Source organism: Mesorhizobium sp. 2RAF45 (assembly GCF_052115225.1).
Lineage (GTDB): Bacteria > Pseudomonadota > Alphaproteobacteria > Rhizobiales > Rhizobiaceae > Mesorhizobium > Mesorhizobium jarvisii.
The window spans coordinates 165,782-221,782 of sequence record NZ_JBFRGG010000008.1 but is presented as its reverse complement, the minus strand read 5'-3'; the positions used below and the strand labels follow the sequence as shown (position 1 = coordinate 221,782).

Here is a 56,001-nt window from a genome sequence, read left to right as displayed (position 1 = left end):
GCCGAACTTGTCGAGCTGTGCGGCACCGAGGAAGCCGATCGAAATGCGGCCGCCCTGCAGCCAGTAGCGGAACATTTCCGGCACCGCGACGGTGGTGACGGCGGTCTCACACAATTCGCCGTCGCCGATCGACAGCGGCAGCACATCAGGCGCGGTGCCGATCGTGCCGCTCTCGTAGATCAAGGTGATGTCGGGCGCGTGCGTCAACCGCGCCACATTGCAGGCAGCGGACGGCGCACCGATGCCGACGAAACAGACATCGTCATTCCGCAGCGCACGGCTGGCGGCGATCGTCATCATCTCGTTGGGCGTAAAGCCGAGCTCGCTCATGCCGCTTTCCTCAGATGCTCGACACGTCCGGCAAAGTCACCGGCGCTCTTTTCAATGACGTTCGCTTGCATCCAGGCCTGGAATTTCTCGCGGTCGGCTGCGATCTCGTCCCATTCGAGATAGGCGGCGTTGTCGCGCGCATAATAGCCATGCGCATAGGATGGGTGCGAACCGCCGGGCACGACGGATATTGCCGCGATCGTCCAGCGCGGCAGCACGGTCAGGTTGGGGTGCAGATCGTCGAAATTGTCGACCACTTCCTCCACTGTCACCACGGCGCGCTTGGCCGCCAGGACGGCCTCCTTCTGGATGCCGATGATGCCCTCGACCAGCACATTGCCTTTTTTGTCGGCCTTCTGCGCATGGATGAAGGCGACGTCAGGCCGGATCGAGGGAACGGCCGCCAGCACCTCGCCGGTGAACGGACAAGTGACTGACTTGATGTTCGGGTTGACCGCAGCAAGGCCTGCGCCGCGATAGCCGCGGAACACCGCGCAGGGCAGGCCGGCCGCGCCCGCCTCATAGGCGTTGGCCATGCCGGCATGGCTGTGCTCCTCGACCTCGATCGCCCGGGGAAAACCGTTCTCGATGGCATCGCGGGCGCGCCGCAGCAGGCCGACGCCGGGATTGCCGACATAGGAGAAGATGATCTTCTTCGCCATGCCCATGCCGATCATCTGGTCGTAGATCAGGTCCGGCGTCATGCGGATCAGGGTCAAATCTCGAAATCCCTGACGGATCGCCTCATGCGCTGCGGCTGTCGGGATCAGATGGGTGAAGCCCTCGAAGGCGACGGAATCGCCATCGTTCAAATTCTCGGCCACGGCCTGTTTGAGCGGCAGGAACTTGACCATCGTCGACTCCCGGTTCAAAAAGTTCGTATTGCGAACTTTTGTTTTGTATGCGAAACTTTCTACGCCGAGTGAGGTCGTGGAGTCAATCCTGGCGGCGATGCCGTTTGGCGGAGGTGAGATGGACGAAGAGGCCGCTTCCCGTGATCATGTCGGCTCGCTTGAGCGCGGCCTTGCCGTCATGGAGATCCTCGCCCGCCACCCCTCTGGCATGACGCTGACCGAGATGGCCGAGGAAGCCGGCCTGACCCGTGCTGGCGCCCGCCGTTTCCTGCTGACGCTTGTCGCCACGGGCTATGCCACCCAGGACGGCCGTGTGTTCTCGCTGTCGCCGCGCCTGCTGGCCGTTGCCCGCACATGGCTGGGCGGCGGCTCGCTGTGGAGCTTCGCCGCGCCGATCATGCGCGCGGTCGCCGCGCAACTGAACGAGGCCTGCTCGGCCGCGATCCTGTCGGGCCAGGATGTCGTCTATGTCGCCCGCATTCCCGGCCGACGAATCCTCAGCGTGTCGCTCGATGTCGGCACCAGGCTGCCCGCCTATTGCACCTCGATGGGGCGCATTCTGCTCGCCGGCCTGGCGCCTGAGGAACTCGACGAGTTTCTGCACCAGGCGACCATCGAGAGACGGACGCCGAAGACGATCACCGACATCAGGCTGCTGGCCGAGGCCATCGGCAAGGCGAAAGCCGACGGCTTTGCCATCGTCGACGAGGAGCTGGAGCTCGGCCTGCGCTCCATCGCCGTGCCGATCCGCGACCGGGCTGGCGGCACGGTCGCGGCGATCAATGTCTCGACGCAGTCGGCGCGATTTTCGGTCGCCGAGATGGAGCGGGAAATCCTGCCGGCGCTGCTTGAGGCCAGGGAGCGGATCGAAGATTTCTTCGTCGTCTAATCAAATCGCCAAAGCTTTCAAAGCCAGCGCCGCCCCTCATTGCCCTGCCGGGCATTTCTCCCCGTATAGTGACGGGGAGAAAGTGGCTGGCCTCAACGCCATCGCCTTTTGTTGGAACGTTGGTGATTGGCGAAATCGCCGATGGTAGCGCCCCTCTCCCCGTCACTATACGGGGAGAGGATGCCGGCAGGCAGGTGAGGGGCAGCGCAAACTTCGATGCGTAACTGCGCCAACCTTCAATGCTTGATGCGATCCCGCATCGCGTACCACAGCATGCCCAGCACATAGAGCGGCCCGCGCAGCGTCGTGCCGCCGGGGAACGGCATTGGAGTCAGCGTCGAGAACAAATCGAGCCGCGAGGCGTCGCCTGTAATCGCCTCGGCCAAAAGTTTGCCCGACAGCGTCGACAGGATGACGCCCTTGCCGGAATAGCCATGCGCGAAATAGACCTCGCCATAGTGCCCGACATGCGGCAGCCTGGATGTCGTCACAGAGACCAGCCCGCCCCAGGCATGATCGATGCGGCAGCCCTTGAGCTGCGGGAAGGTGCCTTCCATGTGCGGCCGCACGAAGCCGGCAATGTCGGCCGGCGGCGATGGCGTGTAGCGCTCGCCGCCGCCGAACAGCAGCCGGCCGTCCGCCGACATGCGGTAGTAATTGACTACAAAGCGCGTGTCGGACACCGCGACATTGGCCGGGATGACGTTGCGCTTGCCCTCCAGCGGCTCGGTGGCGACGATGTAATTGCCGACCGGCATGATGCGGCTGTTGACGCGCGGCTCCAGCCCATTGAGCAGCGCGTCGCCCGCCAGCACGACATGTTTCGCGCGCACCGAACCCTTTGCTGTCGAGACCCGGATCGAAGGCTCGCGCTCCAGTTTCACCGCCACCGAATTCTCGTGGATGACGACGCCGGCGGCCACTGCCGCGCGGGCAAGGCCAAGCGTGTAGTTCAGCGGATGCATGTGGCCGCCAAGCGGCTCATACATCGCGCCGTGATAAGGCGTGTCGACCTTGGCGCGGGCGTCCGCCGCCGAGAGGATCTCGACATCGCGGAACTTCATCACGCTTTCGAGGCACTTGGCCTCTTCCTCCAAATCCTTGAGATCGGAGCCGTTGACCGCGCCGACCATATGGCCGGTGAGCCTCAGATCGCAGTCGATGGCGTGGCGCTCGATGATATCGAGCACCAGGCCGCGTGCTTCGAAGGCAAGGTCGAATAGCACCTTCGCCCGCTCCGGCCCGTAAAGCTTGACCAGGCCCTTGGCGCCCTTGCGCAGGCCGGGGATCATCTGGCCGCCATTGCGCCCCGATGCGCCCCAGCCGATCTTGCCGCCTTCGAGCAGCACCACCTTCAGGCCGCGCTCGGCGGCGTGAAGGGCAGCCGACAGGCCGGTGCAGCCGCCTCCGACAACGACCAGATCGGCTTCGACATCGCCGGCAAGCGCCGGATGGTCCTGCGCCGGATTGGCGGTGGCGACATAGTAGGATTTGCCGATATCGAGACCGGAATTGAAACCTGTTGAAGATGCCATGATCACACCTTCAGCAGCAGGTGATCGCGTTCCCAGCTCGTCACCACGCTCTGGAACAGGTCAAGCTCGATGCTCTTGACGCGCAGATAGGTCTGGAAGAAATCCTCGCCGAGGAGTCTGCGCACCGGCTCGCAGGCGGTGAAGCGGTCGAGCGCCTCCTCCATGGTCTTCGGCAGCGTGCTCTTGATCTTGTAGGCATTGCCCGTGGCTTCCGCCGAGCGCGCCAGCTTCTGCTCGACGCCGAGATAGCCGGCGAGCAGCGAGCCGGCGATGGCCAGATAGGGATTACAATCGGCGCCCGGCAAACGGTTCTCCACCCGCCGCGCCGAGCGGCCACCGGCCGGTACGCGCAGGCCGCAGGAGCGGTTGTCGTGCGACCATTCGATGTTGGCCGGAGCGCTGTGGTTCGGCCTTATGCGGCGGAACGAATTCACGTTCGGCGCGAACAGCGGCATGATTTCCGGCACATATTTCTGCAGGCCGCCGATGAAATGGCCGAACATCTCGGTGTCGGCATCATCGTCGCTGGCAAACAGTGCAGTGCCCGTCTTCTCGTCGATGACGGACATGTGCAGATGCATCGAGCTGCCCGCCTGGGCCGCGATCGGCTTGGCCATGAAGGTGGCGTGCATGCCGCATTGCTGCGCGGCCTGGCGCGTCAGCCGCTTGAACAAAAGCACCTGGTCGGCGAGCGGCAGCGCGTCGCCATGCAGGAGATTGATCTCCAGTTGCGCCGTGCCCGATTCATGGATCAGCGTATCGAGCGGCAGGCCGGCCGCCGCGGCATAATCATAGACGCGCCGGATCACCGGCTCGAATTCTTCCAGTGCCACCATGTCGTAGGGATGCTGCACAGTTTCCGCGCGGCCATTGCTGCCGACCGGCGCGGTCAGCGGCCTGTCCGGATCGGGGTTGGGCGCGGTCAGATAGAATTCGACCTCCGGCGCCACCACCGCGCGCCAGCCGCGCTGGCGGTAGAGATCGAGCACGGCGCGCAGCACATGGCGCGGCGAGGCCATCCATGGCCGGCCGTCCATGTGGAAGGCGTCGGCGAAGACATAGGCTTTGCCGGCCCCGGCACCCGGCGCCAGGCACAGCGTCGAAACGTCAGGCACCATGCGCATATCCGGATCCGAATAGGCAAAGCCCTCGTCGATCGAGCCGGAATAGCGGCCGTCGATGCTGACCAGGAAGGCGCTGCTCGGCAGATAGAGCGCGCGGTCTTCCAGCGCCTTGAGGAATTTCACCGTCGGCAGCGCCTTGCCGCGCAGCACGCCGTTCATGTCGGGCACCAGGCATTCGACCTCGGTGATGCCGTGCTGGGCCAGCCAGGCCTTGGGATCGTTGCCGCTGGAGAGAGAGGTCTTGGTGTTTTTATCAAGCATGTCGTTCAAGTCCGTATCAGAGAGAGTATGGCTTGCGCGGCCACGTCCGTTCCGGGTTTCAGCGCCATCTGGGCTGCATTGTCCCTCAGGCGGGCGCGCATGGCGTCGTCGGCCAGCAGGCCGAGAATGGCTCTCTCCAATACTCCTTCGGTCCAGCCGTCACGGCCGATATGGTCGCCGGTGCCGGTCTCTTCGGCGCGGCGTGCATTGTCGTGTCCGTCCCAGCAATAGGGCATGATCAGCGACGGCACGCCGAAGCGCAGCGCCTCGCAAAAGCTGTTGTTGCCGCCGTGATGGATGAACAGGTCCGACTTCGCCACCACCGAAGGCTGCGGAAACCAGGCGTCGAGATAGACATTGTCCGGCACCGCGCGATAGGCGTCGCGCAGGCCGCCGACATTGACGATGAAGCGCGCCGGCAGCCTGTCGAAGACTGCGAGCATGCGCTCGATCAGCCCGACATCCATGGCGCCGAGACTGCCGAAGCTGACATAGACCAGCGGCCCGCCATTGCGCGGAAACACCGGCACCTCGAACGGCCCTTCCGAGCGCACGCAGCCTTCGAGATAGACGAAGCGGGCCGGATCGAGCGGTTCGGCCCGCTCGCGCCGCACGATCGCTGGCGTCAGCAGCAGATTGAGATCGGGCGAGCTTTCCAGGAACAGGCCCTTCGGCAACGGTCCCAGGCCAGCATCGGCACGAAAGCGGTTGAAGCGGTCATGTGCCGGCGCCGAAGCCGAGAGATAGCGCGCCTCGAACGCTGCGCGTTGCGGGTCATCGGCAGCCATCCCGGAAAGGTAGGGTGGCACCTCGGCGTCCGGCAGCTCGGTCTCGGCGCAGGAGACGACGCGCACCCAGGGGCAGCCGGCGGCGGCGATCGCCGGAAACATGATGACATTGTCGAGCACCACCGCGTCCGGCTTCAGCCGCGCCAGCAATTGCCGCAGCGGCGCCTCGGCATTGACCGCAGTGTCGACGATCGCTTGCCAGGTCGGTGCGACATAGGTTTCGAGTTGGTCGATCGGGCTCAGCCGGAAATGCGGCAGGTGCCGGCGCACGAAGGCCTGCCAGTAGCTCTGGCGCTCGCTGTCGCTCAGCGGCTCGTCGGTGGGCAGTTGATATTCCTGGAAACCATAGTCGGCAAAGACACCGGAGAAACCAGCATGGCAGATGAAGACGGGCCGGGCGCCCCGCGCTCGCAAGGCCTGCGCGATGCCGACGCAATTCAACGCGGCGCCGAAGCTGGCTTCGGGAAACAGCGCGATGGTCGGGCTGGCTTTGCGCGTCAATTAATCCTCTTCATTCCGGCCGGCTGATCATGCCGAACAGGGCGGGCGCCCCGCGGCTGGCCGCTTGCGGTCGCTGGTTGCGGGAGAGCCTCAGGTGGATGCGAAGCAGATCGGCAGCCACCTCATACTGCCGGCTTTCGAGATGGTCGAGTATGTTCAGGTGTTCCAGCAAGGATTGCCGCAGCCGGAAGACGTTGACCCCGGCATAGATGCCCGGCAGCCGGCGCAGGCGGAGATGATCGGCCAGCGCGTCGGCGATGAAGCGGTTGGCGCAGCCCTCGGCGATCATGCCGTGGAAATCCATGTCCAGACGCTGGAACTCGCGCGTGTCGAACGCGGCATCCGGCAGCGCCGACAAGGCGTCCATGCCCTGGCGCAACGCCGCCGCGCGCGCGCCGTCCAGCCGGAAGCCCGGTGTCAGGATCGCCGCCGGCTCGAGCAGCAGCCGGAACTCGTAGCTTTCGCCTTGCGCCTCCGGATCGTCGGGCGTGCGCCGGAAAAGCCAGGACTGGCCGGGCGCGCGGTCCAGCAGATTCTCTTCCGTCAGTTTATTAAGCGCTTTTAGTACCGTCTTTCGATCAGCGCTGTAGCGTCGCATCAGCGCCGCGGCGGTCACCGTCTGGTCCAGCCGCCGCGCCGAGCGGTCGCGCAGGATCGCCTCGGCCAGCTCGTCTTCCTCCGCGCTGGGAAGCTCGGCTGATATGGCCGGCTGCGCGGCGAGGTCGACCGCCAGGTGATAACCGGTATCGGCTTCCCAGCGCACGACGCCCCGCTCAGCCAAAAGGCTGAGTGCCGCTCGCACCGGCGTGCGCGAGACATTACACAAAGAGGCGATCTGCTGTTCGGGCAGGCGCGCGCCGGGCTCGAAGCCGCGCTGGCGCGCCACATCGAGGATGCGCTGCGCCAGGTCGAGATGGTTGGTTCGAGGTCGTCGGGCTGCGGCTTGCATGGCTTGTCTCGGCGGACGGATGTGACCGCATTGGTTTGGCTGATCGCCGGAGCAAGTGCAATCGGCCAGATTCCTCGGTCGGTTGGCAAATTATGGATTGACGTACTTTTTTCTGCAATAGTACTGTCCTGGCAATCGGCGACAAAAAAGACCGAGGGAACAGGATCGAAGGCAGCGGCATGGGTCGCGTCCGGTCCAGCACAGAATTCGACGATCAACCGGAATGGGAGTCTGCCATGACCGCTACCAGCCCGGAGCGCCGTGCGCTCAAGGTCTCTTCAATCGCTCTCGGCCTTGCCCTGGCGCTGTCGGCGCCGGCAATGGCCGCCGACCTCGTCATCTCCAACTGGGACGGCTACATGGCGCCCGACGCCATGACCGCCTTCAAGACCGCCACCGGCGTCTCCGGCGAAGTGGTGGTGCACGCCACCAATGAAGAGATCATGGGCAAGCTGATCGCCGCCGGCGGCAAGGGCTATGACGTGGTCTTCGTCTCTTCGCCCTTTGCCGAAGTGCTGAACAAGCTCGGTCTGACCGAGCCGATGGACCACGCCAAGATCCCCAATCTCGCCAACCTCTATCCGGAAGCGACCAAGCTGCCGCACGATGTCGGCAACGCGTTCTCCGTGCCCTACACCTGGGGCACGACCGGCCTCTGCTACCGCTCGGACCTGGTCAAGACGGCGCCGACGAGCTGGAGCGATCTGCTCGCGCCTTCAGATGCGCTGAAGGGCAAGACCACCATGCTGGCGACCGACCGCTGGCTGCTGGCCGCGGGCCAGCTCGACAAGGGTTTTTCCGTCAACGAGACCGATCCGGCCAAGATGGCCGAGGTCAAGGACCTCTTGATCTCGGCCAAGAGGACCCTGCTCGCCTATGACGACACCACCTTCTATTCCAAACTGGTTTCCGGCGAGGCGCTGATGGTGCAGGCCTGGGACGGCTGGTGCAATTACGGCATCGCCGAAAAGCCGGAGATCAAATACGTCATTCCGAAGGAAGGCTCGGACCTCTGGGTCGACACGATGGTGGTGATGAAGGCCTCCGAGCACAAGGACGACGCCTTCAAGTTCATCAACTTCATGCTCGACGCCAAGAACCACGCCTGGGCGGCGCAGAACATCGACTACAAGGTGCCGAACAAGCCGGCGATGGAAAGCCTGCCCGCCGATTTCCTGGCGAAATTCCCCAACATGGCGATGCCGGTGGCCGATCTCGTCAAGTTCGAGCAGCTGCGGGATGTCGGCGAAGCCCAGCGCGACTATTCCAAGATCGTCAGCGAGATCAAGGCCGCGCAGTAAGCGGCACGGATATCACGGCCGGCAGTGCTTTGGCTGCCGGCCCTGAGCGGTACCTTAAATTGTCCCAGACCCGACTTCGCTCCTCCCTGCTGATGGCCCCGGCGCTGGTCTGGCTGACCGTGCTGATGGTGGTGCCGTGCGCGCTGGTGCTGGCGCTCGCCTTCTTCCGGCGCGGCATCTATGGCGGCATCGACTACACCTTCACGCTGGAGAATTTCGGGCTGGTCTTCGACCCGCTCTATGCCGGCATTTTCCTGAAGTCAGCGCGCATCGCCGGCACTGCCACGCTGATCGCGGTGGTGATCGGCTATGCCGCCGCCTACGCCATCTCCGCTGCCCCGCGCCGCTGGCAGCCTGTGTTCCTGTTCTTCGCCGTGCTGCCGTTCTGGTCCAACTATTTGATCCGCACCTATGCCTGGATCGTGCTGCTCAACCGCGAAGGCCTGATCACCCAGCTCCTGCGCTGGTTGGGCTATACCGGCGAACCGCCATCGATGCTCTATACCGAAGGCGCGGTCATCGCCGGCCTCGTCTACAATTATCTGCCCTTCGTCATCCTCGCCTGCTACGCACCGCTGTCGCGGCTCAACCCCGAACTCGCCGAAGCCTCGCGCGACCTCGGCGCTTCGGCCGCCACCACATTCCGCCGTGTCATCCTGCCGCTGACCGTGCCCGGCATCGCCGCCGGCGCGGTCTTCGTCTTCGTGCTGTCTATCGGCAATTTCGTCACCCCGGCCCTGCTCGGCGGCGGCCGTTTCCAGATGATCGGCAATCTCGTCTACGACCAGTTCCTCACCGCCAATGACTGGCCCTTCGGCGCTGCCCTCGCCATGGCGCTGATCGCCATCATGCTTTTGGTGCTGATGGTCCAGGCGCTCGCCGCCGACCGCGCCTCGGGGCGGGCAGCGCAGACCAAAGGTGACGCCGATGGCTGAGCGTTCCCCTGTGACGCGGCATACGCTGTGGCTTGTGCTGAGCCTCGTCTTCGCCTTCCTCTACATCCCGATCGCCGTACTGGTGGCGCTCTCCTTCAACGAAGGCGGGTTGCCGACCGCATGGTCCGGCTTCTCGCTGAAATGGTATGCCTCGCTAGCCAACAATTCCGCGATCCTGTCCGCCGCGCTCAACACGCTGATCGTGGCGCTGGTCTCCACAGCCATCGCCACCTTGCTCGGCACGCTGCTGGCGATCGGCGTCGAGATGCGCCGGGAATATGGCAAGGGGCTGGAAGCCCTGATCTTTGCGCCGATGATCATCCCCGACATCGTGCTGGCGATTGCACTGCTGTCGTTCTTTTCCATGCTCAATTTGACCATGGGCCTGCACACCATCATCCTCGCCCATGTCGTCTTCAACCTTGCCTTCGTCTGCTCGGTGGTGCGCGCCCGGCTGAAGAGCTTCGACTGGTCGATCGTCGAGGCCTCCGCCGACCTCGGCGCCTCCGCCATCACCACTTTCCGGCGCGTGACCTTGCCGGTCATCGCGCCGGCGGTGATCGCCGGTGCGCTGCTCGCCTTCACGCTGTCGGTCGACGAGTTCATCATCGCCTTCTTCACCGCCGGCGCCGGCCGCGCCTCGACCACGCTGCCGATGCAGATCTACGCCATGATCCGCTTCGGCATCACGCCTGAGATCAACGCGCTGGCGACCATCGTCATGGCCGTAAGCATCACCGCGCTGACCCTGTCGCAGCGGCTCAATCGAGGAATCATCGGCCAATGAGCGAACCGCGCACGCTGCTGGCCATCGACCATGTGTCGAAGAATTTCGGCCGGGTCACCGCCGTCGACGGCATCTCGCTCGAGATCCGCGAGAACGAGTTCTTCGCGCTGCTCGGCCCATCGGGCTGCGGCAAGACCACGCTCTTGCGCATGCTGGCCGGTTTCGAGATGCCGAGCGACGGCCGCATCCTGCTCGACGGCAAGGACATCGCCAGGACCCCGCCCAACAAGCGGCCGGTCAACCTGATGTTCCAGTCTTACGCGCTGTTCCCGCATATGAGCGTGCGCGCCAACGTCTCCTATGGGCTGGAGATGGAGCGCTTGCCGGCTAAAGAGATCCGGTCCCGCGTCGACGCCATCCTGGCGACCACCGAGCTCGTCCCCTTCGCCGACCGCAAGCCGGAGCAATTGTCGGGCGGCCAGAAGCAGCGCGTCGCGCTCGCCCGCGCCCTGGTCAAGCGGCCCCGGCTGCTGCTGCTCGACGAGCCGCTCGGCGCGCTCGACAAGAAGCTGCGCGGCGCCATGCAACTGGAATTGAAGCGCCTGCAGCACGAGGTCGGCATCACCTTCGTCATCGTCACCCATGACCAGGAAGAATCGCTTGTCATGGCCGATCGCATGGCGGTGCTGAAAGACGGCAGGCTGCTGCAATGCGACACGCCGCACGCGATCTACGAGCATCCCGCCGACCGCTTCGTCGCCGACTTCATCGGCGTGATGAATTTTATCCCGGGCAAGGCGTCAGTCGATGGCGTGGTCGCCGAAAGCGGTGCGCGCATCGGCGGCAAGGTCCCTGCAGCGCTCACGCCGGGCGCATCGGCGGTTGCCTCGGTGCGGCCCGAGCGCATCCGATTGTTCCCGTCAGCCGAGACCGCCAACCGTACGACCGGCACGGTCGAGGCGCTGGCCTATCACGGCCTCGACCTGCAGCTGCACGTTCGCACGCCGCTGTCGCCCAAACCGTTCCTGGTGCGCGTCACCGCGGATGCGGCCGACCGCCGGCCGGTGTCGTCGGGCGACCAGGTCGAACTCGGCTGGGATGCCGCCGATGTCAGAATTTTCGCAGAATAGGAGAAGCTTGATGGCGCAGAAGACGATCGCCTTTTTTCCGGAAGCCGCCTACGGCCCGGCGCTCAATTCCGTCGGCATCGCGCAAGCCGTCGAGGCGCGTGGCCACAAGGCCGTCTTCCTGTCCGACCCCGGCTTTGTCGAGGTTTACAGGGGCTACGGCTTCGAGGCGCATCCGGTGAACCTGTCCGAACCGATGCCGCCCGAGCAAATGGCGAAATTCTGGGAGGATTTCATCAACGGCCACATCCCGAATTTCCGCAAATCGCCCTACGACCAGGTCGACAATTATGTGAAGGATTGCTGGACGGCGATCGTCGACAGCGCCAAATGGGCGCAGAAGGACCTGCCGCGCGTGCTGGCCGCCATCAAGCCCGACGTCATCTGCGTCGACAACGTCATCCTGTTCCCGGCGATCAAGCAATATGGCAAGCCATGGGTGCGCGTCGTCTCCTGCTCGGAAAACGAGATCGAGGACGAGGACATCCCGCCGCATCTTTCCGGTTGCGGCGAGAACGACCATGCCGGCCACCAGCGCTACCGCGACCATTTCAACGCGGTGATCAAGCCGATCCATGACGACTTCAATGCCTTCCTCACCGCCAACAACGAGGCGGCCTACCCGGTCGGCCAATTCTTCGAGTCCTCGCCATATCTCAATTTGCTGCTCTATCCCGAAGCTGCGAAATTCAAGCGCCGTCATCCGCTCGACCCCCGACAATTCCAGTATCTCGAAGGCTGCGTGCGGCAGGAGAAACCTTACGCCGTGCCGACCTTCGCTGAGAATAATGACGGGCCGCTGCTCTATGTCTCCTTCGGCAGCCTTGGCGCCGGCGATGTCGAACTCTTGAAGCGCATCATCGCCACGCTGGGCAAGACGCGCTACCGCGCGCTGGTCAATGTCGGCGGCTACAAGGACCAGTATAAGGACGTGCCCGGCAACGTCATCGTCGAGAGCTGGTTTCCGCAGCCTTCGGTCATCCCGCAGGTCGATGCCGTCATCCACCATGGCGGCAACAACTCGTTCACCGAGTGCCTCTATTTCGGCAAGCCGGCCATCATCATGCCCTATGTCTGGGATGGCCACGACAATGCCACCCGCGTCGAGGAAACCGGCCACGGCTTCGGCATGCCGCGCTATGACTGGAACGAAGCCGAGTTGGTCGCGAAGATCGAGGCCTGCCTGACCGACCCCAGGATGAAGGCGAGGCTGGCGAAGACATCCGCGCAGATGCACGCACAGAATGGGCCTGAGAAGGCTGCCGGCTTGCTGGAGGCGCTGCTGTGAGCACGATGTTTGAGATGCATCTGATCTCCCCCCTCGCGGGGGAGATGGCCGGCAGGCCAGAGGGGGGTGCCTGGGCGCAACATGACGACATTAGGCATCCCGCCATCGGAGCACGTCCATGACCTCCTCCGCTCCGCACCTCTATCAAGCCTCCACCCGCACCGATCTCGTCGACTGGGGCGCCCAGCCCGACGCATTGGACGGCGCCTCGCACTCCACCGGCAGGCTGGTGCACAAGGGCCCCAACAACCAGCCGGAATCCGGCATCTGGGTGTGCACGCCGGGCCGCTGGCGGCTCTCGATCCCGCGCGACGAATTGTGCCATTTCGTCGCCGGCCGCGCGACCTACCGCTCGGATGTCGGCGAAGTGATAGAAGTCTCGGCCGGGACCGTGGTCATGTTCCCCGCCGGCTGGACGGGCGAGTGCACGGTGCACGAGACCATGCGCAACGTCTACATGCTGGCCTGAGAAGCATGATCCCGAAAAGTGGGAACCGGTTTTCGGACAAGATCATGCTTAGCAAGAATCGGAGCAAGACATGTCGACACCGCATTGGCCGCAGGCTTCGGCCGTGGAACTGGAAGATTGGGGCGCGGGCAGCAATACCCTTGCCGGCGCGCCGCGCGCCTCCGGAAAAATCCTGTCGCAGAACCCGGACGGCTCGAGCGAATGCGGCCTGTGGTCGTGCACGCCGGGCACCCGCAAGGTCACCTTCGCCGCCGACGAGTTCTGCCATTTCCTGTCGGGGCACGGCAGCTATGTCCACGAGAATGGCGAACAGATTCCGGTCACGGCCGGCACGCTGGTGTTCTTTCCTGCCGGCTGGACCGGCATTTCCATCATCACGCAAACGCTGGCCAAGGCCTTCATGTGCCGGTGAGCATCATTTCAAGGAATTCGATATGACCACGCCAATCATGCAATCGCCGCTCGCCGTCACCGACCTCATCGACTGGGGCGTCATCCCGACGATGATCGAGGGGCAGTCCCACACCTCGGGCAAGCTGCTCCACAAGGGACAGGAAGGCCGTTCCGAATGCGGCCTATGGGTCTGCACGCCGGGCAAATGGCACTGCCACGTCACCCGCGACGAGTTCTGCCACTTCCTCGAAGGCCGCTGCACCTATGTGCACGAATCGGGCGAAGTGATCGAAATCGAGCCGGACACGGCGGCTTTCTTTCCGCAGGACTGGAAAGGCGTCTGCACCGTCCACGAGACGATCAAGAAGGTCTACATGATCCGTTGAGCGGATTCGAGAGGATGTCCATGCCCTTCTCCCCCGACCGGCCGACCTACTTCGTCAATCCGGACTACCGGCCGATGGCCGGTGCAAACAAGGCAGTGATCGACCCGGCCACGCTGCAGACGGTCGGCGCCATCGCCACGGCCAGCGAGGGCGAGATCGACGCCGCGCTCACCGCCGCGACCAGGGCGCAAGTCGCCTGGAAAAGGCTCGATGCCAAGAGCCGGGCGAAACATCTGCATGCCGTCGCCAATGCCATCGAGGCCGCCGACTTCACCCGTTGCGCCGAGCTGATGGTGCGGGAGATGGGCAAGCCCTATCCGGAAGCGATCGGCGAGATCGCCAATTGCGCGCCGATCTTCCGCTACTATGCCGAGATGGCGCGCGACGACGCTGGCAAGATCGCCGGCACGACACAGGCCGGCTCGTTCCAGTATGCCTGCTACGAGCCCTATGGCGTTTCCGTCCACATCATGCCTTACAACTTCCCGATCCTGCTGATGTGCTGGACCGTCGCGGCATCGCTTGCCGCGGGCAATGCCTGTATCATCAAGCCTGCCGAGGCGACGACGCTGTCGACCCTGGACTACATGGCGGTGTTCCGCTCGCTACCGGAAGGCCTGGTCTCTTGCCTGCCCGGCGGCGCGGCAACGGCGCAGGCGCTGATCACTTCGGACCGCACCCATGCCGTCGCCTTCACCGGCTCGGTCGCCGCCGGCAAGGCGGTGGCGGTTGCCTGCGCCGAACGCATGAAGCCTTGCGTCATCGAGGCCGGCGGCAGCGATCCGCTGATCATTAGCAAACACGCGCCGCTGGAGGTCGCCGCGGCCGGCAGCGTCACCGCCGCCTTCCACCTCACCGGCCAGGTCTGCACGTCGGCCGAACGCTTCTTCGTCGTCGATGCCGTGCATGACCGCTTCGTCGAGTTGTTCGCCGAAAGGACACGCGCGCTGCGCATCGGCAACGGCATGGACAAGACCGAGATCGGTCCGCTGGTCAGCGAAGCGGCTCGCGTCAAGGTCATGCGGTTGGTCGACGATGCTATTGCCAATGGCGCCAAAGCCGTCACCGGCGGCCGCATCCCGCCGGCGCACAACACCGGCTGGTTTTACGAACCGACCATCCTGACCGGCGTCACCCCCGACATGGCGATCGTGCGCGAAGAGTGTTTTGGCCCGGTCGCCGCCATCTGCCGCGTGAAGGATTTCGATGAGGCGATCCGGCTTGCCAATGACAGCCCGTTCGGGCTCGGCGCCTCGGTGTTCACCACGGATCTCGCCGAAGCGCATGAGGCGGCCGAACGGCTGGAGGCCGGCATGGTCTGGGTCAACAATCCGCTGATCGACAATGACGCCCTGCCCTTCGGCGGCTGGAAAGCTTCAGGTCTCGGCCGCGAACTGGGACGGCAGGGGCTCGATGCCTTCCGCCGTTCCAAGATGGTCATCATCGACCACAGACCGGCGATCCAGGACTGGTGGTATCCCTATCCCGACAGCTGGTTCCGCGAGACCGGCGGACGCAAGCACGTCTGAGGGAATGTCGCGGCAACACCGCGCGGCTCGATGATCGCCGCCGCCTTCGGCGGTCATCTGGTCAGGCTGTCGCGTCGGTCTCCCAGGAACCGGTCGCGGCCATTTGCCTGAGGAGCGGAGCCACCTCGAAAACCTGCTTGCCGGTCCGCTGATGCCAGTGGTCGAGCCGTTCGACGATCCTGGCCGCCCCTTCGAGACCGGCCCAGAACATCGGGCCACCCTTGCCGATGGGAAAACCGTAGCCATTGGCCCAGACGACATCGATGTCGGAGGCACGGGCCGCGATCTTCTCCTCGAGGATCTTCGCCCCCTCATTGACCAGGGGTAGAGCGTGCGCTCGATGATCTCTTCCGCACTGATCGCACGCGGCGCGATGCCACGCTCGGCGGCCTTTTCGCGGATCAGCGCCTCAACCTCTGGATCTGGAACGCCTGCCCGGGCGCCGGCCTCGTAGAGATAGAAGCCCCGGCCGGTCTTCTGCCCGAAGCGCCCCTGCTCGCACAGCGTATCGGCGATCACGGCCGTCAGGCCACGGGCCTTGCGGTTGCGCCACCCAATGTCGAGGCCGGCGAGATCGCCCATCTGGAACGGCCCCATCGGCCAGCCGAAATCGGTGAAGGCCTTGTCGATCTGGCTGGGTGTCGCGCCCTCGAGCAGCAGCGCTTCCGATTCCGAACCGCGCGCGGCCAGCATGCGGTTGCCGACAAAGCCGTGGCAGACGCCGACGACGACCGCCACCTTGCCGATCCGCCGCGCGAGGTCGACCACCGTCGCCAGCGCATCCGGCGCGGTCTTGTCTGCCCGCACGATCTCCAGCAGCTTCATGACATTGGCCGGCGAGAAGAAATGCAGGCCGAGCACATCCTGTGGCCGCGAGATCGAGCCGGCGATCTCATTGATGTCGAGATAGGAAGTGTTGGTGGCAAGGATGGCGCCCGGCTTGGCGATGGCATCCAGCTTGCCGAAGACCTCCTTCTTCACCGCCATGTCCTCGAACACCGCCTCGATGATCAGGTCACACTCGGTGAGATCGGCATAGTCGGTCGAGCCCTTGAACTGGGCGAGCCGTTGACGCTTGGCGTCTTCGGCCAGGGAACCGCGCGAAACGGAAACAGCGTAGTTCTTCTCGATCATGCCCAGCCCGCGCTGCAGCGCTTCCACGCTGGTTTCCAGCAAGGTGACCGGAAAGCCGCCATTGGCGAAGGCCATGGCGATGCCGCCGCCCATCGTGCCGGCGCCGATGATACCGACGCGGGCGATCCTGCGCTTGGACGTGTCCTTGCCGGGAAGCTTTGCCGCCTCACGTTCGGCGAAGAACAGATGGCGCTGCGCCCGCGACTGGTCGCTGGCGACCAGTTTCACGAATAGCGCCCGCTCCGCCGCCAGCGCTTCGTCAAAGGGTAGTGTGACGGCGTTGCGCACCGCTTGCGCACAGGCGACCGGCGCTTCCAGCCCGCGCGCCTTTTTGGCGAGTTCCGCCGCCTCGGCATCGAAAGCCGCGAGGTCGGTTTCCCCAAGCCCGTCATTGCGATCGCGCACAGGCGTGAACGGACCACCCTTGCGGGCGATTTCCCCTGCGAAGTTCGTGGCATGCGTGACCAGATCGCCCTCGAAAACGGCATCGACGAGACCGGCTTCATGCGCCTCGTCGGCACCGACCGGCGAACCCGAGACAATCATCTTCAGCGCCTTCACCGCGCCGACCAGGCGCGGCAGCCGCACCGTGCCGCCGCCGCCCGGCAGCAGGCCAAGTTTCACTTCCGGCAGGCCGAGCTTGGCGTCGATATCGGCAACGCGAAAATGACAGCCGAGCGCCAGTTCCAGCCCGCCGCCGAGCGCGGTGCCGTGGATGGCGGCGACCGTCGGTTTGGCGATGGTTTCCAGCAACGCGACGATGGCGCGCAGATCGGGCTGCTGCACCGGCTTGCCGAATTCGGTGATGTCGGCGCCGGCGACAAAGGTCCGTCCGGCGCAGGCGATGACTATTGCCGTGACCGAAGCGTCATCGCGCAAATCGACCAGCGCCTGCATCAGCGGCTCGCGGACATGGAAACTCAGCGCGTTGACCGGCGGGTTGTCGATGGTGACGATGGCGACGCCATTGTCGTTCACGACGCTGACAGAATTGGACAAGCAGAGCCCTCCCGGGACCGACTGAGATCGCGGAAGGGTTTACTAGGCCGCGCCGCGAATGGGAACCCGCTGTTGGGCTGGCCCAACATTTGGCGGCACGACGGGCTGCCCCGGGAGATTGCGGTCGATGGTCGCCAGACGCTTCGGAACGGCGATCACCGCACCGCCTTCTCCCCACCCGCCGCCGTGATCACCCCGACGATGATCAGCCCGGTCAGCAGCAGCCGCACGCCGGCGCTGACGCCGAACGTGTTGAGCATGGTCAAGAGCAGCACCAGAAACAGCGCCGCTCCCCACACGCCGGGCACATTGGCCTTGCCGCCGGCGACCGACGTGCCGCCGATGACGACGACGGCGATCGAGGCGAGCAGATATTCATTGCCGATATCGACATTGGCGCCCCTGAAATAGCCGGCGAGCAGGGCGCCGTCGATGCCGCCGAGCGCGCCCGACAGCGTGTAGGTGAGGAAGCGGATGCGGCCTACATTGACGCCGGCGAGCCAGGCGGCGCGGATGTTCTGGCCGATCGCCAGCACCGAGCGGCCATAGATCATGCGCTGCAAGGCGATGGCCGCGCCGATGGTGAACAGCACGGTCAGCACCGCCAGCACGGGAATACCCAGCACCTGCCAGTTGGTGAAATCGGCAAAGCCGGGCGGTGGCTTGATCTGCAGCCCGCGCCCGTAGCTGATGTCGATAGACTGGATGATGAAGCTCGCCGACAAGGTGGCGATGATCGGCGGAATGCGCAGCGCCCAGATCAGCAGATAGTTGACCGCGCCGATCGCCGCGCCGCAGGCGAGCGCCGCCAGCAGCCCAACCACAATCATGGAATCGCTGCCGGCCATTACCTTCATGGCGACCGCGCTGGCCAAGCCGATATTGGCCGGCAGCGACAGGTCGACATTGCCGGGGCCGAGCGTGATGACGAACATCTGGCCGACGCCGACGATGACGGTGAACACCGCGAGCGACAGCGCCGCCGTCACCATCCCGCCGGCGCCATATCCGCCGGTGAAGGCGATCGTCGCCAGCCACACGACCAGCGCGCCGAGGAACGACCATACCCAGGGTTTGCCGGCCAGCGATCTAACCAATGACATCGCTCACCTCTCCCTGCGGCTGATCAGCACCCGCGCCGCTAGCACGATGATCAGGATGGCGCCGTTGGCGGCCACCTGCCAGTCCGGCGGAATGTGCATGAAGGTGAGCAGCGGCGAAGCGGCCAGCGCCAGCGTCAGCGCGCCGATCACCGCGCCGATCGGCGACACCCGGCCGCCGACGAATTYGCCACCGCCGAGGATGACGCCGGCGATCGAAAGCAGCGTGTAGCCATTGCCGATATTGGCGTCGGCCGAGGTGGTGATGCCGATCAGCGCCATGCCGGACAGCACGCCGAACAGGCCGGCCAGCGCAAACAGCACGATCTTGGTTCTGAGCAGCGACCAGCCTGCGCGCTTGAGCGCGGCCGGATTGCCGCCGGAGCCGCGCAGGATCACACCATAGGAGGTGCGCATCAGGCCGAAATGGACGACGAGGCCGATCAGCAGCGCCGCGGTGATCGGGAAGGGGATAAGAGGCGGCTTGAACGACATGATTGCCAGCAGCCAGTCCGGCGCCTTGCCGCCGGGCTTGGGCAGGACGAGGATGGCCAGCCCCTGCCAGACGAAACTCATGCCGAGCGTCACCACGATCGACGGCAGATTGCGCAGATGGATCAGCGCGCCGAGCAGCGCATAGACGCCGATCGAGCCAAGCAGGATGGCAACGCCGATAAGCGGCGCGTCCTTCAGCCAGGTCGCGGTGACGCAGCCGACGAAACCGACGAAGGTGCCGATCGACAGGTCGAGCTCATTGCCTGAAATGACGAACATCTGCGCGATCGTCGCCAGCGCGATCGGGATCGCCAGGTTCAGCATCAGGCTGAAGCCGAAATAGCTAATGGCGCGCGGGTTGAGCCAGGCGATGGCGGCGAGCACCAATGCCAGCGACAGCGCCGGCAGCAGCCCGCGCAGCAGGCGGGCACGGGCCAGCGCGCCACGCTCGGCGGAACTCCTGGCGGTGGCGTCGAGGCTGGCGGCAGTCATCTCAGGCCGCATCGCCGAAGGAGGACTGGATAATCTTCTCTTCGGTCAATTCGTCGCGACCCAGATTGGCGACGATGCGGCCGTTCTTGAAGACATAGACATGGTCGCAATTGTCGAGTTCCTCGGTTTCCGTGGTGTACCAGAGAAAGGTGCGGCCGCGGCCAGCCTCCTCGCGCACCAGGTCGTAGACTTCCAGCTTGGTGCCGATATCGACGCCGCGCATCGGATCGTCCATCAGCACGATCTGGGCATCCGAGCCGAGCGCGCGGGCAAACAGCGCCTTCTGCTGGTTGCCGCCCGACAGCGAGAAGATGTTGTTGTTCATGTCGGGCGTGCGGATGCCGATCTTCTTCTGCCAGAACTGGGCCAACTCGGCCTCGCGCCGCGGCGAAATCAGCAGCCCGTTGCGCAACCGCGCCAGCGAGCGGATGCCGATGTTCTCGGCAATCGACCATTGCGGGAAAATCCCATCCGACTGGCGGTCGCCAGCGACCAGCGCTACCGGCTCGGTCACTTCGATGCCGGTTCTGGCGCGGGAAGCAGCAGCGAAAATCGCCAGCAACAGGTCGGTTTGGCCGTGTCCCGCCAGCCCGGCAAGGCCGATGATCTCGCCGGCGCGGGCGACAAGGTCGGCGCCGTCCTTCTGCGCGGCGGGACGCGCCCGCACCCGCAACGGACCGGCAGCTGGCCTCGCGGCGGCAATTTCAGCGGCGATCTTCTGGCGCGCCTCGGCCCCGCCCATCGCCGTCACCAGCCGGTCGCGGTCGAAGGCATTCGCCGCATCGGCGACCACCACCTTGCCGTCGCGCATCACCACGATGCGGTCGGCATTCCTGAGCACCTCGCCCAGCACATGCGAGATCAGGATGCAGCTTTTGTCGCTGGCGATGAAACGGCGCACGAAGGCCAGCAATTGGCCAGCCGTGTGCGCATCCAGCGACGATGTCGGCTCGTCGAGGATGACGAGGTCGAGCCGGTCCTGCGTCACCGTGAAGGCGCGCGCCACCTCGACCATCTGGCGCCGGCCGATCGACAGGTCGCCGACGATGTCCCAGGCCGAAATGCCATGATCCGGAAAGATCTCGTCAAGCTTGGCGGTGATCAGCGCGGCCGCCTTGCGCCGCCAGCCGAGGCCCGAGAGCGAGGCATGGTTGATGCGCGTGTTTTCGGCGACGCTGAGATTGGGGCACAGCGACAGTTCCTGGAACACGCAACGTATGCCGAGCTTTTGCGCCCGCGACACCGAGTAGTTGTCCTCGACGCCGCCATGCACGCCGATCTTGCCGCTGTCGGGTGTGAGCGTGCCCGCCACCATGTGCATCAGCGTCGATTTGCCGGCGCCATTGTGGCCGACCAGGCCGACGCATTCGCCGGGCCGGACATGGAAGTCCACGCCGCCCAGCGCACGAACGGCGCCGAAATGTTTTTCGGCGCCGTTCAGTCTGATGATGTCAGCGTTCCCTTCAGGCATGCTCAACACTATCCGCGCGATGGTACGAAGGGCAACGCAAGCGCGACATTCACTTGATGTTGGCCTTGATCGCCGCGAGGGCGTCTTCCTGCGTGTATTCGTGGGTGGCGACGCCGCCTTCCTTGATCTTCGGCAGGGCTGCCTCGAAGTCGTCCTGGGTGAAGGCCAGATACGGCACCAGCAGGTCGTGCGGAATATCCTTGCGGCCATCGAGCACCTGCTGCGCCACCCAGAAGGCGAGCGACGACACGCCAGGCGCGATCGAAGCCGACCAGGTCTTGTAGCCGTCCTTGTCCTTCTGTTCCTTCCACCACTTCAGCTCGTCCTGCCGGTTGCCCATGATGATGGTCGGGCGCGGCTTGCCGGCGGCGGCGAAAGCCTGTGCGGCGCCATAGCCGTCACCACCCTGGTCGACGATGCCGACGACGTCAGGCAGCGACGGCAGGATGGTCGCGACGGCTTTCTGCGCCGTGGTCTGGTCCCAGTCGCCGGTCACCGAACCGACAATCTTGAACTCGGGATGGGCGGCAACGCCTTCGAGGATGCCGGCATGGATGGCATCGTCGATCGAGGTGCCAGCCAGGCCACGGATTTCCAACAGGTTCCCGCCCTTGGGCTGGAACTTGGCCATCTGCTCGACTTCCTGCTTGCCCATGTCCTTGAAGTCGACGACGACGCGATAGGCGCAGGGCTCCGTGACGGTGCCGTCAAAGGAGACGACGGTGATACCGGCATCGCAGGCCTGCTTGATGGCGCCGTTGAGCGCGTCCGGCGAGGCGGCGTTGATGACGATGGCGTCATAGCCCTGCAGGATCAGGTTCTGCACCTGGGCCGCCTGCGTCGGCACTTCCTTGTCGGCGGTGGTGAAGACGTCGGCCGCGCCGACGATCTTGTCGGCGACCGCCTTCTTGGTGACGATGCCGTAGCTGTCGAGCATCGCCTGCCGCCACGAATTGCCGGCGTAATTGTTGGAGAATGCGATCTTTTTGCCGCTGGTATCGGCAAGCGCCGTCCCCGATGCGAGCATCGCGGCAAGAGCGCTCAAGGCTAACAGTTTCTTCATGTCATACTCCTCCCAAGAGTTGCTGGTCGTGTAGATTCTAGATGGAAAATCGAGCCTGTGTTCCTGTTTTTTATCGATTGTCAGACAAATGCAGATGGCGCGGCAGCCTGTCAACTGCAATCCGCAAAGCCCGCCGATCAACTTGCGGTGCGCCAATTGAAATGGTCTGGCTGGATGGGTAAGCCATGCGCACAGGAGGCCCAACAGAGATGGCAGTGACGCCGATCGTTCCCCCGGGCGCACCGGGCATTCCGGCGCGCTGGACGTCGAGCGCCAAGAGCGGCGTCGGCACCGCGTTTTCAGCCAAGAGCCCGCTCTGGTTCACCATCAGCCACGGCATCTTGAACGAGATCTACTATCCGCGTCTCGACAGCGCCTGCACGCGCGACATGGAGCTGATCGTCACCGGCCCCGGTGGCTATTTCTCGGAAGAGAAGCGCGACGCCGCGCACGCAGTAGCGCCTTTCGAGGACGGCGTACCCGGCTACAGGCTGACCAACACCGCGGCAGACGGCGCCTACCGTATCGAAAAGCGCATCATTACGGATCCGAAACGGCCTGTCCTGCTGCAGGAGATTGCATTCGTACCGCTGAAAAATTCGGCGGCCGACTACAAGATCTACGCGCTGCTTGCGCCGCACCTCGTCAACGCCGGCATGGGCAACACTGCCTGGGTCGGCGAACACAAGGGCCAGCGCATGCTCTTCGCCACGGGGCGCGGCGTATCCCTTGCGCTGGTCTCCTCACTGCCCTGGAATACCTGTTCGGCCGGCTATGTCGGTTTCTCCGACGGATGGCAGCAATTGCAGAACGGCGGTGCGCTCGATCCCTCCTGCCAGCGGGCGGAAGACGGCAATGTCGCTCTGACCGGCGAGATCGGCTTTTCCGCCGGCAAGACCACGGCCTTGCTGGCGCTTGGCTTCGGCGCGACGCCGGAAGCCGCCGCCGACCTGGCGCTGGCCAGTCTCAAGCAGGGTTTCGACGCCGCCGCCGAGACCTATGTCGAAAACTGGCGGACATTTCAGACCAGGCTTGAGAAGCTCGACCGCCACACTGCCTCCGGGCTGAACACCTATCGTGTGAGCACAGCGGTTCTGGCCTCGCATCTCTCGGTCGCGAGACCCGGCGCCGCTGTTGCCAGCCTGTCGATCCCATGGGGCTTCAACAAGGGCGACGACGATCTCGGCGGCTACCATCTGGTCTGGCCGCGCGACCTGGTCGAGACCGCTGGCGGTTTCCTCGCCGCCGGCGACGGCAAGCAGGCGCTGCAGATCCTGACCTATCTGCACTCGATTCAGCAGCCGGACGGTCACTGGCCGCAGAATGTCTGGTCGGACGGCACCGCCTATTGGCCCGGCATCCAGATGGATGAATGCGCCTTTCCCCTGCTGCTGGCCGACGCATTGCGCCGGGCGGGCCACCTGCCGCGTGCCAGGCTCGCCGATTTCCTGGCCATGATCGAAGCCGCCGCCTCCTATGTCGTGCGCAACGGCCCCGTCACCGGCGAGGACCGCTGGGAGGAAGACGCCGGGTACAGCCCGTTCACGCTGGCCGTCGAGATCGCCGCGCTGCTTGCCGCCGCCGATATGCTGGATATCCTGGGAAAGAGTGAGCCGGCAAACTACCTGCGCGAAACCGCTGACTGCTGGAACGATCAGGTCGAACGCTGGACCTACGTCACGGGCACCCAGCTCTGCATCGAGGCCGGCATCACAGGCTACTATGTCCGCATCGCGCCACCGGACGATGCGGGCGCCGCATCGCCGAAGGACGGCTTCGTACCGATCAAGAACCGTCCGCCGGCCGATACTGACAAACCGGCAGAAGCCATAATCAGCCCCGACGCCCTGGCCCTGGTTCGCTTTGGCCTCAGGGCAGCCGACGATCCGCGCATCGTCGGTACCGTCAAGGCCGTCGACACCCTTTTGCGATGCGATCTGCCGCAAGGCCCGGTCTGGTACCGCTACACCGATGACGGCTATGGCGAGCACGAGGATGGCACGCCTTTCGACGGCACAGGCCGGGGACGCGCCTGGCCCCTGCTCACCGGCGAGCGGGCGCATTACGAGCTTGCCGCCGGCCGCAAGGAGAAAGCCGCGCAGCTTCTGGAGACCTTCGAGCGTTCGGCTGGCATGGGCGGGCTGCTGCCGGAACAGGTCTGGGACAGCCCGGATGTGCCGGGCCGCGAGCTGTGGGAGGGCAAACCGTCCGGCAGCGCCATGCCACTGGTCTGGGCGCATGCCGAGCACATAAAGCTGTTGCGTTCGTTGCGCGACGGCGTGGTCTTCGACACGCCGCCGCAAGGCGTCGAGCGCTACATCAAGGGCAAGACAAGCTCGCCGCTCAGGATATGGCGCTTCAACAACAAAATCCGCTCCATCCCGGCCGGCAAGGCTTTACGCGTAGAGCTTTCAGCGCCCGGCGTCGTCCATTGGAGCAGCGACAACTGGCTGACGATCCAGGACCACAAGACCAGGGAAACCGCTTTTGGCGTCCATCTGGCCGACCTGCCGGTCGCCGGATTGACGTCGGGAAGCACCATCGTCTTCACTTTTTTCTGGCCCGATGCGATGCGTTGGGAGAATGTCGACTTCAGCGTCGGCATCGACGCATCGTGGTAAAAGCGGCCGGGCCGATAGATTTTCTCTCTCCTCAAGCAATCGGGACGAAACCATGCAGATCGGAATGATGGGACTGGGCCGGATGGGCGCCAACATGGTGCGGCGCCTGATGCGCGACGGCCATGAATGCGTCGTCTACGACATCAACCCGGCAAGCGTCGCCGCCCTGGTCAGCGACGGCGCGCTGGGCGCGGCATCCCTGACGGAATTCGTCGGCAAGCTCGCCAAGCCGCGCTGTGTCTGGCTGATGCTGCCGGCGGCGATCACCGGCAAGATCATCGATCAGGTCTCAGCCCTGATGGAGCCCGGCGACATCGTCATCGACGGCGGCAATTCCTACTATCACGACGCCGTCGACCAGGCCGCGAAACTGACCATCAAGGGTATCCATCTTGTCGATGTCGGCACCAGCGGCGGTGTCTGGGGCCTCGAGCGCGGCTACTGCCTGATGATCGGCGGCCCCGACGTGGCGGTGCAGCACCTCGATTCGGTCTTCGCCACGCTGGCGCCCGGCGCCGATGCCGGCGCGCCGGCTCCCGACAAGGCTGCCGGCACCGCGCCCTTCGGCTATCTGCATTGCGGGCCGAGCGGCGCCGGCCACTTCGTCAAGATGGTGCACAACGGCATCGAATATGGCGTCATGGCCGCCTATGCCGAAGGCATGAACATCCTGAAGTCGGCCAATGCCGGCAAGCGGCAACGCACGGCCGACGCCGAGACCAGCCCGCTGGAAAACCCGCAATATTATCAGTTCGACATCGACCTCCCGCAGGTGGCCGAGGTCTGGCGGCATGGCAGCGTCATCGGCTCCTGGCTGCTCGATCTCACCGCCGGCGCGCTGAAGGGCGATCCGGGCCTGGCGCAGTTCGGCGGCCGCGTCTCGGATTCGGGCGAAGGACGCTGGACGCTGAAGGCGGCGATCGACACCGGCGTGCCGGCGCCGGTGCTGTCCTCGGCGCTGTTCGACCGCTTCTCCTCGCAAGGCGAATCCGAATTTGCCGACAAGCTGTTGTCCGCCATGCGCTATGCCTTCGGCGGCCATGTCGAAAAGCCGAAGGCCCGCAAGTGACGCCACAGCAGGAGACGCACGCATGAGCCAGGAACGGTCCGACACGCTGGTGCTCTTCGGCGCCACCGGCGACCTCGCCCACAAGAAGATATTTCCGGCCCTTTACCAGATGGTCGCCAAGGGCACGCTCACCGAACCGGTGATCGGCGTCGCCTTCGACGCCTGGGACATCAAGCAGTTGCAGGCCCGCGCTCGCGACGGCATCGTCAATGCACTGGGCAAGATCGACGAGAAGGTGTTCGCCAAATTCGCCTCGCTGCTGCGCTATGTCAGCGGCGACTACCGCGATCCGGCCACCTTCGAGAAGCTGAAGACCGCACTCGGCACCGCCCAGCGGCCGATGCACTACATGGCGGTGCCGCCGACCATGTTCGAGACTGTCGTGCAGGGGTTGGAGCAGTCGGGCACCGCGCGTGGCGCGCGGCTGATGGTGGAAAAGCCGTTCGGCCATGATCTGCAGTCGGCGCGCTGGCTGAACCGCGTGCTGCATCTGGTGTTCGACGAGCAGTCGATCTTCCGCATCGACCACTATCTCGGCAAGGAAGCGATCCAGAACCTGCTCTATTTCCGCTTCGCCAATTCCTTCCTCGAGCCGATCTGGAATCGCAATTTCGTCGAGAGCGTGCAGATCACCATGGCCGAGGATTTCGGCGTCGAGGGGCGCGGCCGCTTCTATGACGATGTCGGCTGCATAAGGGATGTCATCGAGAACCATCTGCTCAACATCCTCCTGCTGCTGGCCATGGAGCCGCCGGTCGGCCGCTCCGCCGACGATTTGATCGACGAGAAGGTCCAGGTGCTCAGGGCGATTCGGACGCTGGCGAAAGACGATGTCGTGCGCGGCCAGTTCACCGGCTACCTCGCCGAGCCCGGCGTGGCGCCGAACTCGCCGGTCGAGACCTTCGCGGCGGTGCGCTTCTTCGTCGACACCTGGCGCTGGCAGGACGTGCCTTTCTTCATCCGCGCCGGCAAGAACATGCCGGTGCATGTCACCGAGGTGGTGGTGCGGCTGAAGCGGCCGCCGCTCGACGTCTTCGACCCGATCAAGCCCGCCGACCAGAACTACGTGCGCTTCCGCATCGACCCGCAAGTGGTGATCGCCATCGGCGCCCAGCGCAAGGCGCCAGGCGACGACATGGTCGGCGAGCAGGTGGAACTGACGGCGCTCGACGACAGCAAGGCCGACATGCCGCCCTATGAAAGGCTGATCGGCGACGCCATGAACGGCAACGGCCAGCTCTTCACCCGCCAGGACGCGGCCGAGCTTGCCTGGCGCATCGTCGGGCCGGTGCTCGGCGACACCACGCCGCCGCATCTCTACGAGCCGAAGACATGGGGACCGACGGACGCCATGGCCGGCTTCGGACCGCCCAATGGCTGGATCGACCCGGTGGCATGATCGGAGAAGACACGATGGCCAAGGCGATGAAGCAACCGGCACCCGACACCGAGAAGATCGTTCTGGCGATCGACATTGGCGGCTCGCACGTCAAGATCCTGACCAGCGCCGGCGGCGCCGAGCGCCGGGACGATTCTGGCCCGGGCCTGACGCCGCAGCAGATGATCGACAAGGTGAAGAAGCTCGCCGAGGGCCTGTCCTACGACGTCATCTCGATGGGCTATCCCGGCCCGGTGCGTCACAACAAGCCGGTGCTCGATCCGAAGAATCTTGGCAAGGGCTGGGCTGGCTTCGATTTCGCCGCCCAATTCGGCAAGCCGGTCAAGGTGGTCAATGATGCGCTGATGCAGGCCATCGGCAGCTACGAAGGCGGGCGCATGCTGTTCCTCGGGCTGGGAACCGGCCTCGGCGCGGCGATGGTCTTCGACAATGTCGGCCAGCCGATGGAACTCGCCCATCTTCCCTACAGGAAAGGCCGGAGTTTCGAGGACTATGTCGGCGAGCGCGGCCTGGAAAAGCACGGCAAGAAGAAGTGGCGCAAATACGTCTTCGACGTCGTCACTCGCCTGCGCGCCGCCCTGCAGCCAGACTATGTCGTCATTGGCGGCGGCAATGTCGACAAGCTCGACGCGTTACCGGCCGAGACCAGGCGCGGTGACAACACACGCGCCTTCGAAGGCGGATTTCGTCTGTGGCGAGACAAGGCTCTGATCGTCTGATATTATTACAGTTTAGTATAGTTGTTCAAAATAACGTGTGGCGCCGCGCTTAATCATTGCGTTGTGCAGATTTGCCGACTAGGAATTTTGCGCGCTGCCCCCGCGCGGTCCACTGGATACGCCAGAAATGGATACGCCAGAAACGCTTCAGCATTTTTGATTTTGTGCCTCGTCCTTTCGAAAACGAACCCCATTTTCGAGGCCGTGCACCATAGACGGAGGAAACATTGACCGACGATAGCAACGACGCTCGCATCGACCTTCTCGAGCTGACCGCCCACATCGTATCCGCCTACGTTGAGAAGAACCGCCTGCCCGCCTCCGGCCTGGCCGACCTCATCGCCAGCGTCGCCACCTCGATCGGCGGGCTCGGCAAGCCGGCCGTGCCGGTGGCGGCCCCGCTGGTTCCCGCGGTCAATCCGAAGAAGTCGGTGACGCCGGATTTCATCATCTGCCTCGAAGACGGCAAGAAGTTCAAATCGCTGAAGCGCCATCTCGGCGTGCATTTCGGCCTGACGCCGGACGCCTACCGTGCCAAATGGGGCCTGCCGTCTGACTATCCGATGGTTGCTCCCAACTATGCGGCCTCGCGCTCGCAACTGGCGAAGTCCATCGGACTCGGCCGCAAGGCCGTTGCGGTGGCGCCCGTCAAGGCCAAGGGCCGCAAGGCCAAGGTTTCGGCCTGAGCAATTCAGTCCTGAGCCAATATTTAGGACGACTGGAACAGAAGCCTGCCGGCGAAACCGCCTTGGCAGGCTTCCTGTTTTTGTGGCTTGGATAAACCAGACAAGGGGATCTGGGGGAAGCCATGAACTACACCAGGATGGTGATCGAGAAGGAAGCGCCGGAGGAGTACGGCTACGACCGCATCCGCTTCAACCTCTCCGAGAGCTCGATCGCCGACCAGAAGCTCTCCGACATCGGCCTGTCGCTGCCGGACCTCACGCTGTTCTATGGCGAGCATCGCGGCGACAAGGACTTGCGCGCGCTGATCGCGGCACAGGACGCCGGCGTCTCGCCTGACGATGTGCTGGTCACCGCCGGTGCCGCCGGCGCGCTGTTCATCATCTCGACATCGCTTCTGTCGGCGAGCGACCATCTCGTCGTCATCCGGCCCAATTACGCCACCAACATCGAAACCCCAAGGGCGATCGGCTGCGCCATCAGCTTCGTCGACCTCGCCTTCGAGGACGGCTTTGCCATCGATGTCGAGGCCGTCAGGGCGGCGATGCGACCGAACACGAAACTGATCAGCGTTACGTGCCCGCACAACCCGACCGGCACGATGATGGGCCAGACCGATCTCGACGCGCTGGTGGCGCTCGCGGAGACCAGCGGCTGCCATTTGCTGGTCGACGAGACCTATCGCGACCTTTCCTATGGCCGGCGCCTGCCGTCGGCGGCCTCGCTGAGCACGAAGGCGATCAGCGTCGCGTCGCTGTCGAAGGCCTTCGGCATTCCAGGCATCCGCATTGGCTGGCTGATCACCAGGGATCCAGCACTACAGGAGACGTTCCTTGCCGCCAAGGAACAGATCGGCATCTGCGGCAGCGTCATCGACGAAGGCATTGCGCGCGGCATGCTCGAACGCCGGGACGCCTTCCTGGGAGCGCTGCTGCCCGAAATGGCCAGGCGCCGCGACATCGTCCAGGCCTGGATCGACCGCGAACCGCTGGTCGACTGGGTGCGGCCCGAAGGCGGTGTCGTCGGCTTCCCGCGCCTCAATGTCGAACCCGGCTTCGATCTCGACCGCTTCTATGTGAACCTGCTGGAAAACCATGGCACCTATGTCGGGCCCGGCCACTGGTTCGAGATGGAAAAGCGCTTCTTCCGCGTCGGCTTCGGCTGGCCGACGGAGGCCGAGTTGCGAGGCGGGCTCGACGCCATTTCGGCAGCACTTCGGCAGTAATTTCCTTGTGCGATGGGCGCAACAGGCTGAAAATCCCTTGATCCAGTGCTGATTTTCGCACGCATCGCGCATCGAACTTTGCTAGACGTTCCATTGGTCGGACCAGCGCCCAACCTTGGGAAGTGCCCCGCCGGCATCGCATCGACCCGAAAGTCCACTCCGATTTTCGGAAAGCACGATGCGAAACTAAACAGTGTTGGAGCGCACTTTGTGCGTCCAATTGGACGCACGTCGCTCCAATGCCATCGCAACGGGGCCTTTATTCATGACATCCCTACAAACTTCACCTGAGCAGCGTTACGCTGCCTTCCGGCACAAAGCCTTCCTCAGCTACTGGACGGCGCGCTTCCTCACCACCTTCGCGACCATGATCGTCTCCGTCGCCGTCGGCTGGCAGATCTATGATCTGACGCGCGATCCTTTCGACCTCGGCATTGTCGGCATCGTCCAGTTCCTGCCATCGCTGCTTTTGGTGCTGGTCACCGGCGTCGTCGCCGACCGCTTCGGACGCCGGCTGATCATGGCGCTGTCGACGGTGATCGAGGGCATATGCGCCCTCACTCTGCTGGTCCTGACGCTGCGCGGTCTTGTCAGCCCGCTGCCGATCTTCGCCGTGCTCGCGATGTTCGGCACGGCGCGGGCCTTTTACGGCCCGGCTTCGTCCTCGCTGTTCGCCAATCTGGTGCCGCCGGAGGATTTCGGCAATGCGATTGCCTGGAACTCGTCCGCCTGGCAGACGGCGACCATCGTTGGACCGGTTGCCGGCGGCCTGCTCTACGGCGTTTCTCCGGAAGTCGCATACGCCATCGCCGCCATGCTGATGCTGGCCGCCGCCCTTTTGATTTTCACCATTCCCAGGCCCGCCCAGCGGACCGCCACCGACAAGCCGACCATGGAGACGCTGTTTGCCGGCTTCCGCTACATCTGGAGCGAGAAGATCGTGCTTGGCGCCATCTCGCTCGACCTGTTCGCGGTGCTTCTCTCCGGCGCCTCGGCATTGCTGCCGGTCTATGCGCGCGACATCCTGCAGCTCGGCCCGTGGGGCCTCGGCCTGCTGCGCTCGGCGCCCGGCATCGGCGCCATCTGCGTGGCGGTGTGGCTCGCCGGGCACCCGATCCGCAACCATGCCGGTGTGATCATGCTCGGTTTCGTCGCGGCATTCGGCGCCTCCACCGTGCTGTTTGGACTGTCCACCCTCACCTGGCTGTCGATCGTCGCATTGGCCCTCCTCGGCGCCACCGACATGTTCAGCGTCTACATCAGGGAGACGCTGATCCAGCTGTGGACGCCGGACGAGGTGCGCGGCCGCGTCAACGCCGTCAACCAGGTTTTCGTCGGCGCCTCCAACGAAGTCGGCGAATTCCGTGCCGGCACCATGGCGGCGCTGATCGGCACCGTGCCGGCGGTGGTGATCGGCGGCGTCGGCGCCATCGCGGTAGCAGGCCTGTGGGCCTGGCTGTTTCCGCAATTGCGCAGGGTTCGCCACCTCGACGGGCGCAACTGACGCTCGCCGATGGTCGGCAAGATACATCACCCCCGTCACAGGAAATCCCATGATCACCTGCTGCCTGAAATATGTCATCGACCCCTACAAGCTTGCCGAGTTTGAAGAATATGGCCGTCGCTGGATCGGTCTGGTCAATCGCCTCGGCGGAAACCATCATGGCTATTTCCTGCCGAGCGAAGGAGCGAACAATATCGCCTATGCCATGTTCAGCTTTCCGAGCCTTGCCGACTATGAGGACTATCGCAAGCGGATGGCAGCCGACCCGGAATGCCAGGATGTGTTTGAAGCGGAAAAGCGCAATCGCAGCATTCTAAGCTATGAGCGCAGCTTCATGCGGCCGGTGCTCGAACCCTAGCTAAAGAATTGCTCCAAGAGATGGAGCTACCGCACCGCCGGCGTCCCAAACACCATGCGCAAAAACTCGTCCAGCCAGCGCTTCAGATGCATGTCCCAGATCAGCCTGCCGCCGAGGTGATCGCGGCCGGGCTGGGCGCCGGGCAATTCGAAGCGATGCGCGCCGCGCACCACCCAGCGCTGCATCATCACCCGGGTCAGTTCGCCATGGAACTGTATGCCCCAGGCATTGTCGCCATAGCGGAAGGCCTGATTGGGATAGGTCTCCGCCGTCGCCAGCAGCGTCGCGTCGCGGGGCAAGGAAAAGCCCTCGCGGTGGAACTGGTAGACCATTTCGGGCCAGTGCATCAGCTTCCTGCCGGCCTCGGTCGCCTTGAGCGGATACCAGCCGATCTCGACCAGCCCTTCGCCGTGCCCCTCGACCTTGCCGCCGAGATGGTTGACCAGCATCTGCGCGCCGAGGCAAATGCCAAGGCACGGCCGGTTCTCCCTGAGCGGGATTTCCAGCCAGTTGGTCTCGCGGCGAACGAACTCGTCCTCGTCATTGGCGCTCATCGGTCCGCCGAACACCACCGTGCCGGCATGGCCGTCCAGCGTCTCCGGCAAGGCGTCGCCGAGCGGCGGCCGGCGGATGTCGAGCTCGAAACCCTCTTCGATGAGCATGTGGCCGACGCGTCCGGGGCTCGAATTCTCCTGATGCAGCACGATCAGGATTTTTGGCTTCGAGCTCGTTGCGCGCGGCATCGTCAGGCGAGATCCCGTCTATTCGTCGCTGGATGTTCCGCGGGCACCCGGCGCCTGCGCCGCCGCCTTGCGGCGCGCCTCGACCCGGTCGTGGCGCTCGACGCCGATCAGTTCGGCGACCCGCCACACCGTATTGTCCTCTAGCTCATGCAGCTCGCCATCGGCATAGACGATCTCCCACATCAGGCCGATGAAGGCCTTGCGCTCGTCCGCGTCGAGATGGCGCTTGAGCACGCTGGTGAAGGCGTAGAGGTCGATCGCCTCATTGTCGGCGCGCTCGCCGGCGGCGGCCAGCGCTTCGAGTTCGGCGCCGCTGATCGAGTAGCTCTCGGAGAGCACAGCCTTGAACCGCTCCCATTCGACGTCCTGGCGCACGCCGTCGGCGTTCATCACATGGTAGAGCAGCGCCGAGGCGGCGACGCGCGGGTCGTCCGTGCTGGTTTGCGCGCCGGCGCCGGCCGGCAAATCCCTGAGAAACGACAGAACGCGTTCGAACATCAATCCATTCCCAAACGGCCCAAGGGCCAAGTCAATCACCCGAAGGCCAAAAATTAAAACAGCCGGAAGCGGCGCGGCGATTTTTCCGCTTCCTCGTCCGGATCGACGCCCGGATCGTCCGGCAGCCGCGCCAGTTCTTCCGCCGGCTCGACGGCCTCGGCATCGGCTGGTACCGCCGCGAACGCAGCCGCCGTGACCGGCGTGACGTGGTCTTCGCTTCTATCGATTCCCTTGCTTGTTGTCTCGCTGCTCGCCGTGGCAGGCTCGATCGCGTCGATCGGCTTCTCGCTGGCCGGCTTCGCCAACGCCTCGATCACCGGCACCGTGGTCTCAGGCGCATCGTCACGGCTGTCGATCAACTGGCCAAGCCGCTCCATCGGCGCGCGCCATTCGAAGGCATCGAGCCGACCGGTGACAGGCGATACCGGCGCCCAGCGTTCCGAAACCACGCCATCGGCGACCCAGGCCGGATCGCGCGGCGCGCGCACCGCCTTGGACAGCAGCTGCCGCACCTTGCCCTGGTCGCCGGTCTCGGCCTCCTCGATGTCGGCCAGCAGCAGATAGGCGCCCTCGCGGCGGTCCATCCGGATCGCGGCCTCGGCCTCGGTGCGAGCGGTAGCGAAATCCTGTGCGTCGAGCGCGGCACGCGCCACCGTCATCGACGATTCGGCGTGGTTCTTCTTCATCTCCTGCAGCTTCTTCGCCCGGTTGAGACGGTCGAGCACGGCGTCACCCGGCCTGGCATGGGTGTAGAGCTCGGCAATCTCGGGATGCGGCTCGGCCCTCCAGGCGGTCTCCAGGATTTTCGAGCCCTTGCGCACATCGTTCTGCCTGAACAGCGCGGCGGCGGCGGCAACGGCGGCGGGGGCGAAATCCGGCTGCAGCTTGTTGGCCTCGAGTGCGGCCGCCCTGGCGGTGGTGGGATCGCTGTCGGCGAGCGACTGCGCCTTGGCGGTCAACAGCACGGCGCGACGGCGATTGGCGGCATCGCGCTCGATCTGCCGCGTCGCCTTCTGCGCGTCGACCAGTTTCAAGGCGCCGTCCCAATCGCCGCGCGCGGTCAGCTCCTCCAGTGTCGATTCGGCCGCCCAGGCCAGTTGCGGCGCAACGGCGGCGGCGCGGCCGGCATAGTGGCGTGCGGCATTGCGGTCACCCAGCCGTTCGGCTTCGAGATAAAGCCCGCGCAGGCCGAGCAGCCGCATTTCGGGATCGTCGAGCATGCTCTCGAACTTTTGCCGCGCCCCTTCATGGTCGCCTTCGAGCAGCGAAGCCTGCGCCTCGAGCAGATGGATCAGCGGTTCCTGGTCGGAACGGATCAGCTTGGCCGCTTCCTTGGTCTTCTTGCGGGCCAGCGCACCGTCGCCGGCGCCGGCGGCGATCATGCCGGTCGACAGCGCCTGGTAGCCGCGGTCGCGGCGGCGCACGCGGAAATAGCGCGAGATGGTATAGGGGCTGTTCCACAGCGACCTGATCAGCCACCACAGGATCATTACCGCGGCGACGACAGCGACGATGGCCACCGCCGCCACCATCAGGCTGACCTGATACTGGTAGCCGCTGAAGGTAACGACCATGTCGCCCGGCCGGTCGGCCAGCCAAGCAAAGCCGAGACCGAGCGCGAAGACGACGATGAGGAAGGCGAGCAGGCGGATCATCGTTTTGCCCTCATGCCTTCATCGCGCCGGAGATCAGCGCGTCGACCTGGGTTTCGACCTCGATGCGCGCCTTCAGTTTGCCGGCAAAGTCGGCACCGGCGGCCTTCACGGCCTCAGGCAGCGAATTGTATTCGCCGAGCGCCTTGGCATAGTCGCCCTGTGTGACGGCCACCTCCATGCGCGCAACGGTTTCCGGCGCGCCAGGCCCCTCGACGGCGCCGATCGGCCGGACCTTGACCAGCGATTCGGCACTCGACATCAGGTTCTGCAGGAAGCCGGCATTCTGGTCGACCGGCGTGGCGGCGGCGACCATGGCATTGGCTGCGGCATCCATTTGCGAGGCGATCTCGGTGCGGGTGGGCACGCCCTTTTCGGCATAGGGCCGTAGGGTCGCGAGCTCAGGCGCGTTGGGCGAAATCGCCGCCAGCGTATCGAGTTCAGCCGAGAACGGCGCACCGCGTTCGAGCGCCGACTTCAAAGCCGACGCGGCAATGGCGAGCGCGATCTTCGGCTGTCCTGCCGCCGCCTCGACCTTGCCGGAAAGCTGCGACACCGACTGTTCCAGCGCGGCGAGCCGGCTGTCCTGGGCCTTCGCAGCTTCGCCCGTCGATTTCACCAGCGCGTCGAGGCTCGCCAGTTTTTCGTTGAGCGGGCCGAGATCGACCGGCGCCGCGCTGCCGGCCTTGCCGAGGGCGGCGACCGCGGTTTCGATCTGCTTGACCTTGTCGCCGAGCGCCGCAAGCCCGGCATTGTCGCCAGCACCGCCCTGTTCGACCGCCGATTTCAGCGCCGCGATATCGGCCTTTACCTGCTCCAGCCCCGAGGAAAGTCCAACCACTTTGGCCGCTGCGTCATTATTGCCGCCGCCGTCCTTCAGCCCGGCAATTTCGGTTTTCAGCGAAGCGATCTCGCCATTGACGCCGTCGAGCGAGACGCCGGCGCCGGAACCCGGCGCGCCAAGCAGGCCGGCAAATTGCAAGCCGCCGGCGCCGGCGAGCGCGATGACGCCACCGATGATGCCGGCAGCGATGCCGTTCAGGCCGCCACGCTTTGCCGCGGCCGGTATCGGCGCCATCTTTTCGTCCCGTGTCTGGGTTTTTGCCTTGCTGTCATCGCTACGCTTGGCCGACGCATCCTCGAAATTATAGTCGGAGGCGGCAATGCGATGGGCTGGCGCATCCGAGCCGGGATAGGGCATCTCCGGCTCAACGGCCTTGGCCTCCGCGGACGGCTCGGTCCCGACCTGCCCCACGCCATCGGCATGCTCCCAGGGTTCGAGATCGGTCTGGTCGGCATGCACCGGCTCTTCGGGAGCCTCCGGCTGCGAGGCATCAGCGGCTTCCTCAGCCTTGGCCTCGTCTGTCTTGGCCGCTGCCCTGGCGGCATCCTCATCGACGACGCGGGAAACGGCACCGGGCTCGAGATCGATGGTCACCGGCTCGCGGCGGCTTTTCGAGTGTCGCATCTTCGGCGTCTTGACCATGCCTGGGCTCCGCAAAATTCGCTTCGTCTCAACGCCTGGCGGCGCGTGATGGTTCAGAAAGGGTCTAGCACATCACCAAGCGGTGAAAAGGGGCGGTGTGATGACGCGGCTCAGGGCAGCACCCGCAAAAGCGCCAGCAGCGCCTCCTCGTCGGGTCGCGCGGCGATGCGGATTGTTTTGCCGGCGCCGTCGCCGAAGGCAGCGGCTATGCGGGCGGAAAGAGCGAAAACCTGTATCTTTTCAAAGGCCTCTTGCAAGGCAGGCCGTTTGCTCAAAGCCTGCATCGCGACGGCCGCCTTGGCCGAGTAGAGCAGCACCGCATCGACCGACTGGCCGGAAAGCAGCGCGAGGATGGTCTCGTCGGAATATGGCACCGGGAGCGTGTCATACGTCTCCACGGCGCGAACCCGGACTCCAGCCGCTTCCAGCCGTTGTTCGAACATCGGAAACCGCACGCGCCCGCAGAGATAGGTGATTGCCTTGCCGGGCAACGCCGCCGCGATGGCGTCGGCCAGCGCCTCGGCATCGCCCGAGCCTTCAATGACGGATGAGAACCCCATCTTGCGCGCCGCTTCGGCGGTCCTGGCGCCGACGGCATGGCAAGGAAGAGCAGCAAGCGCCGCGATGACCTCGTTTGCGGTATGGCGCACGGCATTGGCGCTGGTAACGGCAACGGCATCACCGGTGACGAACCCCGCATCGCCAGGCAAAGCCACCGTTTCGGTCAAAGGCAGAACGACCGGTTGAAAGCCCCTCTCCTGAAGCCGCCGCGCCGTGCGCGAGGCGCCCGGTTCCGGTCTGGTCACCAGGACGCGAAGCATCGTCAGAGCCAGCCGTCGAAGAACTTTTCGCCGGCCCTGGCCCGCACCGTCCGGGCGGCCTCATCGCCGATGCGGGCGGCATCCTGTGCCGGTCCCTGCAATTCGACCGTGTGCGACTGCGTGCCGTCGGGTGAGATGATCAGGCCGGCGAAAGAGAGAGTTCCGGCCTCGATCGTCGCATGGCCGGCGATCGGGGTGCGGCAGGAGCCGTCGAGCGCCGCCAGGAAGGCGCGCTCGCAGGCCAGCGCCTGCCCCGTCCGAACATCATGGATCCCCGTCAGCATCTTTTCGACGTCGCGGTCGCCGATACGGCTCTCTATGCCGATCGCACCCTGTCCGGGTGCGGGCGGAAAAATGTCGAGCGGCATCAAATCGGTGGCGACATGCTCAAGACCGAGCCGCTTCAGCCCGGCATAGGCGAGGATGGTGCCGACGGCGACGCCTTCGTCGAGCTTGCGCAGCCGCGTCTGCACATTGCCGCGGAACATCACCACGTCGAGATCCGGCCGCATGCGGCGGATCAGCGCCTGCCGCCTGAGCGACGACGAGCCGACCTTGGCGCCGCGCGGCAGCTCGGCGATGGCCTTTGCCGCCTTGCCGACAAAGGCATCGCGCGCATCCTCGCGCGGCAGGAATGCGCTGAGTTCCAGACCGTCCGGCAATCGCGTCGGCATGTCCTTCGACGAATGAACGGCGATGTCGATCGCGCCGGCAAGCAGCGCTTCCTCGATTTCCTTGGTAAACAGGCCCTTGCCGCCGGCCTCCGACAGCGGCCGGTCCTGGATGCGGTCGCCGCTGGTCGAGATGACGGCGACCTCGAAGGCTTCCGCCGGCAGGCCATGCGCGGCCATCAGCCGCGCCTGTGTTTCATGCGCCTGTGCCAGCGCCAGCGGGCTGCCGCGTGTTCCGATTTTCAAGATTGTTTGCATGGCGCGCGGTCCGTGATAACCCCCCGGCTGGCTTTGCGTTTCCGGCATTCTCCCTAAAGGGGAACGCCTGGCTACACAATCTCTTGGGATAGCGACGAATTGATCCGCGTTCTGGGCATTGAGACGAGTTGTGACGAGACCGCCGCCAGCGTCGTGGCGCTGGAAGGCGATGCCGCGCCGCAAATCCTGTCCAACGTCGTGCTTTCGCAGATCGAGGAACATGCCGCCTTCGGCGGTGTCGTGCCCGAGATCGCCGCCCGCGCCCATGTCGAGGCGCTGGACGGCATCATCGAGGCGGCGCTGGCCGATTCGGGCACAACCCTTGCCGATATCGATGCCATCGCCGCCACCGCCGGCCCCGGCCTAGTCGGCGGCCTGATCGTCGGGCTGATGACGGCCAAGGCGATCGCCGCCGCCGCAGGCAAGCCGCTGATCGCCGTCAACCACCTCGAAGGACACGCGTTGACGGCGCGGCTGACCGATGGGCTCGAATTTCCCTATTTGCTGCTGCTGGTCTCCGGCGGTCACACGCAGATCCTGGCGGTGCGCGGTGTCGGCGACTATCAGCGCTGGGCCACAACCATCGACGACGCGCTCGGCGAAGCCTTCGACAAGACCGCCAAGATGCTCGGCCTGCCCTATCCAGGCGGACCGAACGTCGAGACGGCGGCTCTATCAGGTGACGCCTCGCGCTTTGCCTTCCCTCGGCCGATGAAGGGTTCGGCGCAGCCCGACTTCTCCTTCTCCGGCCTGAAGACCGCCGTGCGCCAGGCGGCGACCGCGATCGAGCCGCTGAGCGACCAGGACGTCGCCGACATCTGCGCCTCGTTCCAGGCGGCGGTCGCCGATGCGCTGGCCGACCGCGTTTCGCGCGCGCTGGCGCGATTCAGCCAGACATTTCCCGACACGAAAAACCCTGCGCTGGTGGTTGCCGGCGGCGTCGCCGCCAACCGCACCATCAAGGCAACGCTGGAACGGTTGTGCGCCGAGGCCGGTTTCACCTTCGTCGCGCCACCGCTCAAGCTTTGCACCGACAATGCCGCGATGATCGCCTGGGCCGGCATCGAACGGCTGCGGGAAGGCATGGCGCAGGAGAACGGCTTCGATTTCGTGCCGCGCTCGCGCTGGCCGCTGGACAGCATCTCGGCGCCGATGGTCGGTTCCGGCCGGCGCGGAGCCAAGGCATGACTGGTCCAAGCGAGAACAGTCAGGGCATGGCCCGTCCCGGTAAAGGCGGCTGGCAGGTCGCCGTGCTGGGCGGCGGCGCCTGGGGCACGGCGCTGGCGCTGGCCATGCTGCGCGCCGGCCATAAGGTGCGGCTGTTCGCGCGCGATCCGGAAACCGTGGCGGCGATCGGCCAAGGCCAGAATCCGCGCTATCTGCCCGGCATCGCCATTGCGCCCGGCATCGAGGCGACATCGGACATTGCGGCAGCGCTCTCGGGCGCCGATTGCGTGCTGGCGGTGACGCCGGCGCAATCGCTGCGGGCGACGCTGACGGCCGCGAAGGACCATGTACCGGGTGGCATCCCGCTTGTTCTCTGCGCCAAGGGCATCGAGCGCGACACCGGCGCCTTGCTGTCGGCAATTGTCGAGGAAATCCTGCCGCGAAATCCGGTTGCCGCACTGTCGGGCCCGAGCTTCGCCACCGATGTCGCCCGCGGCCTGCCGACGGCGGTGGTGGTCGCCGCCCGTGACGAGGCGCTGGCGGTCGACCTTGCCGCCCGCTTTTCCGCCGAAAACCTGCGTTGCTATTCGAGCGACGACCTGATCGGCGTCGAGATCGGCGGCGCCTTGAAGAATGTCTTTGCCATTGCCGCGGGCGCCGTCACCGGCGCCGGGCTCGGCGCCAGCGCCCAGGCCGCCATGGTGACGCGCGGCTTCGTCGAACTGCGCCGCATCGGTGCCGCCTTCGGCGCCAGGCCCGAGACCTTGATGGGGCTTTCCGGCCTTGGCGACCTGTTGCTGACCTGTTCGTCCGCCCAATCGCGCAACTTCGCCTACGGGCTGGCGCTCGGGCAAGGCAAGGCGCTTGCCGGACTGGCGCTGGCCGAGGGCGTGCCGACGGCGGCGATCGCCGCCCGCATCGCCGCCGAGCGCGGCATCGACGCGCCGATCATCGCTGCCGTGGCAGCCATACTGGACGGCGCCATCACCATCCGCCAGGCCGTGACAGGCTTGATGACCCGGCCGCTGAAGACCGAAACCAACGATTGATCCCCCAACTTCAACCCCCCAATTTCAATCTCAACGACCAGGAGAAAGACCATGCTGTTTGCTTTTGTTTGCAAGGATAAGCCCGGAAGCCTGCAGGTGCGCCTCGACACGCGGCCCGAGCATGTCGCCTTTCTCGAAGGGCTGAATGCGGACAAGAAACTGGCCTTCGCCGGTCCGTTCCTCGATGCCGACGGCAAGCCCAACGGCAGTCTCGTGGTCGTCGAGGCGCCGGATCTGGCCGCGGCGCAGGCCTTGTCGGCCGCCGACCCCTATGCCAAGGCGGCCCTGTTCGAAAGCGTCGAAATTCGCCAGTGGAACTGGACGTTCAACAAGCCGGCGGCTAGTTAATTCCGGTTGCCCGCACCTGGATCGCACGGAGGAGAAACATGAACTACTGGCTGTTCAAATCCGAACCCTCGGTTTTCTCCTTCGAGGCGTTGAAGGCCAAGGGCAAGGCCGGCACGCAATGGGACGGCGTGCGCAACTATGCCGCCCGCAACAACATGAAGGCCATGCAGATCGGCGATCTCGGCTTCTTCTACCATTCCAATGAGGGGCTCAACATCGTCGGCATCGCCGAAGTCTGCGCGCTGGCCCACCCAGACACCACTTCGGATGATCCGCGCTGGGAATGCGTGGACATCCGCGCGGTTCGCGATGTGCCGACCCCGCCGACGCTGGAACAGGTAAAAGCCAATCCGAAGCTTGCCGACATGGCGCTGGTGCGGCTCGGCCGGCTTTCCGTGCAGCCGGTGACCCCGGCCGAATGGAAGGAAGTCTGCCGCATGGGCGGCCTGACGCCCGCTCCGTGACGGCGCTGACCCCGCACGGCGCGAAGCAATTCATCCTCGACAACACGGCGCTGATGGCGCCGCCGCACGTGCCGGAGATTCTGCTGCGCCTCGCCGATGAAGCGCACGATCTGTGGCAGCGGACCGAGGACGAACTGGTCGAGATCGGCCTGCCGCCGCCCTTCTGGGCCTTTGCCTGGGCCGGCGGCCAGGGCCTTGCCCGCTATGTCCTCGACAATCCCGACACGGTGCGGGGCAAGCGCGTGCTCGACTTTGCCTCGGGCTCCGGCCTTGTCGCCATCGCCGCCGCCAAGGCGGGCGCCGCCGAAGTGATCGCCGCCGACATCGACCCGTTCTGCGCCACCGCGATCCGCCTCAACGGCGAGGCCAATGGCGTCGGGATCGGCTTCCTCGGCACGGATTGCATCGGCACCGATGCGGGCTGGGACGTGGTGCTGGCCGGTGACGTTTTCTACGACAAATCCTTCGCCGACCGCCTGATGCCATGGTTTGCGACACTCAAGGCGCGCGGAGCCGAGATCTTCGTCGGCGATCCCGGCCGGTCGTATCTGCCGAAATCGGGGTTGGAGCCGCTTGCAGTCTATGAGGTGGAAGTCACGCGGGCGCTGGAGGATTCCCTAGTCAAGCGCACCACCGTCTGGCGCTTTGCTTGACGCCATCGCCGAAGCGCCTGATACAGAATGCATGCATGTCGCATGGCCTGCATCTGGAGGGGGAAGCTCATGGATTTTTCAGCAGTGAACTGGCTGGCGGTCATTGCCGCCGCCGTCTTGGCCTGGCTGTTCGGCGCCGCCTGGTACATGGTGTTGAGCAAGCCGTGGCTGAAGGCCGCCAAGCTCGATCCGGTGACGATGAAGAAATCGCCGCTGCCTTTCGTCATCAGCTTCGTCGCCGAACTGGTCATGGCCTACATCATGGCGCTGGTGGTCGGGGCGATGACCGGCGGTGAACCGACATTGCTCGCCGGGCTTGTCTTCGGTTTCGTGCTCTGGCTGGGTTTCGTCGCCACGACGCTGTCGGTCAACCATCGCTACGAGAATTTCGGCTGGGACCTGACCCTCATCGACGGTGGCCACTGGCTGGGCGTCTTGTTGATCGTCGGCGCGGTGATCGGCTGGTTCGGCGCCGCGGCAAGCTAAGCCGGCGCATTGTCGATGGCGGACGAGTCCGGATTTCCACGCGACCAGGTGTTCACCCGGATCTGCCACGTCAAGCAAGGCTATGACGACCGGCGCCGCCACATCGTCCGCGAATTCGAGCGGCGCGGCGTGCCGGTCTATTTTTACACGGACTGGGACCAGGCAGACATCACGCCGGAAATCCGAAACGAGCTGGTCGCGCCCGCCCTTACCCACCTGGCGACCGTCTCGCTGGCGCTGAAACATGTCGGCATCTGGCGCGATTTCCTCGAGACCGACCAGCCCTACTGCCTGGTTTTCGAGGACGACGTCTTCCTCGCCCGCGACTTCGTCGCCAAGTTCCGGCAGGGGCTGGCTGAACTCGGCGGCTCAACGCGCAAGGCCGTCATCTATCTCGGCAATGGCAGCAACTACTACACGCCGAGTTGGAAATTGCGGAAGGGCCAGAAGCTTTATCCGGCTCTCCATGCAAGATGCGCCGATTCCTACCTTATCACCCGCCCGGTTGCCGAGGCCCGCTGCGCCTGGATCGCGCAAAACAAGATATCGACGGCGATCGACCACCAGATTGAGCAGATGGACGAGAGGCTCGGGGTTGAGATGCTTTGGTTCGAGCGGCCGATTGCCGAGCAGGGCAGCGAGAACGGCTCATTTCACACCTCCGTCGCCAGCAAAAAGCAGCCGCTTTTCTACAAAAAGCTGAAATGGACCCTGAAGAAGTTCCGACGCATGATCTTCGGCTACAACGCCCGGTCGTGACCGAAAGACAGGCCCGGCAGCCGCCTACACCTTCTCCGTGCCGTGCGTCTTTGCCGCTTCCTCCAGCAGCCACTCACGAAACGCCGCGATGCGGGCGTCGTCCTTCACGGTTTCCGGATAGACCAGGAAATAGGCGAATTCCGGCGCGACCTTGATGCCGAGCTCGAAGGGGCGCACGAGACGCCCCTGCGACAAATCATTGGCGACCATGGCGAAGTCGGCCAGCGCCACGGCATTGCCGTCGAGTGCCGCCTGCGTGGCATCGGTCGAGGAACCGAAGACGAGCGTGCGGCTGTCGTCGAAATCGTCGACGCCGGCCGCCTGCATCCACATGCTCCAGTTCGGCCAGGTGACGCCTTGCCGCGACCAATCGATATGCGCGAGCGTATGCCGGAAGAGATCGCGCGGTTCGTTGAGCGGCGGCCCGGAAGCCAGCAGCGCCGGGCTGCACACCGGGATGATGATGTTGTCGAACAGCCGGTGCGCGCAAAGCCCGGCATATCTGCCGGTGCCGAACCGGATACCGATATCGACGTCGTCGCGCTCGAAGTCCCTGACATCGTAGGTGATGTCGAAACGCAACTCGATGCCCGGCCTCTGACCGCGGAAATCGTCGATGCGCCGCATCAGCCATTTCGTCGCGAACTGCGCGTCGAGCGTCACCTTCAAGAGCGCCGTGCCGCGCGTCATCTTGTGGGCGCGCGACACCGCCCGGTTGAGCAGGTCGAGCGCATCGATCGACGCCTCGTGAAGCACGTTTCCCGCTTCCGTCAACCGCATGGTGCGGCTGGTGCGGGTGAACAGCACCAGATCAAGCTGATCCTCGATTTCCTTGACCTGATGGCTGACCGCGGCCGGCGTCAGCCCAAGCTCGTCGGCGGCGCGGGTGAAATTGAGGTGACGCGCCGCCGCCTCGAAGGTCCTCAGCGCGCGCGTTCCGGGCAGGAGGCGCGACATCTGATCTCCAAATAAAACTTGATGATCTGAAAAGAACTACTCGTTTCCCGTTTGTTTTTCAATCCGGCATGATCTCGACATCGAGATACCTTCAAACCGGATTTGATATCCGGAGAAACCGGATAAAGCCATGACCGACATCGCTCTAAAGTCCCATACCGCCCTGAAATCATCTCTCCCGCAGTGGCTGCGCGCCACGTTCGACTGGCTGCGCCAGGCCAACGTCGCCGCCAGGCTTCCCTTGGAATCGGTCGACGACCTTTCCGACCGTGAACTGCGCGATATCGGCGGCCAACGCCGCGACATCGCCAGGGCGATGGACCGGGAACTCCGTGAAATCGGACTGCTGGGCACGGGTTGGCAGAAGCGATAGAAAAGGAAGTGGGCAGTAGGGGATAGACGTAGAAAGAGATCCCTACTGCCTACTGCCCATCCCCTACCGCACCACCTTCACCACTGTCCTACCCGACAGCAGCGGCAGCAGCCGGGCCATCGTGCGCGCGGTCACCGCCACGCAACCTTGCGTCGGCGTGAAATCCGGTCGCGCCAGGTGGAAGAAGATGGCGCTCCCGCGCCCGCGGCGGCGCGGCGCGATGTTCCAGTCGAGCACCAGGCAGGCGTCGTAGAGCCGGTCGTCGCGCCGCATGCGCTCATGGCTGGCGCCATAGGGGATCTTGACAGGCCTGTTGTAGTTGCGGTCGTCTGATACCTCGCACCAACCGAGGTCGGGCCCGATCGGCGTCATCGCCAGCCGCGTCCGGCGGCCACCGGCAAACTGATCTCCCCGGAAATAACCCGACAGGATCCGCATCGAGCCGAGCGGCGTGGCGCCATCGCCCTCGCGCTTGTCGGCCGAGATGCCGCCACGCCCGAGCGCGCAGGCAAACACGGTTTTTCCGGCCTGCAGCAGGCCCTGGCTGGGGTGGCCGGGCCTTGCCCGCACGGTCAGCACACGCAGCCGTTTCGGCAAAATTGCGCCGGCTGCATTGCGATCGCGTTTTTTCTTGTATGATCGTGCCACGGAACAAATCACTGTGATCGGCTATTGTGTCGGCCAGCTTCCGCATAAATACGCAGCGGTCAACTGAATTTCATTTTCAAAACAACGGATTGATCCATGACTTCACGCACCATCCTAATCGTCGACGACGACGACGACCTGCGCGGCACACTGGTCGAGCAACTCGCCCTCTACGAGGAATTCGACGTGCTGCAGGAAGCGACTGCGGCAAAAGGCGTCACGGCGGCACGCGGCGGCCTCATCGACCTGCTCATCATGGATGTCGGCCTGCCCGACATGGACGGCCGCGAGGCCGTCAAAATCCTGCGCAAGGGCGGCTATAAGGCGCCCATCATCATGCTGACCGGCCACGACACCGATTCGGACACGATTCTGGGTCTCGAGGCCGGCGCCAACGATTATGTGACGAAGCCGTTCCGCTTCGCGGTGCTGCTGGCGCGCATCCGTGCCCAGCTGCGCCAGCACGAGCAGAGCGAGGACGCCACCTTCTCGGTCGGCCCCTACACCTTCAAACCCAGCCAGAAGCTGCTCATCGACCCGCGTGGCGGCAAGGTGCGGCTGACGGAGAAGGAAGCCTCGATCATCAAATATCTCTACCGCGCCGACCAGAAGGTGGTGACGCGCGACGTGCTGTTGGAGGAAGTCTGGGGCTACAATTCCGGCGTCACCACGCACACGCTGGAAACCCATGTCTACCGGCTGCGCCAGAAGATCGAGCGCGATCCTTCCAATGCGGAAATTCTTGTGACAGAAAGCGGTGGCTACAAGCTGGTTCCTTAAACATTTCATTATCCAATAAGCGGTCTGGGCGGGACCGCTTTCGGGTGCGATCCTGTTGGAGGGGATTAAGGATCGACTCGTGAAGGAGGGATTGGACTGACCGTTCGGGGACGCAGCTAGAGATGGCGTTGGATGACGACATCCGCATTCTGTCCGCCGTGAGGCTCTTCCAGGGTTTCACGCAGGAACAGCTGCGCCTGCTCGCCTTCGGCGCCGAGACCACCCTGCTGCAGGCCAACCACAAGCTCTACCGCGAGGACGACGAGGCCGATTCGGCCTATGTCGTGGTCAGCGGACGCATCGTGCTCTATCGCGAGCAGAGTGGCGAGCGTATCCCGATCGGCACCGCCGGCCCCGGCACCATGCTCAGCGAACTGGCATTGATCGCCGACACCAATCGGCTGACCAGCGCGTCGGCCGAAATCGATTCGGAAGTGATCCGGCTCAGCCGCAAGATGTTCCGCCGCATCCTCGAGGAATATCCGGAACTGGCGGTGAAGCTGCACCAGCGCATCTCCGAGGAATTCCAGGACATGATCCGCCGCATCGAGGAACTGGCGCCACGGTTTTCGGGTAGGTGAGAGCCGCGAATGGACTTCCGGCTTGTTCGAGCCACCGAAAATGACCTGCCCTTCATCATGGCCACCGAACGGCGCGCAGGCTACGATGCCTTTGTCGGACGCTGGGATGAGCCATGTCATCGCCAAGCCTTTGCCGACGGCACCCACGCCTATTTCGTAGGGATCGAAGGCTCGGCGCCGATCGGCTTCGTGATCTTGCGCGGTTGGGCTTCTGCCGAACGTGTGACACTGGTCAAGCGCATTGCCGTTGTCGCGCCGGGCCAGGGCCGGATGCTGCTGGCGGCAGCGATTGACCGGGCCTTTGTCGAAACCGACGCCTATCGGCTATGCATCGGCCTCTTTCCGGACAACCATCGCGCGCGGCGCGCCTACGAGGCTGTTGGATTCACAGCCGAAGGTGTTGCGCGAGGAAGCGCGTTTTTCAATGGCGTGCACCGCGACGAACTGGTCATGGCGCAGCTGCGGCCGGAATGGGAACGTCGAGCAGGGACGCCGGCCTAAGGTGTGTTGAGATTCAGGTCAGGCCGAGCCGAAAATGGTGGCTTTCGAGAACCGGAGCGGAGCGTACATTTGGGTACGTGAGCACCGGAAGCGCAGGAAGCCGCTATTTGCAGGCCGGCCTCACCTGAATATCGACATACCTAATCCAGGTCGAAGCGCGCGATGACAGGAACATGGTCCGACGGCCGCTCCCAGCCGCGCGCCGCGCGCAGTATTTCGTAGCCGGCGAAATCAGGCACCAGATTGGGCGACGACCAGACATGGTCGAGCCGCCGGCCCCGGTTCGATGCTTCCCAGTCCTGCGCGCGATAACTCCACCAGGTGTAGAGCTTCTGGTCTAGTGGCACGTTGTGCCGCATCAGGTCGACCCAATTGCCGGCGAGCCGCATCGCCTCGAAGTTTTCGGTCTCGACCGGCGTGTGGCTGACCACATTGAGCAATTGCTTGTGCGACCAGACGTCGTGCTCGAGCGGCGCGATGTTGAGATCGCCGACCAGCACCGAGGCGGACACCTCTGTGTGCTCGGCGCGAATAGCGTTCATCTCGGCGACGAAATCGAGCTTGTGCTTGAATTTCTTGTTGATTTCGGGATCGGGCTCGTCGCCGCCCGCCGGAACGTAGAAATTGTGCAGCAGGATCGTCTTGCCGCCGGCGCGCACCGTCACCGACAGATGCCGGCTGTCCTCGATCTCGCAGAAGCGGCGCTTTTCGACCACCTCGATCGGCCGCCGCGCCACCGTGGCGACGCCGTGATAGCCCTTCTGGCCATGGAAGGCGATGTGCTGGTAGCCGAGCCTGCGGAATGCCTTTTCCGGGAACAGCTCGTCGGGAACCTTGGTTTCCTGCAGGCAAAGCACGTCGGGCGCGTACTCGTCGAGCAGTCGCTCCACGATCGGCATGCGCAGACGAACCGAATTGATGTTCCAAGTGGCGACGGAAAAGGGCATTTGGCAATCCGGACAGCGTGCAGCCAGCCAGGATCGATAGGCCCTGACGGAGAAGACGCCTTTTGAGGGAGTCAGTCCGGAAACTGCCAGCCGCGGGCAGCAAAGACAAGCCGGGCGCCAGTTATTGATCTCGGCGCCCCTCATTGACCTGCCGGGCATTTCTCCCCGCAAACGGGGAGAAAGAAACTGGTTTCAGCGCCGCCGCCGCAAACTTGCCGTAGCGACGGGAGCTATCTTGTCTTGGTGTTCAGCTCGCGGTTCGCCGTATAGTCGATGGCAAAGGTGTCGGGCGCGAAGCTGACGCCTTCCTTGGTGTTGAAGATCATCACCGTGGTGTCCTTGCCTTGCGCGTCGGTGATCGTCCACTGGCGCAGATCATAGGTTTTCGGATCGAACATCATGGTGATGCGCGCATTGCCGAACACCGACTTGTCGGAAAGCTGGATGGTGGTGAGATCGTCTTCTTCCTTGACGCTCTTGACGCGGTCGCCGGAGAGGTCGATCCGGTCATCGAGCAGCAGCTTCAGCGGCGTCTTCGACAGCGGATAAAGGTCCGATGTGTTCATTTTCTTGTTGAGTATGACCACCGACTTGCCGTCGGAAATCACCTTGAAATTCGACGCTCCATCATAGTTGAAGCGGATCTTGCCCGGCCGCTCGAGGAAGAATTTGCCGCCGGTCTGCTCGCCCTTGGGGCCAAACTGCACGAATTCGCCGCTCATCGATTTGACCGAGGAAAAATGGTCGGCGATCTTCTGCGCGGCGGCGGGCACGGCCGCCTGCGCCGAAGCCAGCAGCTCGAACCCGGGCACCACGTTGAAGGCGGCTGCACCCGTAGCGACAAGGCCGAAGCCGAGGAGCTGGCGGCGGGTCGGGGCAAAATCGCTGAGCTTGGAAAGATCGTTTTTCATGTCGGTCACTCTCGTGGTGATTCCTGTATCTGTCGCTGTCCTGAACCCCCAGTTGGGCTGAAGTTTGGCGGGGCGAACGCTGCTTAGTTGCTGAACGCGCCAGAGGGTTCAAAGTTGCCGTGAGCTCCCCGCCATCAGAACTTGTCGTCCTCGGTCGGCACCAGGATTTCGCGTTTTCCGGCATGGTTGGCCGGGCCGACGATGCCTTCCTTTTCCATCTTCTCGATGATCGAGGCGGCGCGGTTATAGCCAATGCCGAGCCGGCGCTGGATGTAGCTGGTCGACGCCTTGCCGTCGCGCAGCACCACCGCCACCGCCTGGTCGTAGGGGTCGTCGGAATCCTCGAAATTGCCGCCGCCACCGCCGCCGGAGCCACCGCCCTTGCCGGACGGCTCGTCCTCATCCTCGTCATCATCCTCGGTGATGGCGTCGAGATATTCGGGCACGCCCTGCAGCTTCAGGTGCCCGACGATCTTCTCGACCTCGTCGTCGGAGACGAAGGGGCCATGCACGCGCTGGATGCGGCCGCCGCCGGCCATGTAGAGCATGTCGCCCATGCCGAGCAGCTGCTCGGCGCCCTGCTCGCCCAGAATGGTGCGGCTGTCGATCTTCGATGTCACCTGGAAGGAGATGCGGGTTGGGAAGTTGGCCTTGATGGTGCCGGTGATGACGTCGACCGACGGACGCTGCGTCGCCATGATGACATGGATGCCGGCGGCGCGCGCCATTTGCGCCAGGCGCTGCACCGCGCCCTCGATGTCCTTGCCGGCGACCATCATCAGGTCGGCCATCTCGTCGATGATGACGACGATGTAGGGCATCGGCTCGAGATCGAGGTCCTCCGTCTCGTAGATCGCCTCGCCGGTCTGGCGGTCGAAGCCGGTCTGCACGGTGCGCGAGATTTTCTCGCCCTTTTTCTCAGCCAGCTGGACCCGTGCGTTGAACCCGTCGATGTTGCGCACGCCGACCTTGGACATCTTGCGGTAGCGGTCCTCCATCTCGCGCACGGTCCATTTCAACGCCACCACCGCCTTCTTCGGATCGGTGACGACCGGCGTGAGCAGATGCGGGATGCCGTCATAGACGGAGAGTTCCAGCATCTTCGGATCGATCATGATCAGCCGGCACTCCTGCGGCGTCAGCCGGTAGAGCAGCGACAGGATCATGGTGTTGATGGCGACCGACTTGCCGGAGCCGGTGGTGCCGGCGACCAGCACGTGCGGCATCTTGGCGATGTCGACGATGACGGCCTCGCCATTGATGGTTTTGCCCAGCGCCAGCGCGAGCTTTGCCTTGGTCGTCTCGAAATCGCGGCTCGCCATGATCTCGCGCAGATACACCGTCTCGCGCTTGGCGTTCGGCAATTCGATGCCGATGGCGTTGCGGCCGGGCACCACGGCGACGCGGCAGGCGATCGCGCTCATCGAGCGGGCGATGTCGTCGGAGAGGCCGATGACCCGCGACGATTTGATGCCGGGCGCGGGTTCCAGCTCATAGAGGGTGACGACGGGACCCGGGCGCACGGCGATGATCTCGCCCTTGACGCCGAAATCCTCCAGCACGCCTTCAAGCAGACGCGCATTCTGTTCCAGCGCATCCTTCGACAGGCTCGGGTCACGTGCGACGTTCTTCGGTTCGGACAGGAAATGCAGCGACGGCATTTCGAACTTGTCGGAGCCGATCAGCGAGGTCTGCGCCTCGCGTTGGACGCGTGCGCCAGGCGCCGGGCGCGGCGCCGGCGCCTCGACGCGGGTGGCGGCATCCGAACGGAACTGCTGCACCTTGGCCGTTGGCGCCGCACGGCGCTGGGTGACGGGCTCCTCGTCGAAATCCATGTCCTCGTCGTCGCGGTCGAAGATGTCGTCATCGTCCGGATCGACGGATACGCTGCGGTCATTGACCATGGCGGCGAAGAATTCCGGCTCGACGCGGGCGCGGCCATCCGGGCTCATCCGTTGCTCGGCGAATTCGGCCGATTCGACGCGCTCGGCGGCACGCCGCCAGGCGCTGGGGCGCGGCTCCATCTCCGGCTCGTACTCGTCGCGTTCCTGCCTGCGGCGCACCGCGCGGCGATGCATCCACGCGCGCAACGACAGCCACCAATGGGTGATGGCGCCGAGCGCCAATATGCCCTCGTCGCCCTCATCCTCTTCATTGTCGAACAGAAGATCGTCCTCGCGCGGGTCCGCGGCCGCCGGCTCTTCCATCACGGCGAAGCCGTTCTTGCGCCCGATCAGCGCCGAGCCATAGGCGAACAGCCAGAGCGCCGGCACGGCCAGCAGCACGGCGAGCACGCTGGCGATCAGCCCGGTCGGATAGCCGCCGATCAGCACGCCGGGAATCTTGAGCACCATGTCGCCAAACACGCCGCCGAGGCCGGTGGGCAGCGGCCAGGTCTTGGGCGGAACGATGCAGCCGGCGATGGCGGCGGCGAGCAGCGCGAAGCCGAACCAGAACAGCCCGCGCTTGGGCAGCCTGTCGACGCCGCGCGCCGAAAACAAGAGATACCCCCAGATGACAGCCGGAACCAGCGCCGCAACCGCGGCAAGGCCAAAGAACTGCATGGCGAGGTCGGAGAAAACCGCGCCGGCATAGCCCATGGCGTTGGTGACGGTGTTGTTGGTGGCGTGTGAGAAGCTTGGATCGGCAACGTTCCAAGTGGCGAGGCTGGCGACCCCGAAGGCCACAGCCAGAAACATGCCGGCGCCGACCAGCCGGCCGACCTGGCGCCGCGCGAAAGCCTGGATGCCGTGCCCCGTATCGGTCATCGCGAGCGGTGCTGAAGCCCCTGAACGCATGCTCTTCCCCGTCAGTGATTGCCTGGCCCGAGCGCATGACGCACTCCGGCAGATTCGGATGCCAGACTATCGGTGGGAAGGTTAAGGGGGCATTAACTATAAGAGGTTGAGATCATCAAACTCGTCACTTCAGGTTGCAGCGGAAGCGGGCGGGATGTGCAATGTCGCCGTGCGGCCACCGGGGTAGATAGAGGCATGCGGTTCTATCTTCCTTCGCGGGGCGGCCCTGGCCTGGGCAGGGCTTAGTCTCCTGCTTGCTGCGCACTGGTTTGTCGAACTCGGGATGGTGGGCTTTCCGGATGGTCACGTGACGCCCTTTGCCAGGGCGACCGGCCCGCTCCTGCACCTGCTCGCCTCCGCCTGCCTGATACAGGGCCTGTATTTTCTGTACAGGGCTCTCTTCGGCAAGGCATTTGAGGTGCCGGGTCTAGGCCTGCAAATTCTGATTGCGGCCGTACTGACGGTGGCGCCGACGTTGATTGTCCGCAATTGCCCCCGTTCCCAGATGTGCAGCAGTGCCTATGAGGCGCTGACAAACACCATGATGGACGACGGCACCGGCGGATAGACTCCGCCATCGGACGGGCATCGGGAACGCCTGCGGTCTCCGCCAAGGCGTACTGGCAAACGAAACAATGGCGGGCACCTGGACCCGCCATCGTTTCGCTCGACAACAAAAGGATCGGGCATCTGCCCGATCCCGCGCGATCACTTGTGACCGGCGTACATCATCAGGTTGGCGCAGAATTCGGCGTGAGGCTTGCTCATCGCTGCGTCCTGGCACTCCTTCATCATCTGGTCCTGCTTGTCCTTGGCCGTCGAGGCCCAGGCTGCCTTGAAATCCGCCTCGGACTTCATGGTCTTCATGCCGGCATCGGTGAAGAACGGCGCCATATTGTCAGGCTCGTCGAGCGCGCCAGCAAGCGCAACGCCGCCGACCATCGACAGAGCCAGTGCTCCCAGGAAGATGTTCTTGATGTTCATCAGTTGGTTCCTTCCCTGTTGGTAGCGAGCACCAGAACGGCGCTCGCACCTCCAGTACGGAGCCGGGAGGCTCTATGTTTCTCCTCGTTGGCTGATCACGCGAACGTGATCGCATCGAAAAACGATTCCTCCTTCTTCTTTTCGAAGCGTTCGATTTTCCAGAAAAAGAGGCCCGAATTGCTTCGGGCCTCAATGCGTGAGCCTCTTTCGAGAACGTCACGACGGGATCTCTGGAGTAGCTCCGGGAAAGCCGAATTGCAGGTTTTCCCGGGATTGCGTGAAAATATGGGGCCGGCGGGAGGAGGATCCGCCGGCCCCTTGGCGAAGCTTGCTTTACGGCACCACTTCGCCATGCTGGGAGATGTCGAGGCCTTCGACCTCTTCCTGGGTCGTCGGACGCAGGCCGACCAGCGCCTTGACGATGTAGAGGATCACGAAGGTGGCGATCGCCGTCCACAGGATGGTGAAGACGATGCCGTAGAGCTGCTTGCCGATGGAAGCGTCTTTGCCGAGTGCATTGATCGCCGGATCGGCGAGCACGCCGGTCAGCAACGCACCGACCACGCCGCCGACGCCATGGACGCCGAAGGCATCGAGCGAGTCGTCATAGCCGAACATATGCTTCACCTTGACCGCCGAGATGTAGCAGACCACGCCGGCGACGATGCCGACGATGAAGGCGCCGGTCGGGTTGACGAAGCCGGAAGCCGGCGTCACCGCGACGAGACCGGCGACGGCGCCCGAAATGATGCCGAGCACCGAGGGCTTCTTGGCGACGATCCATTCGGCGAACATCCAGGCGAGAGCCGCCGCGGCGGTGGCGACCTGGGTGTTGAGCATGGCGGCACCGGCAAGGCCGTCGGCTGCCAGTTCCGAACCGGCGTTGAAGCCGAACCAGCCGACCCACAGCAGCGAAGCGCCGATCACCGAATAGACCAGGTTGTGCGGCGCCATGTTGGTGGTGCCGTAGCCTTCGCGCTTGCCCAGGACCAGCGCGCAGACCAGGCCCGCGACACCGGCGTTGATATGGACGACCGTGCCGCCGGCGAAGTCGAGCACGCCGGCCGCGCCAAGGAAGCCGCCACCCCAGACCCAATGCGCGATCGGCGCATAGACGACCAGCAGCCACAGGGCCATGAAGATCAGCAGCGCCGAGAACTTCATGCGCTCGGCGAAGGCACCGGCGATGAGGGCAGGCGTGATGATGGCGAAGGTCATCTGGAACATCGAGAAGACGAACTCAGGAATGTTCGCGACCCCTGGCAGCCACAGCGTCGAGACGGTGATGCCGTGATGGAAGAATCTCGAGAAGCCGCCGATGTAGCTGTTCATGCTGGCGGATTCATTGGTGGTGAAGGCCAGCGAATAGCCGAACATGAACCACAGCACCGTTACCAGGCAGGTGATGGCGAAGCTCTGCATGATGGTGGCGAGCACGTTCTTCTTGCGCACCATGCCGCCGTAGAACAGCGCCAGGCCCGGAATGGTCATCATCAGCACCAGGGCCGTCGAGGTCAGCATCCAGGCGGTGTTGCCGGTGTCGAGCACCGGGGTGGGCGCGGCAGCCGGTGCGGCGGCGGCAGCGGCCGGAGCGGCTTCCTGCGCAAAGGCGGCGACGCTGCCCAATGCTGCCAGAGCAAGCGAGCCCAGAAGGGCCGCCCGTCCCGTCGTCTTCAAGGTGGAAGAAATATTCATTGAACTCTCCATTGGAATACGTGTTCGCCGCTCAGAGCGCGTCGGTGTCTGTTTCGCCGGTGCGGATGCGCACCGCCTGATCGATGCCGAAAACGAAGATCTTGCCGTCGCCGATCTGGCCGGTCTTGGCCGCGGCGGTGATGGCTTCGACGGCCTTGTCGACCATGTCGGCACTGACAGCGACCTCGATCTTGATCTTCGGCAGGAAACTGACCGCGTATTCCGCTCCGCGATAGATTTCCGTATGTCCCTTCTGACGCCCGTAGCCTTTGACTTCGGTGACGGTCAGGCCCTGGATGCCGACGGCGGTAAGCGCTTCGCGTACCTCGTCCAGCTTGAACGGCTTGATGATTGCCATCACGATTTTCATAAGGTTTCACCCTTTGCTGTTGCGGTCCCCCGCGTTTGCACGACTTCACCGATCCCAAAGAGCCGGAGAGTGCACACAAGGATTCAAGCTCCGTGCCAAGTGCCGAAGCAGCATGTTAACCTGTTGTAAACACAGGGAATGAGGCGATGGGAGGCAGCGGGTGCCAATGCCTGCGGCACGCCACATGCTCAAAAAATATGCAATTTTTCGAATTTGCCTAATTTGCCGGCTTTGAGCATGATCCCGAAAAGTCGAGCCCGGTTTTCCCGGACAAACGGTTTTCGTTTGCCCAGTGATCCTGCTCAAACAAGACTCGCAATGCTCAACGCTTGAGCCGGATCAACCCTTCCTGGGCCATCGAGGCGATCAGCGTGCCGTCGCGCGCATAGAGCGTGCCGCGGCTGAAGCCGCGCGACCCCGAACTCGACGGGCTGTCCTGCGCATAGAGCAGCCAGCCGTCGAGCGAATGCGGCCGATGGAACCACATCGAATGGTCGAGGCTCGCCGCCTGGATATCGGGATCGAACAGGCCGCGCCCATGCGCGAAGGTCGAGGTGTCCAATAGCGTCATGTCGGAGAGATAGGCCAGCAGCACCGATTGCAGCGCGCGGTCATCGGGAACCGGGCCGCCAAGGCGGATCCAGACGTTCTGCCGGGGCGGCAGCTTGTCGCGGCTTTCATAGTGCTGGAGATTGACCGGCCTGAGTTCCAGCGGCCGTTCGCGCGCCCAGAAGCGGCGCACCGCCTCCGGCACACGCTCGGCTCTTTCGAGCAGCTGGCGCTGCGTCAGCAGCCCTTCCGGCGGCGGCACGTCGTCGGGCAGCGCGAACTGGTGCTCCAGCCCCTTCTCGTCGACCTGGAACGAGGCTTCCAGCGAAAAGATCGCCTGTCCGTGCTGGATCGCCAGCACGCGTCGAGTGGTGAAGGAGCCGCCGTCGCGGATGCGGTCGACCTCGTAGACGATCGGCACCCTGATGTCGCCCGGCCGCATGAAATAGCCGTGCAGCGAATGCACGAAGCGGTCCGGCTCCACCGTCCGCTGCGCCGCTACCAGCGCCTGGGCGATGGTCTGGCCGCCGAACACGCGCTGCCACTCCACCTGGGGGCTGCGACCACGATACAGATTGTGTTCCAGCCTCTCGAGGTCGAGAATGCTCAGAAGCTCGTCGATCGCCGCCGTCATGTTTTGTGACCTCGCCGCAAAATTGCTATGGCGGTTTCCGACAGGAAGAACGAGCCGTCAAGGGCGCGAGCCCGGGCCGACGCGCAAGGAGCCAAGGCATGGAACGCAAGGCGGACGCCAAGACCAGATCCGGGCTCGATGTCCTCGTCGCCGGAGCAGGCTATGTCGGCCTGGCCACCGCCGTCTCGCTGAAACAGGCGCGACCGCATCTGGCCGTGGCGCTGGTCGATGCCGCGCCCGCCGGCGCCTGGCAACGCGACGGCCGCGCCTCGGCCATTGCCGCTGCCGCCTGCCGCATGCTCGACCAGCTCGGCGTCTGGGCCGAGATCGCGCCGCAGGCGCAGGCGATCACCGAGATGATCATTACCGATTCGCGCAGCGCCGATCCTGTGCGCCCGGTCTTCCTGACCTTTGGCGGCGAAGTGGCGCCGGGCGAGCCCTTCGCCCATATGGTCGCCAACAAGTCGCTCAACGGCGCCTTGCGCGCCAGGGCCGAAAA

Annotated in this window: 56 protein-coding genes and 1 pseudogene (2 of these 57 only partly in view); 31 read left to right on the top strand and 26 right to left on the bottom strand. The window is 64.5% G+C overall.

Annotated elements, in window-relative coordinates:
• Both AB4Z43_RS21765 and AB4Z43_RS21760 read right to left on the bottom strand, forming a co-directional pair.
• On the bottom strand, positions 1-330 hold the 5' portion of the coding sequence (locus AB4Z43_RS21765) for a CoA-transferase subunit beta (RefSeq protein ID WP_019861934.1). The gene continues 465 nt to the left of window position 1, outside the view; the window shows 330 of its 795 coding nt (coding positions 1-330); it begins with the start codon at positions 328-330; its stop codon lies beyond the left edge, outside the window.
• A complete protein-coding gene (locus AB4Z43_RS21760; protein WP_441938921.1) occupies positions 327-1,184 on the bottom strand; it encodes a CoA transferase subunit A in 858 nt (285 codons plus the stop codon). Before AB4Z43_RS21760 ends, AB4Z43_RS21765 begins: the two co-directional genes overlap by 4 nt.
• A gap of 118 nt (positions 1,185-1,302) precedes the next feature.
• Between AB4Z43_RS21760 and AB4Z43_RS21755 the strand changes: the two genes are divergently transcribed.
• The gene (locus AB4Z43_RS21755) at positions 1,303-2,073 is read left to right on the top strand and encodes an IclR family transcriptional regulator (RefSeq protein ID WP_038650427.1); all 771 of its coding nucleotides are present in this window, start codon (positions 1,303-1,305) and stop codon (positions 2,071-2,073) included.
• Between the two features lie 236 nt (positions 2,074-2,309).
• On the opposite strand, the gene AB4Z43_RS21750 is transcribed toward AB4Z43_RS21755, so the two are convergent.
• The 4 genes from AB4Z43_RS21750 to AB4Z43_RS21735 are packed head-to-tail and all read right to left on the bottom strand — an operon-like array spanning position 2,310 to position 7,231.
• The gene (locus AB4Z43_RS21750; protein ID WP_441938920.1) at positions 2,310-3,608 is read right to left on the bottom strand and encodes an NAD(P)/FAD-dependent oxidoreductase; all 1,299 of its coding nucleotides are present in this window, start codon (positions 3,606-3,608) and stop codon (positions 2,310-2,312) included.
• Positions 3,609-3,610: 2 nt separating this feature from the next.
• Positions 3,611-4,993, bottom strand: a complete 1,383-nt coding sequence (locus AB4Z43_RS21745; RefSeq protein WP_038650432.1) for a glutamine synthetase family protein — start codon at positions 4,991-4,993, stop codon at positions 3,611-3,613.
• A gap of 5 nt (positions 4,994-4,998) precedes the next feature.
• Positions 4,999-6,282 carry a glycosyltransferase gene (locus AB4Z43_RS21740; protein WP_038650434.1) on the bottom strand — a complete coding sequence of 428 codons (1,284 nt, stop codon included), beginning with the start codon at positions 6,280-6,282 and terminating at the stop codon, positions 4,999-5,001.
• Positions 6,283-6,292: 10 nt separating this feature from the next.
• Complete coding sequence (locus AB4Z43_RS21735) at positions 6,293-7,231, bottom strand: GntR family transcriptional regulator (protein ID WP_038650437.1); 939 nt, start codon at positions 7,229-7,231, stop codon at positions 6,293-6,295.
• Positions 7,232-7,467: 236 nt separating this feature from the next.
• Here AB4Z43_RS21735 and AB4Z43_RS21730 point away from each other — a divergent pair, with 236 nt between their 5' ends.
• The 9 genes from AB4Z43_RS21730 to AB4Z43_RS21690 all read left to right on the top strand — a co-directional run bounded on the left by AB4Z43_RS21730 (position 7,468) and on the right by AB4Z43_RS21690 (position 15,386).
• Positions 7,468-8,532 (top strand): polyamine ABC transporter substrate-binding protein, encoded by a 1,065-nt coding sequence (locus tag AB4Z43_RS21730; protein WP_038650440.1) that lies wholly within the window; start codon positions 7,468-7,470, stop codon positions 8,530-8,532.
• 92 nt (positions 8,533-8,624) lie between these two features.
• The gene (locus AB4Z43_RS21725) at positions 8,625-9,467 is read left to right on the top strand and encodes an ABC transporter permease (RefSeq protein ID WP_038650442.1); all 843 of its coding nucleotides are present in this window, start codon (positions 8,625-8,627) and stop codon (positions 9,465-9,467) included.
• Positions 9,460-10,254, top strand: a complete 795-nt coding sequence (locus AB4Z43_RS21720) for an ABC transporter permease (protein ID WP_441938919.1) — start codon at positions 9,460-9,462, stop codon at positions 10,252-10,254. The genes AB4Z43_RS21725 and AB4Z43_RS21720 overlap by 8 nt, the downstream gene beginning before the upstream one ends.
• Positions 10,251-11,324, top strand: coding sequence for an ABC transporter ATP-binding protein (locus AB4Z43_RS21715; RefSeq protein WP_441938918.1), 1,074 nt, complete (start codon positions 10,251-10,253; stop codon positions 11,322-11,324). Before AB4Z43_RS21720 ends, AB4Z43_RS21715 begins: the two co-directional genes overlap by 4 nt.
• Before the next feature lie 10 nt (positions 11,325-11,334).
• The gene (locus AB4Z43_RS21710) at positions 11,335-12,609 is read left to right on the top strand and encodes a glycosyltransferase (RefSeq protein ID WP_441938917.1); all 1,275 of its coding nucleotides are present in this window, start codon (positions 11,335-11,337) and stop codon (positions 12,607-12,609) included.
• Positions 12,610-12,727: 118 nt separating this feature from the next.
• Positions 12,728-13,078: a cupin domain-containing protein gene (locus tag AB4Z43_RS21705; protein ID WP_019861947.1), complete on the top strand. Its 351-nt coding sequence runs from the start codon at positions 12,728-12,730 to the stop codon at positions 13,076-13,078.
• A 70-nt stretch (positions 13,079-13,148) separates the two neighbouring features.
• Complete coding sequence (locus AB4Z43_RS21700; protein ID WP_441938916.1) at positions 13,149-13,490, top strand: cupin domain-containing protein; 342 nt, start codon at positions 13,149-13,151, stop codon at positions 13,488-13,490.
• 22 nt (positions 13,491-13,512) lie between these two features.
• Positions 13,513-13,857: a cupin domain-containing protein gene (locus AB4Z43_RS21695; protein WP_019861950.1), complete on the top strand. Its 345-nt coding sequence runs from the start codon at positions 13,513-13,515 to the stop codon at positions 13,855-13,857.
• A gap of 20 nt (positions 13,858-13,877) precedes the next feature.
• Positions 13,878-15,386, top strand: coding sequence for an aldehyde dehydrogenase family protein (locus AB4Z43_RS21690; RefSeq protein WP_441938915.1), 1,509 nt, complete (start codon positions 13,878-13,880; stop codon positions 15,384-15,386).
• A gap of 61 nt (positions 15,387-15,447) precedes the next feature.
• Here AB4Z43_RS21690 and AB4Z43_RS21685 read toward each other — a convergent pair.
• The 5 genes and pseudogenes from AB4Z43_RS21685 to AB4Z43_RS21665 form a co-directional block, all read right to left on the bottom strand.
• Positions 15,448-17,519 (bottom strand): annotated as a pseudogene (locus tag AB4Z43_RS21685) (3-hydroxyacyl-CoA dehydrogenase NAD-binding domain-containing protein).
• 155 nt (positions 17,520-17,674) lie between these two features.
• A complete protein-coding gene (locus tag AB4Z43_RS21680; RefSeq protein WP_441938914.1) occupies positions 17,675-18,622 on the bottom strand; it encodes an ABC transporter permease in 948 nt (315 codons plus the stop codon).
• 3 nt (positions 18,623-18,625) lie between these two features.
• Entirely contained in the window at positions 18,626-19,606 is a 981-nt protein-coding gene (locus AB4Z43_RS21675) for an ABC transporter permease (protein ID WP_441938913.1), read from the bottom strand.
• Position 19,607: 1 nt separating this feature from the next.
• Complete coding sequence (locus tag AB4Z43_RS21670; RefSeq protein WP_064981417.1) at positions 19,608-21,077, bottom strand: sugar ABC transporter ATP-binding protein; 1,470 nt, start codon at positions 21,075-21,077, stop codon at positions 19,608-19,610.
• A gap of 49 nt (positions 21,078-21,126) precedes the next feature.
• A complete protein-coding gene (locus tag AB4Z43_RS21665; RefSeq protein ID WP_441938912.1) occupies positions 21,127-22,140 on the bottom strand; it encodes an ABC transporter substrate-binding protein in 1,014 nt (337 codons plus the stop codon).
• 209 nt (positions 22,141-22,349) lie between these two features.
• On the opposite strand from AB4Z43_RS21665, the gene AB4Z43_RS21660 reads away from it, so the two are divergent.
• The 8 genes from AB4Z43_RS21660 to AB4Z43_RS21625 all read left to right on the top strand — a co-directional run bounded on the left by AB4Z43_RS21660 (position 22,350) and on the right by AB4Z43_RS21625 (position 31,719).
• Positions 22,350-24,761 carry a glucan 1,4-alpha-glucosidase gene (locus AB4Z43_RS21660; protein ID WP_441938911.1) on the top strand — a complete coding sequence of 804 codons (2,412 nt, stop codon included), beginning with the start codon at positions 22,350-22,352 and terminating at the stop codon, positions 24,759-24,761.
• Positions 24,762-24,813: 52 nt separating this feature from the next.
• Entirely contained in the window at positions 24,814-25,830 is a 1,017-nt protein-coding gene (gene gnd / locus AB4Z43_RS21655; protein WP_441938910.1) for a phosphogluconate dehydrogenase (NAD(+)-dependent, decarboxylating), read from the top strand.
• A 22-nt stretch (positions 25,831-25,852) separates the two neighbouring features.
• Positions 25,853-27,229: a glucose-6-phosphate dehydrogenase gene (gene zwf, locus AB4Z43_RS21650; protein WP_441938909.1), complete on the top strand. Its 1,377-nt coding sequence runs from the start codon at positions 25,853-25,855 to the stop codon at positions 27,227-27,229.
• A gap of 14 nt (positions 27,230-27,243) precedes the next feature.
• A complete protein-coding gene (locus AB4Z43_RS21645; RefSeq protein ID WP_038653527.1) occupies positions 27,244-27,948 on the top strand; it encodes an ROK family protein in 705 nt (234 codons plus the stop codon).
• Positions 27,949-28,175: 227 nt separating this feature from the next.
• Positions 28,176-28,634: a MucR family transcriptional regulator gene (locus AB4Z43_RS21640; protein ID WP_441938908.1), complete on the top strand. Its 459-nt coding sequence runs from the start codon at positions 28,176-28,178 to the stop codon at positions 28,632-28,634.
• Positions 28,635-28,756: 122 nt separating this feature from the next.
• Positions 28,757-29,857 carry an aminotransferase class I/II-fold pyridoxal phosphate-dependent enzyme gene (locus tag AB4Z43_RS21635; protein WP_441938907.1) on the top strand — a complete coding sequence of 367 codons (1,101 nt, stop codon included), beginning with the start codon at positions 28,757-28,759 and terminating at the stop codon, positions 29,855-29,857.
• A gap of 265 nt (positions 29,858-30,122) precedes the next feature.
• Positions 30,123-31,361: an MFS transporter gene (locus AB4Z43_RS21630; protein ID WP_202361305.1), complete on the top strand. Its 1,239-nt coding sequence runs from the start codon at positions 30,123-30,125 to the stop codon at positions 31,359-31,361.
• A gap of 49 nt (positions 31,362-31,410) precedes the next feature.
• Entirely contained in the window at positions 31,411-31,719 is a 309-nt protein-coding gene (locus AB4Z43_RS21625) for an NIPSNAP family protein (RefSeq protein WP_019861965.1), read from the top strand.
• 26 nt (positions 31,720-31,745) lie between these two features.
• Here the strand turns inward: AB4Z43_RS21625 and AB4Z43_RS21620 are convergent, their stop codons facing one another.
• The 6 genes from AB4Z43_RS21620 to hemC form a co-directional block, all read right to left on the bottom strand.
• Entirely contained in the window at positions 31,746-32,462 is a 717-nt protein-coding gene (locus AB4Z43_RS21620; protein WP_064981436.1) for a glutamine amidotransferase, read from the bottom strand.
• Between the two features lie 18 nt (positions 32,463-32,480).
• Positions 32,481-32,960, bottom strand: a complete 480-nt coding sequence (locus AB4Z43_RS21615; protein WP_441938906.1) for a TerB family tellurite resistance protein — start codon at positions 32,958-32,960, stop codon at positions 32,481-32,483.
• Between the two features lie 53 nt (positions 32,961-33,013).
• Positions 33,014-34,615: a heme biosynthesis protein HemY gene (locus AB4Z43_RS21610; protein WP_064981438.1), complete on the bottom strand. Its 1,602-nt coding sequence runs from the start codon at positions 34,613-34,615 to the stop codon at positions 33,014-33,016.
• A gap of 10 nt (positions 34,616-34,625) precedes the next feature.
• Entirely contained in the window at positions 34,626-36,098 is a 1,473-nt protein-coding gene (locus tag AB4Z43_RS21605) for a COG4223 family protein (protein ID WP_441938905.1), read from the bottom strand.
• Positions 36,099-36,208: 110 nt separating this feature from the next.
• Positions 36,209-36,919 carry a uroporphyrinogen-III synthase gene (locus tag AB4Z43_RS21600; protein WP_441938904.1) on the bottom strand — a complete coding sequence of 237 codons (711 nt, stop codon included), beginning with the start codon at positions 36,917-36,919 and terminating at the stop codon, positions 36,209-36,211.
• A gap of 2 nt (positions 36,920-36,921) precedes the next feature.
• Complete coding sequence (hemC, locus tag AB4Z43_RS21595) at positions 36,922-37,848, bottom strand: hydroxymethylbilane synthase (RefSeq protein WP_441938903.1); 927 nt, start codon at positions 37,846-37,848, stop codon at positions 36,922-36,924.
• A gap of 102 nt (positions 37,849-37,950) precedes the next feature.
• Between hemC and tsaD the strand changes: the two genes are divergently transcribed.
• The 7 genes from tsaD (at position 37,951) to AB4Z43_RS21560 (ending at position 42,774) form a co-directional block, all read left to right on the top strand.
• On the top strand, positions 37,951-39,036 hold the full coding sequence (tsaD, locus tag AB4Z43_RS21590) for a tRNA (adenosine(37)-N6)-threonylcarbamoyltransferase complex transferase subunit TsaD (RefSeq protein WP_171903317.1): 1,086 nt from the start codon (positions 37,951-37,953) through the stop codon (positions 39,034-39,036).
• Positions 39,033-40,064, top strand: coding sequence for an NAD(P)H-dependent glycerol-3-phosphate dehydrogenase (locus tag AB4Z43_RS21585; protein WP_441938902.1), 1,032 nt, complete (start codon positions 39,033-39,035; stop codon positions 40,062-40,064). Before tsaD ends, AB4Z43_RS21585 begins: the two co-directional genes overlap by 4 nt.
• 51 nt (positions 40,065-40,115) lie before the next feature.
• The gene (locus tag AB4Z43_RS21580) at positions 40,116-40,412 is read left to right on the top strand and encodes a YciI-like protein (RefSeq protein WP_064981446.1); all 297 of its coding nucleotides are present in this window, start codon (positions 40,116-40,118) and stop codon (positions 40,410-40,412) included.
• Positions 40,413-40,450: 38 nt separating this feature from the next.
• Positions 40,451-40,876, top strand: coding sequence for an EVE domain-containing protein (locus tag AB4Z43_RS21575; RefSeq protein ID WP_010912277.1), 426 nt, complete (start codon positions 40,451-40,453; stop codon positions 40,874-40,876).
• Positions 40,831-41,529 carry a class I SAM-dependent methyltransferase gene (locus tag AB4Z43_RS21570; protein ID WP_441938901.1) on the top strand — a complete coding sequence of 233 codons (699 nt, stop codon included), beginning with the start codon at positions 40,831-40,833 and terminating at the stop codon, positions 41,527-41,529. The genes AB4Z43_RS21575 and AB4Z43_RS21570 overlap by 46 nt, the downstream gene beginning before the upstream one ends.
• A gap of 69 nt (positions 41,530-41,598) precedes the next feature.
• Positions 41,599-42,015, top strand: coding sequence for a DUF1761 domain-containing protein (locus AB4Z43_RS21565; protein ID WP_441938900.1), 417 nt, complete (start codon positions 41,599-41,601; stop codon positions 42,013-42,015).
• 15 nt (positions 42,016-42,030) lie between these two features.
• Positions 42,031-42,774 carry a glycosyltransferase family 25 protein gene (locus AB4Z43_RS21560; protein ID WP_038650497.1) on the top strand — a complete coding sequence of 248 codons (744 nt, stop codon included), beginning with the start codon at positions 42,031-42,033 and terminating at the stop codon, positions 42,772-42,774.
• A gap of 24 nt (positions 42,775-42,798) precedes the next feature.
• Here AB4Z43_RS21560 and gcvA read toward each other — a convergent pair whose 3' ends face one another.
• Entirely contained in the window at positions 42,799-43,731 is a 933-nt protein-coding gene (gene gcvA, locus AB4Z43_RS21555; protein ID WP_019861981.1) for a transcriptional regulator GcvA, read from the bottom strand.
• A 130-nt stretch (positions 43,732-43,861) separates the two neighbouring features.
• Between gcvA and AB4Z43_RS21550 the strand changes: the two genes are divergently transcribed.
• A complete protein-coding gene (locus AB4Z43_RS21550) occupies positions 43,862-44,104 on the top strand; it encodes a hypothetical protein (protein ID WP_441938899.1) in 243 nt (80 codons plus the stop codon).
• Between the two features lie 63 nt (positions 44,105-44,167).
• Here the strand turns inward: AB4Z43_RS21550 and AB4Z43_RS21545 are convergent, their stop codons facing one another.
• Positions 44,168-44,704: a L,D-transpeptidase family protein gene (locus AB4Z43_RS21545; protein ID WP_223217913.1), complete on the bottom strand. Its 537-nt coding sequence runs from the start codon at positions 44,702-44,704 to the stop codon at positions 44,168-44,170.
• A 144-nt stretch (positions 44,705-44,848) separates the two neighbouring features.
• Between AB4Z43_RS21545 and AB4Z43_RS21540 the strand changes: the two genes are divergently transcribed.
• The 3 genes from AB4Z43_RS21540 (at position 44,849) to AB4Z43_RS21530 (ending at position 46,614) form a co-directional block, all read left to right on the top strand.
• Complete coding sequence (locus AB4Z43_RS21540) at positions 44,849-45,532, top strand: response regulator transcription factor (RefSeq protein WP_010912284.1); 684 nt, start codon at positions 44,849-44,851, stop codon at positions 45,530-45,532.
• Positions 45,533-45,654: 122 nt separating this feature from the next.
• Positions 45,655-46,113 carry a cyclic nucleotide-binding domain-containing protein gene (locus AB4Z43_RS21535; RefSeq protein WP_038650502.1) on the top strand — a complete coding sequence of 153 codons (459 nt, stop codon included), beginning with the start codon at positions 45,655-45,657 and terminating at the stop codon, positions 46,111-46,113.
• Positions 46,114-46,122: 9 nt separating this feature from the next.
• Positions 46,123-46,614: a GNAT family N-acetyltransferase gene (locus tag AB4Z43_RS21530; protein ID WP_441938898.1), complete on the top strand. Its 492-nt coding sequence runs from the start codon at positions 46,123-46,125 to the stop codon at positions 46,612-46,614.
• A 140-nt stretch (positions 46,615-46,754) separates the two neighbouring features.
• Here the strand turns inward: AB4Z43_RS21530 and AB4Z43_RS21525 are convergent, their stop codons facing one another.
• From AB4Z43_RS21525 to AB4Z43_RS21515, 3 genes are all read right to left on the bottom strand, one after another.
• Complete coding sequence (locus AB4Z43_RS21525; RefSeq protein ID WP_038650507.1) at positions 46,755-47,561, bottom strand: exodeoxyribonuclease III; 807 nt, start codon at positions 47,559-47,561, stop codon at positions 46,755-46,757.
• A 230-nt stretch (positions 47,562-47,791) separates the two neighbouring features.
• On the bottom strand, positions 47,792-48,472 hold the full coding sequence (locus tag AB4Z43_RS21520; protein WP_027047537.1) for an outer membrane lipoprotein carrier protein LolA: 681 nt from the start codon (positions 48,470-48,472) through the stop codon (positions 47,792-47,794).
• 134 nt (positions 48,473-48,606) lie between these two features.
• Positions 48,607-51,270 (bottom strand): DNA translocase FtsK, encoded by a 2,664-nt coding sequence (locus AB4Z43_RS21515; RefSeq protein ID WP_441938897.1) that lies wholly within the window; start codon positions 51,268-51,270, stop codon positions 48,607-48,609.
• Between the two features lie 307 nt (positions 51,271-51,577).
• Between AB4Z43_RS21515 and AB4Z43_RS21510 the strand changes: the two genes are divergently transcribed.
• On the top strand, positions 51,578-51,838 hold the full coding sequence (locus tag AB4Z43_RS21510; protein WP_441938896.1) for a hypothetical protein: 261 nt from the start codon (positions 51,578-51,580) through the stop codon (positions 51,836-51,838).
• Positions 51,839-51,978: 140 nt separating this feature from the next.
• On the opposite strand, the gene AB4Z43_RS21505 is transcribed toward AB4Z43_RS21510, so the two are convergent.
• The 4 genes from AB4Z43_RS21505 to tesB all read right to left on the bottom strand — a co-directional run bounded on the left by AB4Z43_RS21505 (position 51,979) and on the right by tesB (position 55,502).
• Positions 51,979-52,254 (bottom strand): hypothetical protein, encoded by a 276-nt coding sequence (locus AB4Z43_RS21505; RefSeq protein WP_019861990.1) that lies wholly within the window; start codon positions 52,252-52,254, stop codon positions 51,979-51,981.
• A 333-nt stretch (positions 52,255-52,587) separates the two neighbouring features.
• A complete protein-coding gene (locus tag AB4Z43_RS21500) occupies positions 52,588-53,949 on the bottom strand; it encodes an ammonium transporter (RefSeq protein WP_019861991.1) in 1,362 nt (453 codons plus the stop codon).
• A gap of 31 nt (positions 53,950-53,980) precedes the next feature.
• Entirely contained in the window at positions 53,981-54,319 is a 339-nt protein-coding gene (locus tag AB4Z43_RS21495) for a P-II family nitrogen regulator (protein ID WP_013528889.1), read from the bottom strand.
• A gap of 322 nt (positions 54,320-54,641) precedes the next feature.
• Positions 54,642-55,502, bottom strand: a complete 861-nt coding sequence (tesB, locus tag AB4Z43_RS21490) for an acyl-CoA thioesterase II (RefSeq protein ID WP_019861992.1) — start codon at positions 55,500-55,502, stop codon at positions 54,642-54,644.
• Between the two features lie 98 nt (positions 55,503-55,600).
• On the opposite strand from tesB, the gene AB4Z43_RS21485 reads away from it, so the two are divergent.
• Positions 55,601-56,001, top strand: the 5' end (the start) of a protein-coding gene (locus AB4Z43_RS21485; protein WP_441938895.1) for a ubiquinone biosynthesis hydroxylase. 859 nt of this gene lie beyond the right edge of the window; only the first 401 of its 1,260 coding nucleotides appear in the window; its start codon is at positions 55,601-55,603; its stop codon lies beyond the right edge, outside the window.

Coding starts and splice junctions, on each gene's coding strand:
- AB4Z43_RS21760 (WP_441938921.1), bottom strand. CDS start 1,184: ATGGTCAAGTTCCTGCCGCTCAAACAGGCCGTGGCCGAGAATTTGAAC.
- AB4Z43_RS21755 (WP_038650427.1), top strand. CDS start 1,303: ATGGACGAAGAGGCCGCTTCCCGTGATCATGTCGGCTCGCTTGAGCGC.
- AB4Z43_RS21750 (WP_441938920.1), bottom strand. CDS start 3,608: ATGGCATCTTCAACAGGTTTCAATTCCGGTCTCGATATCGGCAAATCC.
- AB4Z43_RS21745 (WP_038650432.1), bottom strand. CDS start 4,993: ATGCTTGATAAAAACACCAAGACCTCTCTCTCCAGCGGCAACGATCCC.
- AB4Z43_RS21735 (WP_038650437.1), bottom strand. CDS start 7,231: ATGCAAGCCGCAGCCCGACGACCTCGAACCAACCATCTCGACCTGGCG.
- AB4Z43_RS21730 (WP_038650440.1), top strand. CDS start 7,468: ATGACCGCTACCAGCCCGGAGCGCCGTGCGCTCAAGGTCTCTTCAATC.
- AB4Z43_RS21725 (WP_038650442.1), top strand. CDS start 8,625: ATGGCCCCGGCGCTGGTCTGGCTGACCGTGCTGATGGTGGTGCCGTGC.
- AB4Z43_RS21720 (WP_441938919.1), top strand. CDS start 9,460: ATGGCTGAGCGTTCCCCTGTGACGCGGCATACGCTGTGGCTTGTGCTG.
- AB4Z43_RS21715 (WP_441938918.1), top strand. CDS start 10,251: ATGAGCGAACCGCGCACGCTGCTGGCCATCGACCATGTGTCGAAGAAT.
- AB4Z43_RS21710 (WP_441938917.1), top strand. CDS start 11,335: ATGGCGCAGAAGACGATCGCCTTTTTTCCGGAAGCCGCCTACGGCCCG.
- AB4Z43_RS21705 (WP_019861947.1), top strand. CDS start 12,728: ATGACCTCCTCCGCTCCGCACCTCTATCAAGCCTCCACCCGCACCGAT.
- AB4Z43_RS21700 (WP_441938916.1), top strand. CDS start 13,149: ATGTCGACACCGCATTGGCCGCAGGCTTCGGCCGTGGAACTGGAAGAT.
- AB4Z43_RS21695 (WP_019861950.1), top strand. CDS start 13,513: ATGACCACGCCAATCATGCAATCGCCGCTCGCCGTCACCGACCTCATC.
- AB4Z43_RS21690 (WP_441938915.1), top strand. CDS start 13,878: ATGCCCTTCTCCCCCGACCGGCCGACCTACTTCGTCAATCCGGACTAC.
- AB4Z43_RS21680 (WP_441938914.1), bottom strand. CDS start 18,622: ATGTCATTGGTTAGATCGCTGGCCGGCAAACCCTGGGTATGGTCGTTC.
- AB4Z43_RS21670 (WP_064981417.1), bottom strand. CDS start 21,077: ATGCCTGAAGGGAACGCTGACATCATCAGACTGAACGGCGCCGAAAAA.
- AB4Z43_RS21665 (WP_441938912.1), bottom strand. CDS start 22,140: ATGAAGAAACTGTTAGCCTTGAGCGCTCTTGCCGCGATGCTCGCATCG.
- AB4Z43_RS21660 (WP_441938911.1), top strand. CDS start 22,350: ATGGCAGTGACGCCGATCGTTCCCCCGGGCGCACCGGGCATTCCGGCG.
- gnd (WP_441938910.1), top strand. CDS start 24,814: ATGCAGATCGGAATGATGGGACTGGGCCGGATGGGCGCCAACATGGTG.
- zwf (WP_441938909.1), top strand. CDS start 25,853: ATGAGCCAGGAACGGTCCGACACGCTGGTGCTCTTCGGCGCCACCGGC.
- AB4Z43_RS21645 (WP_038653527.1), top strand. CDS start 27,244: ATGGCCAAGGCGATGAAGCAACCGGCACCCGACACCGAGAAGATCGTT.
- AB4Z43_RS21635 (WP_441938907.1), top strand. CDS start 28,757: ATGAACTACACCAGGATGGTGATCGAGAAGGAAGCGCCGGAGGAGTAC.
- AB4Z43_RS21630 (WP_202361305.1), top strand. CDS start 30,123: ATGACATCCCTACAAACTTCACCTGAGCAGCGTTACGCTGCCTTCCGG.
- AB4Z43_RS21625 (WP_019861965.1), top strand. CDS start 31,411: ATGATCACCTGCTGCCTGAAATATGTCATCGACCCCTACAAGCTTGCC.
- AB4Z43_RS21620 (WP_064981436.1), bottom strand. CDS start 32,462: ATGCCGCGCGCAACGAGCTCGAAGCCAAAAATCCTGATCGTGCTGCAT.
- AB4Z43_RS21615 (WP_441938906.1), bottom strand. CDS start 32,960: ATGTTCGAACGCGTTCTGTCGTTTCTCAGGGATTTGCCGGCCGGCGCC.
- AB4Z43_RS21610 (WP_064981438.1), bottom strand. CDS start 34,615: ATGATCCGCCTGCTCGCCTTCCTCATCGTCGTCTTCGCGCTCGGTCTC.
- AB4Z43_RS21605 (WP_441938905.1), bottom strand. CDS start 36,098: ATGGTCAAGACGCCGAAGATGCGACACTCGAAAAGCCGCCGCGAGCCG.
- AB4Z43_RS21600 (WP_441938904.1), bottom strand. CDS start 36,919: ATGCTTCGCGTCCTGGTGACCAGACCGGAACCGGGCGCCTCGCGCACG.
- hemC (WP_441938903.1), bottom strand. CDS start 37,848: ATGCAAACAATCTTGAAAATCGGAACACGCGGCAGCCCGCTGGCGCTG.
- AB4Z43_RS21585 (WP_441938902.1), top strand. CDS start 39,033: ATGACTGGTCCAAGCGAGAACAGTCAGGGCATGGCCCGTCCCGGTAAA.
- AB4Z43_RS21580 (WP_064981446.1), top strand. CDS start 40,116: ATGCTGTTTGCTTTTGTTTGCAAGGATAAGCCCGGAAGCCTGCAGGTG.
- AB4Z43_RS21575 (WP_010912277.1), top strand. CDS start 40,451: ATGAACTACTGGCTGTTCAAATCCGAACCCTCGGTTTTCTCCTTCGAG.
- AB4Z43_RS21570 (WP_441938901.1), top strand. CDS start 40,831: ATGGAAGGAAGTCTGCCGCATGGGCGGCCTGACGCCCGCTCCGTGACG.
- AB4Z43_RS21565 (WP_441938900.1), top strand. CDS start 41,599: ATGGATTTTTCAGCAGTGAACTGGCTGGCGGTCATTGCCGCCGCCGTC.
- AB4Z43_RS21560 (WP_038650497.1), top strand. CDS start 42,031: ATGGCGGACGAGTCCGGATTTCCACGCGACCAGGTGTTCACCCGGATC.
- gcvA (WP_019861981.1), bottom strand. CDS start 43,731: ATGTCGCGCCTCCTGCCCGGAACGCGCGCGCTGAGGACCTTCGAGGCG.
- AB4Z43_RS21550 (WP_441938899.1), top strand. CDS start 43,862: ATGACCGACATCGCTCTAAAGTCCCATACCGCCCTGAAATCATCTCTC.
- AB4Z43_RS21540 (WP_010912284.1), top strand. CDS start 44,849: ATGACTTCACGCACCATCCTAATCGTCGACGACGACGACGACCTGCGC.
- AB4Z43_RS21535 (WP_038650502.1), top strand. CDS start 45,655: ATGGCGTTGGATGACGACATCCGCATTCTGTCCGCCGTGAGGCTCTTC.
- AB4Z43_RS21530 (WP_441938898.1), top strand. CDS start 46,123: ATGGACTTCCGGCTTGTTCGAGCCACCGAAAATGACCTGCCCTTCATC.
- AB4Z43_RS21525 (WP_038650507.1), bottom strand. CDS start 47,561: ATGCCCTTTTCCGTCGCCACTTGGAACATCAATTCGGTTCGTCTGCGC.
- AB4Z43_RS21520 (WP_027047537.1), bottom strand. CDS start 48,472: ATGAAAAACGATCTTTCCAAGCTCAGCGATTTTGCCCCGACCCGCCGC.
- AB4Z43_RS21515 (WP_441938897.1), bottom strand. CDS start 51,270: ATGCGTTCAGGGGCTTCAGCACCGCTCGCGATGACCGATACGGGGCAC.
- AB4Z43_RS21505 (WP_019861990.1), bottom strand. CDS start 52,254: ATGAACATCAAGAACATCTTCCTGGGAGCACTGGCTCTGTCGATGGTC.
- AB4Z43_RS21500 (WP_019861991.1), bottom strand. CDS start 53,949: ATGAATATTTCTTCCACCTTGAAGACGACGGGACGGGCGGCCCTTCTG.
- AB4Z43_RS21495 (WP_013528889.1), bottom strand. CDS start 54,319: ATGAAAATCGTGATGGCAATCATCAAGCCGTTCAAGCTGGACGAGGTA.
- tesB (WP_019861992.1), bottom strand. CDS start 55,502: ATGACGGCGGCGATCGACGAGCTTCTGAGCATTCTCGACCTCGAGAGG.